Below are 56,014 nucleotides of genomic sequence, written 5' to 3' on the forward strand. Positions count from 1 at the left end.
CGCCGCTACCATCTCGCGCAGCCTCGCTTCCTGCTTGATCAGCAGGTCGTTCTGGGCCAACTCGGCGCGTGCGGCGTCGAGGCTCTTCTGCGTCTGCTGGCGCGCTAGGTCCGCCTCGTGCTGTTCGGCGCGCAGCATTTCGCCCTGGGCGTCCAGTTCGCCGAGTTGTCGTGCGAGTTCCACATCACGGCGTTCCAGCTCCGTCACGCGTCGCTTGATGCCGGTGAGCTGAGGACGCGCGCCGCGGATGCCGGCAAGCAACTCGGCGAGTTCGGTGCGCGGAAGGATCTCGGAGACAAGATCCACGCGCTCGGTCTTCAGCGCGTTCCATTCCTGGAAGGAGCGCGCACGCGCTTCGGCTTCCTGCAGGCTCACGCCAATGAGCGACAACTGGTGCTCGAGTCCGTGCTGCTCGCGATCGGCTTCGCCCTGTTCGTTGCGTGCCCGTTGGTAGTCGTCGAGCACGGCCTTGTCGCCGAAGACGTCGAAGACGAGATCGAGCAGGGCCTTGGGCGGAAGCTGGCACAGCTTGTCCGTAGCGCCTTGTTCGAGGGTGAGCACGCGGCGGATCGCCTGCGACAGACCAGCGCCTTCCAGACGCACGCGGTATTCGCGCAGACCGAGAAACTCGCCGCGCGACTCGATCTCTTCAACGCTGACATCGCCGCCCAGAACGGCGTATTGCCGGGTCCACTCGCCGCCCTTCTTCTGGATGCGGCAGGCGAGCGTCACTTCGCGGTCCATCAAGGGGAAGAACGGACGCTCGCCGCTCGGGCCCGGCGTATTGCCCACGCGGGCGCGCAACCAGGCGAACGGTTTGCCGTTGTGGCGCAGGTAGCTCTTGTAGTCGCGGTTGCCCGCGCAGTCGATGGTGAGCAGCGTGCGCAATGCATCGAGCAGCGTGGTCTTGCCTGAGCCGTTCGGGCCCACGACGGTGACGATGTTGGTATCCAGCGGCAGGCTGAAACGCTGCCAGTAATCCCAATGCACCACTTCGAGGCTGCGGAAATCAAACATCGGCAGGCTCCTCGCCAGCATCGAGGGAGAGGTCGTCGTCTTCGGGGTCGTCCACGACAGACGCAGGCCGCGCCGCCGCTTCCGCGAGCAGGTCGCCCAGCGCGCCATCGAGGATGCGTCGTGCCGTGCGTTCGTAATCGAATGCAAGATCGAGCAGCGGCCCCTCGGCGACTTCGCCCTTGCGTCGGATGATGAAACCCAGGCGGTTCAACGTGCCGAGATTGAAGCCGACGCGCGTCTTGCCGCCGAGCTTGTCGCCGAAATCGGCCAGCAGGGTGCGTTCCGCGATCACGGGCGAGATCGTGGGATCGCGCGGTATGGGTTTTTCTTCCGCGAACATCTGGCCTTGTGACGCAGCAGCTTCGGCGCTCTGACGTTCGACCTGGCGTTGTCGCTTGGGTAGCACGATGAGCGCCCAGATCACTACCAGCAACGCGACACCGTCGCGGTCGAGTTGCAAGGTGTTGGAGATCCAGCTGTCGCTGCCGCCGAATACGGCGCGCTCGCTCTTGCGGGCCACGGCGAGGCCAATGTATGCCGCGTAGGGGTGCTCGCGCAGTTCCAGGCCGACCGCTTCGAGGCGGCGGTCCAGTTCCTCGCGGAAGCCTTCGTCGAGCAGCGCCTTGCGTGCCTGCGCGTCGTCGCGTGGCAACCAGCGTTGCGCAAGCAGGCGGGTGACCAGGCTGGCGGTATCGTCATGCATCGGTGGCGGTGTCCTTCGTGGTGGCGCGCGGGCGCAGGCGTCCGGCGCTCACCAGGGCGATCTGGGGCAGGTCGATGTCGATCAGGCGCGGCTCGATGTCCAGCGCGAGGGGCAGGCGCGCGAGGTCGGCGGTACCGCCTTCCAGCGCGGCGGATTCCGGGTCGCCGAGGAGGCCGAGCAGGGAGAGTCGGTACGCGGAGAGCGCATAGTCGTCGCCCATCAGCATATCGGCGAGTTCACGCGGCGCATCGATGGCGGCGAGTTCGGCATGCCAGGCTTCGAGGAAGCGCAGGTCTTCCTCGTCGATCGGCAGGTCGGCGGTATCCGGTGGCTGTTCGGCGCCGGGCAGGGCCGTGCTTTCTGCCGCCAGACGCTCGCGTTCGAGCAGTTCGAATTCGGCGACGTCCAGCGCGATCTGATCGTGGATGAATGGTGCGGGCAGCGGCAGCAGCAGTTGCCCGTCTTCGAAGGCGGCCAGCGTGTCGATGTCCTGCGCGCGCAGCCAGCCGACGAGGTCGGACGAGGAGAGTCCCGTGCGTCCGAGATGCACGCGGTGCTGGTCGATCTTGTTGAGTTCGCGCTGGAAGGTGCCTGCCTGACGCAGCAGCGCGCTCTGTGCGCGACCCACGGCCTGGGCGAGGCGGTGCGCGGCCGGTTCGAGGTCGTCCTTCTCCGTGATGGCGGCGACCACCTCGGTGCCTTTCTCCACCCAGGTCCACACGGCGTCGAGCCGATCCGCCGCGCGGCGAATGCGATGCTCCGAACCGGAGAGTACGGCGCGGTCGAAGTCTTCCTTCAATTCGCTGAGGCGCGAGAGCAGGTGGCCGAGTTCGTCCACGGATACGCGACCGACCGCGTGCCCCGCGGCCAACTGCGCGGTGAGGTAGCCGAGGCCGTCGTCGTCGTGGTCCTCGAATTCGAGCATGGCGGCGAGTGCCGCGAGCGCCTTGCGGCCCAGCGGACCCACGCGGTAGCGCAGCGTTTCGCCGTCATAGACGAGTAGATCGTGATCCTTGAGGCGCTGGACCACCGTTTCCAGCTTCACCGGATCGACGAAAGCCAGATGATCGCGGATTTCTTGCGGCGTCCATTCCGTGGCGTGCGCGCGGCCGCCGAGCGTGCGCAGCACGAGCAGGCGCAGCAGCACCTGCGCTTCGCCACCGTGGAACAGCGCGGAGAACGCGCGCAACAGACTGCGTCCGCGCAGCAGCGGAAACAGGGACGGGATGTCCTCGGCGACGACGCCGTCGCGGAAGAGATCCTGCAGGCGTTCGTCGTGGACGGTGGTGTCGGTCGGGCCGCTCAAGGTGACGTCAGCGGCGATCGACGCCGACGAAGCGGAGGAACTCGCTGCGCGTGCGTGGATCTTCGCGGAAGCTGCCGAGCATCTGGCTGGTGACCATGGACACGCCGCGCTTGTGCACGCCGCGGGTGGTCATGCACTCATGGCTGGCATCGATCACCACGCCCACGCCGCGCGGACGCAACGTGTCTTCGATGCAATGTGCGATCTGTGCGGTGAGTTTTTCCTGCACCTGGAAACGCCGGGCGAAACCATCCACCACGCGGGCCAGCTTGCTGATGCCGACGACGCGATCGGTGGGCACATAACCCACGTGCGCGCGGCCGATGATCGGCGCCATGTGGTGTTCGCAGTGGCTCTCGAACTCGATGTCGCGCAGCACGATCATCTCGTCGTAGCCGGCCACTTCTTCGAAGGTGCGGCGGAGGTACTCGGCGGGGTCCTGGTCGTAGCCGCTGAACCAGTCTCCGTATGCCTTGACCACGCGCTTGGGCGTATCGAGGAGACCCTCGCGCGTCGGGTCTTCGCCCGCCCACAGCAGCAGCGTGCGCACGGCCTCCTCGGCCTGTTCGCGGCTGACCGGACGGGACTTGGCGTCGTCGCTCATCGAGGTGATTCCTTGGACGGTGGCAAACGCGCATTGTACCGTTGTTGGCGCCCGCGAGCCCTTGGCTGTGGGAGCCGCCATGGCGGCGAGCGAAAGCTTGCGGTGGGAGCCATCCTGATGGCGATTGCAACCTGCCTCGCCGCTACACCGCTCCGTCGGCTTTTCGCCAGCAGGCTGGCTCCCACCTTTGCTCCGTTTGGCTTCTCGCCGCTATAGCGGCTCCCACAGAGTGGTCAGTCGCCGGATGGCTCCGTCTCATCCCCATCGTCCAGGCCCGGGACGAGGTCGAGCAGGGCCTGGGATTCGTCGGACCCCAGGGATTCGACCCCGCGCAGCTTGCGCTCGATGGCGCGGGTACGCACGCCGGCCGTATCGATGCTGTTGCGCACGGTGTCCAGTTGCTTGCGGGTCTTTTCCAGCACGGTAGCGAACTTGCCGAACTCGTTCTTGACTGCCGCCAGCACGTGCCAGACCTCGGACGAGCGCTTTTCGATGGCCAGCGTGCGGAAGCCCATTTGCAGGCTGTTGAGCAGGGCCGTGAGCGTGGTCGGGCCTGCCACCGTGACGCGCCACTCGCGCTGCAACTGGTCGGACAGTCCCGGACGGCGGATCACCTCCGCGTAGAGTCCTTCCGTCGGCAGGAACAGGATCGCGAAATCGGTGGTGTGCGGCGGGGCGACATACTTGGCGCGGATGCGCTTGGCTTCCTCGCGCACGCGCAGTTCGAGCGCCTTGCCGGCCGCCTGCGCACCTTCGACGTCTGCGGCGTCCTGCGCATCGAGCAGGCGCTGGTAATCCTCGACCGGATACTTGGCGTCGATGGGCAGCCAGACCGGGGCGCCCTCGTCGGCACCGGGAAGGCGGATGGCGTATTCCACGCGCTCGCTGGAGCCGGGAACGGTGGCGACGTTGGCTGCGTACTGCTCGGCAATGAGTATCTGTTCCAGCAGGGCACCCAACTGCACTTCGCCAAAGGTGCCGCGGGTCTTCACGTTGGTCAGCACGCGCTTGAGATCGCCCACGCCGGCCGCCAGCGCCTGCATCTCGCCCAGGCCGCGCTGCACGGCTTCCAGACGTTCGGACACGAGCTGGAACGACTGACCGAGTCGGGTTTCCAGGGTGGCCTGGAGTTTCTCGTCCACCGTCGCCCGCATCTGCTCCAGCTTCGCCGCGTTGTCCTGCTGGATAGCGCCGAGGCGCGTTTCCAGCGTGGTCCGGACCTCGGCCAAGCGCTTTTCGTTGTCGGCGGTGAGGGCGGTGAAGCGCTGGTCGAGCAGTTCGCCGAAGTGCTTCAAGGTCAGTGCCGATTCCTCGCGGGTCTTGCGCGAGTCGTCGGCAAGGCCCTGGCGCAGCGATTGCAGGCCGGTGTCGGTGCGCTCGGTGAGCTGATCGAGACGGCGTCCGAAGCCTTCGATGCGCTCGTGCTGGCGGTCCGCCGCGAGCTGCAGTTGCTCCTGCACGTGCCCGCGGAACTGACCCAGGCTGTCGCCCAGCTCGCTGCGGCCAGCGCGTTGTTCGTCGCGGATCAGCGCTTCGAGGCGTCGGCTGTCCTCGCGGAGGGCATCGAGGCGCGCGGCCTGGCCGTCGTCCTGGCGGCCCCTGCCGAGCAGGGCGAACAGCAGACCGAGGCAGGCGAGGGCCACCACCAGAAGAACAAGGATGAGGATGGTTTCAAGCGTCATGAAGATCGAGGATACCCATTCGTCAGAGAGCGAAGCGCGTCGCCCCGTGGGAGCCGCTATAGCGGCGAGAAGCCCACGAAGCGGTGTAGCCGTGACGCGATTTACTCGCCGCTATAGCGGCCTCCTGCACGCAGGAAGCCTGCGTCCCCGCCGTCTCAGATTTCGCGATTGCCGACGATCACGACGTCGGCGGGGCGCTTCGCAAAGAGGCCGACGGTGACCACGCCGACGATCTGGTTGAGATCGGCTTCGAGTTCTACGGGGTTGGTGATGCGCCAGCCATGGACGTCGATGATCCAGTTGCCGTTGTCAGTGACCACGCCATCGCGCCATACCGGCTGGCCGCCGCGGGCCACGATCTCGCGCGCCACGTAGCTGCGCGCCATCGGGATCACCTCGATCGGCAGCGGGAACGCGCCGAGCACGTCGACCTGCTTGCTGGCGTCGATGATGCAGACGAAGCGATCCGATGCCGCGGCGACGATCTTCTCGCGCGTGAGTGCCGCGCCACCGCCCTTGATCAGGCGCTTCTGCGGATCGCACTCGTCGGCACCGTCGACGTAGAGGTCGAGGCGGCCGGCGGCGTTGAGGTCGATGACGTCGATGCCGAGCTTGCGCAGGCGGGCGCTGGAGGCTTCGGAGCTGGAGACCGCGGCCTTGATCCGGTCGCGATACTGCGAGAGTTCGTCGATGAAGAAGTTGACCGTGGAACCGGTGCCCACGCCCAGGATGCCGTTCTTGAACGTGCCGTTGCCCACGTAGCGGAAGGCGGCGGTTTCGGCGGCGAGGCGCTTCTCGTTGTCCTGGCTCATGACTTTTCCAGCTTCAGGATGAAATCCCAGTCCGCCTTGGCCACCGGCATCACCGACAGGCGATTGCCCTTGCGCACGAGCGGCATGTCGGCGAGTTCGTCGCGGGCCTTCAGTTCGTCGAGCGAAATGGTGCGGGCAAGCTTGCGCTCGAACTTCACGTCCACGAGCATCCAGCGCGGTTCTTCGCGCGTGCTCTTCTCGTCGTAGTACTTGGACTTGCGGTTGAACTGGCTTTCGTCCGGATAGGCGGGCGAGGCCACCGTGGCGATGCCGACGATGCCGGGCACGTCGGTATTCGAGTGATAGAAGAAGATCTTGTCACCCACCTTCATGCCGTCGCGCATGAAGTTCCGCGCCTGGTAGTTGCGCACGCCGTCCCACGGTTCGACGCCTTTGCGTTCGAGGTCGTCGATGGAGAAGGTGTCTGGCTCGGATTTCATGAGCCAGTACTTCACGCGCCGCCGCCCGTGCAGTCGATCAGTTCCTTGTCGGTGGCGACATAGTCGAGCGCGATGTCCCACTCGGCGGTCTCGATCGCGTCCAGTTCCTGGAAGTCGTAGGCGACGCCGACCAGCAGCGGCTTCGCCGGGCGCTCGCGGTCGCGGAGGAATTCGAAGCTGCGGTCGTAGTAGCCGCCACCGAAGCCGAGCCGATTGCCGCGGCGGTCGAAACCGAGGAGCGGCACCAGCACGAGGTCGAGCTTGTCGGCTTCCACGATGCGCTCGGAGGCGCGCGGTTCGGGGATGCCCATCTCGTTGGTTTCGACGTCTTCGCCGGTGGTCCACGGCGCGAACTTGAGGCGCCGCTTGCCACCGGATTTGGTCACGACGGGCAGGTAGAAGGTCTGCCCGCGCTCGGCCATGGGGGCGATGGCGAGATTCAGAGGCAACTCGCCGCCGGTAGCCCAATAACCGGCCACATGGGTATCGGTAAGGAATTCCGGCAACTGTTCGAGGGATTGACGCAGTCCCTGGGCCGCAGCAACGCGCTCAGCCGGTTTCAACTGGCGGCGGCGCTGCACGAGGTCGGCTCGCAGTTCACGTCTCTCGGGTAGCTTTGGCATGGTCGTTCAGGTGAACGGCACAGGCAAGGTCGCCGTCGAGCCGTCGCATCCGGTGCCGCGGACGCGACGCTGACCGGCCCTGCGGGCCGATCGGCTGGAAATGAAGAGACGTTCTCCGCGATGCCGCTGCGCACCAAACGACCTTGATCCAAAGGATCAGGTGGGAGGGCTACGCGGCTTCAAGGCTTTCCGTACGAAGGCGGACATGCACAACAGTCGCGAAAAGCCGACCCGGGGTCGTATGTAGGAACAAGGCAAATGTAAAGTGCGCTGGCGCACACCGCAGGGAACGTCCGGGGGCTATTTTACCGACGCGTCGAGCAGACCATCAAGCTTTCTGCGCAGAGCGGCCAGGCCGTCGGTCAGCGCCTGTTCCTGCGAGTCGTGTTCCTTGCGCAGCGTGAGCAGTTCGTGAGCGATGCTCACGGCGGTCAGCACCGCGATGCGGTCGAAGCCCGGCACCTTGGTATTGGCCTTGAGTTCGCGCATCTTCCCGTCCAGAAACTGGGCGGCGGCGACCAGCCCGGCCCGCTCTTCCGGGGCGCAGGCAATGTGAAACTCGCGATCGAGCAGGCGGAGAGAAACCGGTTCGCTGGCGGTGGCGTTCATATCGATCAGCCCGTGTTCTCCAGCGCCTTGAGGCGCTGGATCATTGCTTCCACACGGCTGCGCGCTTGTTCGTTGCGTGCCATGAGTCCTGCGCGTTCGTTCGCCAACTGCTCCTGGCTGTGGCGCAGGCTGCGGTTTTCCTCGGTGAGGCGGCGAACGGTATCGACGAGCCGGTCGAGCGTCGCGCTCAGGGCTTCCAGTTCGGTCTTGAAGGCATCCGGGTTCGTCATGCGCGGACTATAACAGGAGGTCCGGGCTTGTCGGCATTCCGTGCAGCCAATGCGTCGGCTATGTGAAATCGGCGACCGGACGGCGCCTGCATTAGACTTCCGCCTTAGCCCGAGGAATACACCATGCCGGCCAATCAGACCGTCGACCCCGAAGACATCGCCGAACTCATCGAGCGCTGCAAGCTGTCCACCTCGGTGAGCGAATTCCACGGCTCGTTGGTGGGCTATATCAGTGCGGGCGGGCGGTTCCCGCATGGCTCCGTGCTGGAGGCGCTGCAACTGGAACCTGACCCGGCGCCCGGTGCCGACGATCAGGCGATGCTCGGCCGGCTTCGTCACCAGACGGAAATGTGGCTCGCCGACACGGACCTCACCTTCGGGCCCTGGTTGCCGGAAGAGGACGCGCCGCTTGCGGCGCGCGCCGAAGGTCTCACCGACTGGACGCGCGGGTTTCTCGGCGGCTTCGGCCTCGGTGGCACCCCCGAAACGGCGCGGAGTCTCAGCGAGGACGCGCGCGAGGTGCTCAAGGACATGGCCACGATCGCCTCCTCCGAGTTCGAACTCGGCGAGGACGTGGAGGGCGACGAGGATTCGCTCACCGAGATCGAGGAATTCGTGCGGGTCGGCGCGCTGTTGCTTCACGCCGAGGTGGGCAGCAGGCACGAACCGGCGAGCGATACGCGGCATTGATCGGCGCGGCAGAGTACGCCCGGCGCCGCCGGGAACTGATGCGCATGGCGGGCGAGGATGCCGTACTGATCCTCGCCGCTGCGCCCGAGCGCATGCGCAATGCCGATGCGCCGTGGCCGTACCGGCAGGATTCCGATTTCCATTACCTCACCGGCTTCGACGAGCCCGAGGCCGTGCTGGCCTTGCTGCCGGGACGCGCGCACGGCGAGAGCGTGCTGTTCTGCCGTGAACGCGATGCGGAGCGCGAGCGCTGGGACGGCGAGCGCATGGGCACCGATCGGGCGGCTCGCGAGCTGAAACTCGACGACGCCTTTCCCATCGACGATATCGACGACATTCTGCCCGGCATGATCGAGGGCAGGGCGCGGGTGTACTGCCATTTCGGCCAGGAGCCCGATTTCGACGCCCGCCTGCTCGGATGGATGCGCCGGCTGCGTACGGCGCGCGGCGGTGGCGTGGTGCCCAAGGATCTCGTCGCGCTCGGTCACCTTTTGCACGACCTGCGTCTGTTCAAATCGCGCGACGAACTGGCGCTGATGCGGCGCTCGGCCGAGGTCGCCGCCGCGGCCCACCTCTCGGCGATGGCGGTGGCCCGTCCTGGCGTGGCCGAGTACGAGGTCGAAGGCGATATCCTGCGCACCATCCGTGGCCGCGGCGCGGTGCCGGCCTTCCCGCCCACGGTGGCGGGTGGCGTGAACGCATGCATCATGCATTACCAGGCCAACCGCGCCATCTTGAACGATGGCGAGCTGCTGCTCGTGGACGCCGGTGCGGAGGTGAACTACTACGCCTCCGACATCACGCGCAGCTTTCCGATCGGCGGGCGCTTCACGAAGGAACAGCGGGCCCTTTACGAGATCGTGTACGAGGCCCAGCTTGCGGCCATCGACGCCGTACGTCCCGGCCGCTCGTTCGGCGATGCCCACGACGCCGCGGTGCGCGTGATCGCCGAGGGTCTGTGCGCTGTGGGCATTCTGCGCGGCGGTGCCGATCGCGTCATCGCCGAAGGCAGCTACAAGACCTATTTCCCGAGCAAGACCGGCCACTGGCTTGGCCTGGACGTGCATGACGTGGGCGATTACCGCATCGACGGCCAACCGCGCGTCCTCGAGGAAGGCATGGTGGTCACCGTGGAGCCGGGCATCTACGTGCCGCCCGACGACAAGCGCGTGCATGAGCGCTGGCGTGGCATCGGCATCCGCATCGAGGACGACGTGGCCGTGACCAAGGGCGCGCCGGACGTCATGACGGCGATGGTGCCGAAGGCTCCCGACGCGCTGGAACGCTAGGCGTCGTCGCTTTCGTCGCGACGGGGATACTCATCGTGCGCAGGATGGATCGCCGAGGGACCGACCTCACGCCGTGAGGTCGATCCCTGGGTTTTTGCATTACAGCTGCGCGAACGCGTCGCGCGTGAGGTTTTCCGGTTCGCCCGCGGTGCAGACCACGTCGTCCTCGATGCGGATGCCACCGTACTTGCGGAACGCGTCCACCTTGGTCCAGTTGATGTCCGCCGCGAACGGCTTGTGCTTCAACTCCGCCAGCAGCATGTCGATGAAGTAGATGCCGGGTTCGATGGTGACCACCATGCCCGTTTCGAGAGGGCGGGTGAGGCGCAGATAAGGATGGCCTTCCGGCTTGGCGATCGTGCCGCCGGTCTCGGCCGCCTGGAAACCGGCGACGTCATGCACCTGCAGGCCGATGCCGTGGCCCAGGCCATGCGGGAAGAACGCGGACGAGACGCCGGATTCCACGGCGCTTTCCGGCGTCATGCGAATGAAGTCGTGCTCGCGAAGCACGCCAGCGAGCACATGGTGCGCATGGATGTGGAGATCGGCGTAGCTCTGGCCGTGGCGCACCTTCGCGGCGAACGAGCGCTCGGCGGCATCCATCGCGTCGATGAGGGCCTGGAACTCGGCAGCGCCGTGTCCCGCATACGTGCGCGTGATGTCGCTGGCATAGCCCGCTGCGCTGGCGCCGGCATCGATCAGGAACGAGTGGCTTTCCTTCGGTGCGTGCCGATCGAAGTTCGTGTAATGCAGCACGGCGCCATGTTCGTTGAGGCCGACGATGCTGGCGTACGGAAGTTCCGCGTCGAGCTGTCGTGCCGCCGCAAGATACGCGAGGTGGATGCCGAACTCGCTCTCACCCTCGCGGAACGCGCGCTCGGCGGCGCGGTGGCCGCGCGCGCCGCGGCGGCTGGCTTCGCGCATGAGCTCGAGTTCATACGGCGTCTTGTAAGCGCGGTGGTAATGCAGGTGGTCGACCACCGCGGGCGGGTTGTTCGCGCAGACGTCCTGCAGGTTGCAGAACTGGTCGCCGATGATCGCGCAGCGCGACAGCGTGGCCGGCAGCTCGGCAATGGCGTCGGCAGGCTTGCGGACAACGACGATGTCGAAGTGATCCACCCAGTAGCCCGACGGTGCTTCGGGTACCACGTGCCAATAATCGCGGGGCTGGAGAAACACAAGCTTCGGCCTTTCGCCGGGCGTGTATACGAGCCAGCTTCCCGGGGCGTCGACGAGTGGCAGCCAGTGCTTGAAATGCGGGTTGACGATGAACGGGTAGTCCTGGTCGTCGAGGAATTTCGTGATCGGGCGACCGGCCGGAACGACGAGGTGTTCGAAACCGCCGCGGGCGAGGGCGGTGTCGGTGCGCTCGCGCAGGGTGGCGAGGTGCTGCGGGTAGAGCGCGGCCAGCGCGTCGTTCATGGAGCTCTCCGGGACGAGGGGCAAACCGCAATGGTGCGCCTCCGGGCTGTCGTAGCCAAGTCCGCGATGGCGCCGCGTCGGCGGATCAGGCGTTGGCGAACACCACGGCGTAGTCGCCAGCCAGGTCGCCAAGCCGGTGGCGCAGGGCCGTGGCGGCGTGCTCGTGGCCACCGAGCAGGCCTTTCAGATGCGAGCCGTACAAGGTGATGGCGAAGTGCCCCACGGCAAAGTCGTGCGCGGGCGAGCGCCACAGTTGCAGCGCGCTCCAGGTGGCGCAGGTAGGGCAGGCGACATAGGCGGAATCCGGCGCATCGCACCACACCGCCAGGGCCTCTTCCAGCGCTTCGCTGCCTTCGTCGCCGAGGGCGAGCGTGGCGCGGCACTCGGGGCAACGGATGCTGAAACCGGCGTCGTAGCGGCAGAAGATGCCGTTTTCGGGGCCGCCATCGACGAGGTGTGCGCCGTTGGCGGCGTCCAACTGCCAGCGGTGACCGCTGGCGTGAAGCGAGATGGCGCGAACGCCCGTCTCCTCGATGAAACGCGGGTCGAGCACGCGAAAGCGCGTGTCGCCGTCACGCTCGGGAAGCGCCGCCATGACGCCGTCGCCGACCAGATGCAGATACAGGTCGGTCGCCGCCGCCGCGGCGTCGTCGCGTTCGATCTCGGTGTCGACCAGGATGGTGGTGGCTTCGCTCATCACCTGCGATGGTGAGCCCCGACGTGGCGCCTCGTAAAGCATGGATTCTCCAGGGATGCCGCAATGGCGGCGTCGCTCAGTCGGCCGGTGGTCCGATCCATTCGTCGATGGCACGCACGTCATCGTCGCTTGCCGCGACGATACGGTAGCCGGACCAGAACTGCCTGGCCGTGGCTGCCGGTTCGTGCCATTGCTCCTGGATCCCTATTTCAACCCGATGTTCGCGGTGCTGGGCATCGCGCAGCGTGAAGGCTACCTGGTGGACCGCGCCGGCCCTCGGCGGCGGCGACCCTAGCAACATCAGCCCGGTCGCCGAAAGATTGCCGAGCTGGCCGAGCACCCGCTCGGTCATCACGTCCACGATCGGCATGGGCGACGTGGCCTGCTTGCGCGGCGCGCGGCGCTGTTCGAAGTCGCGACTCATGCGTGGCCCGCCCAGCGTTCGTCGTCGGCGGTCTGGCGACGGAGATTGCGTGCCACCGCCTGCCACGCGCGATCCACGATCGACAGGCGTTGCTCCTTGTGCTCGCGGGCCTTACCCGTGGCGATGAGGCGCGCGAGCCGTGTGAGGTCGATGTCCTCGCAGCGGCTGCCGCGCTGGTTGACGAACAGGCAGCGGCCGGTCGTCGGCGAGAACCAGGCCAGCTTCCGCAATGCGGGCGACCCGTCCGCCTGCACGAACTCGAACCATGTGCCGAAGCGCAGGCTGGCAAACCCATCGTGGATCGCCTGGGCGGCCGGATCGAGCGGTGTCGGCTCGACCGGCGGCACCGTTTCGCCGTGCGCCGTGCCTTCGCCAAGACGCGGCCGCCGTTTGAGCCGCAGGGCGACGTCGGTGGGCGTCGGTATTTCGTCCGCCGTGCCGGGCGGTTCGAATACGCCCGCCGCCACCTGCGAAGCTTCCGACGAGTGCATGCCGAGATGTTCGAGGCCGCGTTCCACGTCTTGGCGCAGCTTGCGTCGGTCGAGGATCGGGCGTCGCCCGAGCAACTGATCGGTGACGCCGAGGCAATAGAGAAAGGCTTCGCCGTTTTCGCCGCCGCGGAGGATGTGCAGCGCGAGCACGTCGGCCCAGGTCCGCTCGAGCAGGATGCGCAGTACACCGCGTGGCGTGGCACCGCGCACCATGCGTTCGGCCATGATCTCCGTGGCGCGCTGGCGCGCTCGTTCCAGCCGGTCGCGTCCTTCCATCGCTTCGATCTGGCGACGCTCGGCCACGTGCGCCTTGCGCGAGAGCAACGCGATCTGCTGTTCGATGTCGGCGCGCCAGGCGGGATCGATCACTTGCGCGTGGCTGGCGTCGATGACGAGCCTTTCCAGGCGATCCACCAGGGCGGCGTCCGGCTCGCCTTCGGAAGGATCGAGCCAATGCCGTGCAGCCTCGCCCACGGTGTCCAGCAATTGCCGGGCGGGATGCTCAGGCTGGTCGAAAAAGCCGCGGTCGTTCACGGCGGCGCGCAGCATGGGCCATTGCAGGCCGCCCAGCACGGGGCGACCGGGGCTCGCTTCGGCCATCTGCTGGCCCATGCTCTGAAACAGCATGGCCGTGAGTTCGACGGTGTCGTCTTGCTCGGCGGTCAATTCCGCAGGCGGCGATCCGGCCGGGCGGCTGCGGTTCAACTGGACAAGCAGTTCGTCGCGCAGCGCCTGGGCACTGCGGATCTCACGTTGCGCCGCGCCGGCAACGTCGGCGACGTGACCCTGCAGGGCGAGCAGAGCGGTCTGCAGTTCGTCGTCCGAGGCCAGACGTCCCGGCGCAAAACCCGCGCCACGCCCCGCTTCGACACGCTGCGCCAGCAGCTGGCGCAAGCCGTCCAGCACGCCGATGTGATCCTGGGTCGCTTCCGTCGTGCCCGCGGGCGCCTCGGCGGGCCTCGCGCGCCGTTCCGACACAGGCGGCGTGGCGACGCGCACGTTCGGATAGACGCGGAAGCCGGGCAGGATGCCGCGCGTACGGTAATGCTCGTTGAGCGCGCCATAGAAGGCTTCGCCATGGCCGAGCACCTTCGCATCCACGGCCTGGAAAAGAATCAGGCGATGCGCGGAACTGAGCGGCATGGGCGCCACGGCTGCCTCCAGCGCTGCAGCGAGCACGCGCGGTCCCGCGGGCAAGGCGTCGCCTTCGAGCGGCGGACTGCCTGCGAGCACGGCCAGACGGTAGCCCAGCTCGAACAGGCTGCTTGCGCTGCGCGCTTCGGCGCGCGCGGCCATGCTGGCGAGTGCATCGGCCTGCTCCTGTTCCTCCGGATCCACGAGGCTGAGCGTGGCGTGTTCGGGGGACGCGGCCGGCTTGGTCTCCGGTATGTCGCCCAGGTAACGGAATCGCGACGACAGGTGCGCGGCGAACCGGTTGCGGAACCCTGCACCGTCACGTTCGACGATGCCCCGGCTTTCGAAGCAGGCTTGTTGTTCGAGGTGATTGCGGCTGCTTTCGGCGATGGCGAACAGGCGATGGTCAAAATCGCGCAAGGCGTCGCGCAGCGGCGTGTCGAGCCAGGTCAGGCACAACGACAGCCCCTGCTGCGCCTCGCGTTCCGCGCGCGGCGACAAGGCAACGGGAGTCGGCCCCGTGCGGCCGGATGTCGGCGGCGTACCAGCGTTCATTCGGAAAGGTCCTCCCCGACCTCGTCCCTGGAGTGTAGGTGTCCGTGGCGCAACGACGCCAGGGTGGCGACGGCGTGCTTACGGCTTAGGGCGATCGGCATAGGCGTCCGACCTAGGCCATGAACGCCTCGATCACGTCGTTGAGGAAGCGCTGCCCCAGCGGCGTGGTCTTCAGCACGGCGGGATCGTCCACCAGCCAGCCGCGCGCCACGCACATCGCGAGGGCCGGGGCGATGGTCTCGCGCGGCAGGCCCGTGCGTGCGGCGAAGTCTGCCGAGGGCACGCCGTCGATCAGGCGCAGCGCATTGAGCATGTATTCGAACGGCAGGTCGGCGGCGCTCACGAGGCTGTCGCCGCCGATGCGCGCCGGCTGGCCCTCGCTGGCGAGGTAGGCGGCAGGCAAGCGAGTCTTCCAGCGGCGCCGGACGCCGTGCGCGTCGCTGATCTTGCCGTGCGCCCCCGCGCCGATGCCGAGGTAATCGCCGAAACGCCAGTAATTGAGGTTGTGCGCGCAGCGGCGTCCGGGCAACGCATAGGCCGATACTTCGTACTGCCCGTAGCCTGCCTCGGCCAGCCGCGCCTCGCACGCCTCCTGGATCGCCCAGGCCGCGTCGTCGTCCGGCAGCGGGGGCGGATTCGCAGCGAAGGCCGTGTTCGGTTCGAGGGTGAGCTGATAATGCGACACGTGCGTGGGTTGCAACGCGACCGCGCGATCCACGTCGTCGATCGCTCCGGCGAGGGTCTGTTCCGGCAGCGCGTACATCAGGTCGATGTTGATGTTGCCGATGCCGGCATCCTGCGCCTGGCGCACGGCGTCCGCAGCTTCGCCGGCCGAGTGGATGCGACCCAGGCGGTGCAGCGCCTTGTCGTCGAAGCTCTGCACGCCGAAGGAAATGCGGTTCACGCCTGCGGCAAGGTAGCCATCAAAACGCCCGTGTTCCACGGTGCCCGGGTTGGTTTCGAGCGTGATCTCGGCATCCGCGGCGAACGGCAGCCGTTCGCGCGCGCCGTCGAGAAACTGGCCCACCAACGCCGGGGAAAACAGGCTCGGCGTGCCGCCGCCGAAGAACACGGTCTCGATGCGCCGCCCTTCGAGCGCGCCGGCCAGATCGCGCAGGTCGGCATCCAGGTCGGCGAGCAGGACACGCACGTAGCCCGCATAGTCGGGCGTGCCGCGCAGGCCATGCGAGTTGAAATCGCAGTACGGGCATTTGCGCACGCACCAGGGCATGTGCACGTAAAGCGACAGCGGCGGCGGAACGAGGCTCATGCCAGCTCGGCGAAGCGTTGCTGCAAGATGGCGAGCGCCTGTCCGCGATGGCTGAGACGGTTCTTCAAGGCCGGATCGAGTTCCGCGGCGGAGACGTCGTAGCCGTCCGGTAGAAACAGCGGGTCGTAGCCGAAGCCGCCGTTGCCGCGCGGCGCTTCGAGAATGCGCCCGTGCCAGCGGCCCTCGGCGATCAACGGCGCCGGATCGTCAGCGTGACGCAGCACCACCAGCACGGCGATGAAGTAGGCCTGTCGCCGTTCGGCGGGGATGCCATCCAGTTCGCGCAGCAGCTTCGCGTTGTTGGCGGCACTGTCGCCGTGCGTGCCGGCGTAACGCGCCGCGTACAACCCGGGTGCACCGCCGAGCGCATCCACGCAGATACCGGAGTCGTCGGCGAGCGCAGGCATGCCGGTGGCACGTGCCGCATGCCGCGCCTTGATCAAGGCGTTCTCGACGAAGGTCAGGCCGGTTTCGTCGGCGTCGCTGACGCCAAGCTGCGTCTGTGCGACGAGGTGCACGTCGCTGCCAGCGAGCAGTTGTTCCAGTTCGATCACCTTGCCGGCATTGCCGGAGGCCAGGACGAGACGCATGGTTACAGCCCCACCGCGAACTCGGGCGCGTACTCCACGCGCCCCTGATAACCCGCAAGGCCATCGATGGTCAGCGACAACACCTGGAAGGCGTTGCCGCCCTCGAAGGCATCATGCAGACCATGCGCGGAGGCCTTCGCGAAACCGAAGCCTGCGTAATACGCAGGCGAACCGAGCACGAAGATGGCCCGTGCGTCGCGCACGAAGCAGGCGCCAATGCCTTCCTCGATGAGTTCACGGCCGATGCCCTGGCGCTGGTGTTCCGGAAGCACCGCGATCGGGGCGAGCCCCAGTGCCTTGCCATCGTCGCCTTGTTCGACTGTCACCGGCGAGAACATCACGTGCCCCAGCACGCCGTCGTTCTCGTCGACCGCTACGAGCGAGATCGCATCGCGACCGGCTTCCACGAGGCGCCGCACGAGGTCGCCCTCGTTGTCCCGGCCGAAGGCGGCGCGGTGCACGGCGACAATGGCGTCCAGGTCGTCGCGCGTGGCCGGACGGATGTCGCTCACGGCGCGGTCTCCAGCGCGGCGCGCTGTGCCTCGACCAGTTCGCCGATGCCCTTGGATGCGAGGTCGAGCAAGGCGTTCATTTCGTCGCGGCGGAAGGCGTGGCCCTCGGCCGTGCCCTGCACTTCGATGAAGCCGCCACCATCGTTCATGACGACGTTCATGTCCGTATCGCAGTTGGAGTCTTCGGCGTAGTCGAGATCGAGCACGGGCACGCCGTTATAGATGCCGACCGAGACCGCGGCGATAGCGCCGAGGATCGGGTTGCGCTTGATCGCCTGGCGCTTGGTGAGCGTCGCCACGGCGTCCACGAGTGCCACATAGGCGCCGGTGATGGCCGCGGTGCGCGTGCCGCCGTCGGCCTGGATTACGTCGCAGTCCAGGGTGATGACACGTTCGCCCAGCGCGGCACGATCCACGCAGGCACGCAGCGAGCGGCCGATGAGACGCTGGATTTCCATGGTGCGACCACCCTGGCCGCCGCGCGCGGCTTCGCGCTGCGTGCGATCGGTGGTGGCGCGGGGCAGCATGCCGTACTCGGCGGTGACCCAGCCCTCGCCCTTGCCGCGCAGCCACGGTGGCACGCGTTCCTCGACGGAGGCGGTGCAGAGCACCTTGGTATCGCCGAAGGACACCAGGACGGAGCCTTCTGCATGGCGGGTGTAGTGGCGTTCGATGCTGACGGCGCGCAACTGGTCGGCAGCGCGGCCGCTCGGGCGGGAGAAGGTCATGAGGGGCCTGATTTGGGCGCGGACGGTGGGTCAGTTTACCATTGCGCCCTTTCCCGACGCGCGTGACGTGAGGCAACCGATGATCCGCAGCATGACCGCCTACGCTTCCGCCGAGCGGGCAGCACCTTTCGGCACGCTGACCTGCGAACTGCGCACGGTCAATCACCGTTATCTGGAAATCAGCCCGCGCCTGCCCGACGAGCTGCGCAGCTTCGAGAGCGCCCTGCGCGAGCGCATTGCCACACGGCTGTCACGCGGCAAGGTGGACATCACCGTGCGGCTGCGCGCCGAGGCCGGTTCCGGCGAAGGGCTGCGAGTGAATGCCGCCGTGTTGTCGCGCCTCTCCGAGCTGGCGCTGGACATGGAACAGCGCTTCCCTCGCATGAGCATCCAGTTCACCGAACTGCTGCGCTTCCCCGGCGTGCTCCAGCAAGCCGAGACCGACGCCGACGCCATGCAGGCCGCGTTGCTCGACGTGCTCGATCAAGCCCTCACGGCGCTCGGCGACACGCGTGCCCGCGAAGGCGCCAAGCTGGGCGAGATGCTGAGCGAGCGCCTCGACGGCATCGAACGCATCGTCGCCGATGTCCGCAGCTGGATGCCCGAGATCCGCACGGCCCTGCGTGCCCGCCTCGAAACGCGCCTCGCGGACATCCGCCAGCCGGCCGACCCGGGCCGCCTCGAACAGGAACTCGTCCTGCAGATTACCCGCATGGACGTGGACGAAGAACTCGATCGCCTCAGCACCCACATCACCGAAGCCCGCCGCGTGCTGGCGCTCAAGGAACCCATCGGCCGCCGACTCGACTTCCTCATGCAGGAATTCAACCGCGAGGCCAACACCCTGGGTTCGAAATCCGTGGACTCCCGCAGCACCAATGCCGCCGTCGAACTCAAGGTGCTGATCGAACAGATGCGGGAGCAGGTGCAGAATATTGAGTGACCTGCTCGCTTGCGTTTAGGAGCCGTTACAGCGGCGAGAAAACCTCGCGACCACCGCGTTTTTTAGAGTCCAGAGAGACCCGTGAGCTTTTACCCGATCGCCTTTGTGATGCGGGTCGCGTGAGCGCCATCGATGTGCGCGAGCCGGTCGAATTCAGGCAATAAACGATCCGGCTGCCCCAGGTTATGGGGGGGCTAACGAGCGGGGAGTCGACAGCTAGAATGAAGTTCCCTCAAGAACGGAGCGCGGCTTTGAATCAGCACACGTCGTATCCCATCGGCACGCCCGGCAAGCCCTGGGGCGAGGCGGAAATCGCCGCCTGGCGCGCGCGGCAGGTGAAGCAGTGCGATTACGCGCAGGACGTTCTGGCCGCTATCGAGCCGCTGCGCGATGCGTTCGATGTGACGAGCTACGGTGCGCTGGATTACGCCGGTGAGCATTACCCCCTGTTCGCGGTGCGCACGCGGTCGTGGGACGACGCGTTGCCGACGATGTTGGTGACCGGTGGCGTACATGGCTACGAAACCAGTGGCGTGCATGGCGCCTTGCAGTTCCTGCGCGAGCACGGCGGCGACTATCAGGGGCGCGCCAACGTGCTGGTGGTGCCGTGCGTGAGTCCCTGGGCGTACGAGCGCATCCATCGCTGGAACCCGGATGCGATCGATCCCAACCGGAATTTTCGCGAGGGCAGCCCGTCGGGTGAAGCGGCGGCACTGGTGGCGCTGCTTGCGCCGTTGCGTGGTCGCGTCCTCATGCATATCGATCTGCACGAGACCACCGACAGCGACGAGTCCGAGTTCCGCCCCGCGCTCGCGGCGCGCGATGGAAAGGTCTACGAGCCGGGCGAGGTGCCCGATGGCTTCTATCTCGTCGACGATACCGAAAACCTGCAGCCGGCGTTTCAGCAGGCGGTGATCCAGTCGGTCGCGAAGGTGACCCATATCGCGCCGCCGGATGCCAAGGGCGAAATCATCGGTTCGGCACAGATCGCGCCGGGCGTGATTGCCTACCCGCTGCGTCAACTCGGCCTTTGTGCCGGCATCACGCAGGCACGCTACACGACCACGACCGAGGTCTATCCGGATAGCCCCCGCGCCACGCCGCAGCAGTGCAACGATGCGCAAGTGGCGGCCGTGCGTGCCGCCATCGACTACGCGGTGGCTCACGGCTGACGGGTCATCATGTTGGCCCTCGCCGAAGAAAGTGGGCTAGCATCGCGCTCGTCTCCCAGGGGGAAGCTATCGCGATGACGTCTCGTCGGCCGGCCTTGATTGCTGCCTGTCTTCTCGCCTTTAGCCTGGCGCCGTTCGCGAGAGCAGACGACGGCGCCGAAACGCAACGCTGGAAACGAGAGGCCGCGGCCGTCACCATCGTGCGCGACGACTGGGGCATTGCCCATGTGCATGGCAAGCGCGACGCCGATGCGGTGTTCGGCATGGCGTATGCGCAGGCCGAGGACGATTTCAATCGCATCGAGACGAACTACCTCACATCGCTGGGGCGTCTGGCGGAAGCGGAAGGCGAGTCCGCATTGTGGCAAGACCTGCGGCAAAGGCTCTTTATCGATCCTTTGGCATTGAAGGCCGATTACGCACGCAGCCCGTCCTGGCTCAAGGCGCTGATGGATGCGTGGGCCGATGGGTTGAACGCCTATCTCGCGGCGTATCCCGAGGTGCATCCGCGGGTCATCACGCACTTCGAGCCGTGGATGGCGTTGAGCTTCAGCGAAGGCAGTATCGGCGGTGACATCGAGCGCGTGTCGACCAAGGATCTGCAGGCGTTCTATGGCAACGATCCTGCCGGTGCGCTTGCGCAGTTCGTGCCGCCGTCGAGCTGGGCCGAGCCCAGCGGGTCGAACGGCATCGCCATTGCGCCGAAACTGACGGCGAACGGGCACGCGCTGCTGTTGATCAATCCGCACACCTCGTTCTTCTTCCGCTCCGAGCTGCAGATGTCGAGCGACGAAGGGCTGGACGCCTACGGGGCCGTGACCTGGGGGCAATTCTTCATCTATCAGGGCTTCAACAAGCACATCGGTTGGATGCATACGTCCACGGGCGCGGATGTCGTCGATGAATTCGCGGAGACCATCCAGCGCAAGGACGGCAAGCTGTTCTATCGCTACGGCGATGCGTTGCGACCGGTGACGACGCGAGAGATTTTCCTCGCCGTTCGCCAGAAGGACGGATCGCGGGTCGAGCGACGCTTCACGGTTTACGCCACGCATCACGGTCCGGTGGTTCGCAGCGAGGGCGGCAAATGGATCACCGTGGCGCTGATGAACACGCCGCTGGCGGCGCTGCAGCAGAGCTGGCTACGCACGAAAGCAAACGATCTTGCGGCGTATATGAAGGTCGCCGAGTTCAAGGCCAACTCGTCGAACAATACGATCTACGCGGACGACAAGGGCAACATCGCGTATCTGCATCCCCAGTTCATTCCCAAGAGGAACGACCGATTCGACTATACGAAACCCGTGGACGGCAGCGATCCCGCGACCGACTGGCAAGGTCTGTTGCCGCTGGACAAGGCGCCGCATCTGTTCAATCCGCCGACGGGATGGATATTCAACACGAACGACTGGCCGTATTCGGCGGCGGGACCGGACAGCCCGAAACAGGCGGATTACCCGCGTTACATGGATACGGTGGGGGAAAATCCGCGTGGCCTGCACGCCTCGCGTGTGCTGACGGGGCGTCGCGATTTTACGCTCGCGTCGCTCATCGATGCCGCATTCGATCCGTATCTTCCCGCGTTCGCGCGCCAACTGCCGATCCTCATCGCGGATTACGACGCGCTGCCGGCGAGCGATCCGCGAAAGCGTCGCCTCGCGGGCCCCATCGCGCTGCTTCGCAGGTGGGACTACCGCTGGGGCATCACCTCGATGCCGACTTCGCTGGCGGTGTTCTGGGGCGACATCCTCTGGGATAAAGCCAGCAAGCTCGACACCGCCGAAGGCCTCTCGATCTACGACGTGATGGCGGAGAAGGCCGGCCCGAACGCGCGTCTCGACGCGCTGGCCGAAGCCGCCGATCGCCTAGAGCAGGACTTCGGCAGTTGGGGCGTGCCATGGGGCGAGGTGAATCGTTTCCAGCGCGTGGACGGCGCCATCAAGCAAGCCTTCGACGACGCGAAGCCCAGCATTCCGGTGCCCTTTACCTCGTCACGCTGGGGCTCCTTGGCGTCATTCGGCGCGCACCGCTGGCCAGGCACGAAACGCTACTACGGCACGAGCGGCAACAGCTTCGTAGCGGTGGTGGAGTTCGGTGACAAGGTGCATGCGCGCGCCATCACCGCCGGTGGCGAAAGCGGTGATCCCGCCTCGAAGCACTTCAACGACGAAGCCGAGCGCTATACCACCGGCAATCTGCGCGAGGTGTACTTTTGGCCCGAGGAGTTGAAGGGGCACGTGGAGCGCAGCTATCACCCGGACGTGCCGTGACGTTGTCCGCGGGGGCGATCGAAGCCGTCACTCGGCCTGCGTGTTGAATTCGCATCGCCCATGAGGTCATATGGCGCTTTCCGCCCAGGGGAGCTTCGCCGTGACTCGACGTGCCATGCGCTGGGCCGTGCTCGCCTTGCTGCTCGTGTCCTTGCGCAGTCTCGCCGCCGATGCGACGTCGGCGAGTGCGCCGGTGCTGCTCAAACCCGACCGTGTCTTCGATGCGCGCGATGAGCACACGCACGAAGGATGGGTGGTGCTCGTGCGAGGCGACAAGATCGCCGACGTGGGGCCTGCGTCGAGCGTGTCCGTTCCCGCCGATGCACAGACGATCGCGTTGCCCGGCACGACTTTGCTGCCCGGTCTCATCGACGCGCATTCGCATATTTTTTTGCATCCGTACAATGAGGCGCCGTGGAACGACCAGGTGTTGAAGGAGACGCTCGCGTTCCGCACCGTGGAAGCGGTGAAGCATGCGCGCGATACGCTGATGAGCGGCTTCACCGCGCTGCGCGATCTTGGCACCGAAGGCGCCGGCTACGCCGACGTGGACGTGCAGCGTGCGATCGACCAGGGCGTGATCCCGGGGCCGCATCTCTTCATCGCCACACGCGCCACCATTGCCGCGCATTGCTATGGGCCGGGGCCGCTTGGATTTCGCGAGGATCTCGACCTGCCGCAGGGCGGCATCCCCGTCAGCGGTACCGCGCAGATGATCGATGCCGTGCGCGACCAGGCGGCGCATGGCGCCGACTGGATCAAGATCTACGCCGATTACCACTGCGGCAAGAGCAAGGGTTCGGTGCCGACGTTCACCGAGGAAGAGCTGAAAGCAGGCGTCGACATGGCGCATTCGCTCGGCCTGCCGGTGGCTGTGCATTCGAGTACGGCGGAAGGCATGCGCCGCGCCGTGCTCGCTGGCGTCGACACGATTGAGCACGGCTACGACGGCACGCCCGAGGTCTTTGCGCTGATGAAGAAGCATGGCGTCGCCTACATGCCCACGCTGGAGGCGAGCGCCGCCTATGCCGAATACTTCGGTGGCTGGAAGCCTGGCCAGCCGCCCACCGAGGCGATCCAGAAGTCCGCGCAGGCGTTCAAGCGAGCGCTCGATGCGGGCGTGACGATCGGCAACGGCAGCGACGTGGGCGTGTTCGCCCATGGCAGCAACTACAAGGAACTGGAGTGGATGGTGCGCGACGGCATGCGCCCCGCCCAGGCCTTGCTCGCCGCCACCGCGGTGGACGCGAAGGTGCTCCGTCAGCAGGACCGCATCGGCCAGCTCCGCCCCGGCCGCGATGCCGACATCATCGCTGTGCCGGGAGACCCGACGAAGGATATCGGGGCGCTCGCTCGCGTGAGCTTCGTCATGAAAGGTGGCGTGGTCTACAAGCGGGCCGAGTAGCGGCCGCACGGCCTTATCAACCCTAGGTATGAGCCACCCCATAGGTGGCAACAAGCCTGCTGGCGAGAATCAGGGCACCGGTGTGAGCCAGCCTGCCGGCGAAATTAGGGCACAGGTGGGAGCCAGCCTGCTGGCGAAAAGCCAACGAAGCGGCCTGGCCATGAGGCAAGCACCCATCACCGGCAAGCACCCATCGCCAGCAGGCTGGCTCCCACTCGCGAGCTCCATGGCTCAGGCATGCGAATGGTCTGGGGCCTTCTGCCGGTCTCGGGCTGTCGCCGATATATCCGCGCGGCAGCCAGGAACGGCACCCTCCTACAGCGTGCCTCGGTACCGCGAAAGGTGGCCGACGGCTGAAAACCGTTACAATCCCCTTTTGCACAACAGGATACGTGCCGATGCCGACCCGTTCGGCGCCCGGTGCCACCGGAAGCGAGCCATGAACCCTCACGCAGAGACCCGCGGATGATCGAAGGCACCCTGTTCGTGGTGGCCGCACCGTCCGGCGCCGGCAAGTCCACGCTGGTCAACGCCCTGCTGGAATGCGAGCCGGATATCTCGCTCTCGATCTCGCACACCACGCGACCGCCACGCGTGGGCGAACAGTACGGCCGGCACTATTTCTTCGTGGAACGTCCCGACTTCGAGCGGGAAATTGCGGATGGCATCTTTCTCGAGCACGCCGAGGTCCACGGCAACCTGTACGGCACCTCCCGCACCGTGGTCGAGGGCAAGCTGGCCGAGGGTCGCGATGTGCTCCTGGAGATCGACTGGCAGGGCGCGCGCCAGGTGCGCAAGGGCAAACCCGATTGCGTCAGCGTGTTCATCCTGCCGCCTTCGCGCGGGGAACTGGAGCGCCGCCTGCGTGGCCGCGGTTCCGACGCGCCGGAAGTGATCGAGCGCCGCCTGTTCAATTCGCGCGAGGAAATCGCCCACGCGCATGAGTTCGACTACATCATCGTCAACGACCGGTTCGAGGACGCGTTGAGTGACCTCCGGTCGATCGTCCGCGCGGTGCGCCAGCGGGCGCCGCTCGCGGCCCGTCGCCACGAATCGCTGATCGAGGAGTTGCTTGCACCATGACCGACGACGCCATCGTCCGCGTGCGCGGACTGACCACGGTCCTCAACGGCAAGACCATCTTCGATAACCTCGACATGGATATCCCGCGCGGCAAGATCACCGCGATCATGGGCCCCAGCGGCACCGGCAAGACCACGCTGCTGAAGCACATCACCGGGCAGATGCGCGGCGATGCCGGCAGCATCGAGGTCGATGGCGAGAACGTGCCCGCGCTGTCGCGCGAGCGCCTGTTCGTGCTGCGCGAACGTATCGGTTACCTGTTCCAGAATTCCGCGCTGCTTACCGACTTCGACGTATTCGAGAACGTGGCCTTCCCGCTACGCCAGCACACCCGGCTTCCGGAAGAACTCATTCGCAATATCGTGCTGAACAAGCTGCAGGCCGTGGGCCTGCGCGGTGCGGCGCGACTGATGGCCACGGAACTGTCGGGCGGCATGGCGCGTCGCGTCGCGCTGGCCCGGGCGATCGTGTTCGATCCGGCGCTCATTCTCTACGATGAGCCCTTCGTCGGTCTCGACCCGATCGCGCTCAATCAGGTTCTGCTGCTGATCCGCACGTTGAACGAGACGCTGGGCATCACCAGCGTGCTCGTCGCTCACGAGCTGGCGGCCGTGCAAAAGGTGGCCGACCACGTCTACCTGATCGCCAATGGCAAGGTCGTGGCGCAGGGCGATCCAGCGACGCTCGCCAGCGATGGCTCGCCGTGGACGGCGCAATTCTTCGGTGGCGAGGCCGACGGCCCCGTTCCGTTCCAGTATCCCGCGGGCGACTACGCCAGCGCGCTCGGGTTTTCCGGAGGCAAGGCATGAGCACCAGGAACGACAACGTCGTCGTTCGCAGCCTGGCGCAGATCGGCGCATGCGGGATCTTTCTGCTCACGATCCTCGCCGCGATTCCGCGGAGCCTGCGCTACGGCCGCGAGACGCTACGGCAAATATGGTTCGTCGGTGCGATGAGCCTCACCATCGTGATGACCTGCGGCCTGTTCGTCGGCATGGTGCTGGGCTTGCAGCTCTACGACGTGCTGTCGATCTTCGGCGGCACGTCGGCCACCGGCACCGTCGTCGCGATCGCGATTTACCGCGAACTGGGCCCGGTGGTCACCGCGCTGCTGTTCGCTGGCCGCGCGGGCACTTCGGTCACGGCAGAGATCGGCCTGATGCGTGCGACAGATCAGCTCGACGCCATGGAAATGATGGCTGTCGATCCGATCGCCTATGTGGCCGCGCCGCGCTTTCTTGCGGGTGTCATCGCCCTCCCGTTGCTCGGCGTTGTGTTCTGCGCCATGGGCGTGTTCGGCGGTCATCTCGTCGGCGTGACCTGGTTGGGCATCGACAACGGCACCTTCTGGTCGAACATGACCGCCTCGGTCGACGTCCACAAGGACATCGTCAACGGCGTGCTGCTCAAGTCCGTCGCCTTCGGCATCGTGGTCTCGCTGATCGCGGTGTTTCAGGGCTACACCACTCCGCCCACCAGCGAGGGCGTCGCGTATGCGACGACGCGCACGGTGGTGGCCTCCTCCATCGCCATCCTGGCGCTGGACTTCGTCCTCACCTCGTTCCTGATCTGAGGAGCCCGAGACCGCCATGACTCTTCTTTCCCCCATCGCCCATTCGAGGATCGTGCCGTGACCCAGAGACGCTCCTACGCCGTCGGCACCGGCCTGTTCATCGTGCTCGGTTTCGCTGCCCTGGCGTACCTCGCCACCCAGACCACCTCGGTCGCCAACACGACACAGGGGTCCACCTACGAGGTGGAAACGCATTTCGCGAACGTCGGCCAGTTGAAGACGCGCGCCCCGGTGAAGGTCGCCGGTGTCCGCATCGGTTCGGTCCAGGCGATCGACCTCGTGCCCGGCAAGGAAGAGGCCAAGGTCACTCTTGCCATCGACGATCGGCACAAGGACATTCCGGACGACTCCGTCGCCACGATCTATACCAGTGGCCTGCTGGGCGACCAGTACGTGGGCATCCAGTTCGGCCGCTCGAAGACCCCGGTGAAAGAAGGCGGAGAGATCGGCCTGACCCGCCCGGCCCAGCAGTTGGAAGAAATGCTCGGCAAGTTCTTCGGTGGCGGCAGCGCCCCGGACCGCCTGGGCGGCACCTTTCACGTGACGGCCGACTTCACCAACATCGGCGGCCTGCAGCCTGGCGCGGCGGTGAAGATGGCCGGCGTGCCGATCGGCAGCGTCGAGTCGGTACTCATCAAGCCGGGCAGCTCCCAAGCTACGGTCACCCTTGCGATCGACAAGCGCTACTCCCAGATACCCGATGACTCGTCGGCCGCGGTATTCACAAGCGGTTTGATCGGTAGCCAGTATGTTGCGATCCAGCCCGGCGGGTCGCCGGAATACCTGGCGGACGGTGACAGCTTCGTGCTGACGCAATCCGCGCTGCAACTGGAAGACCTGATCGGCAAGTTCCTGGTGAACGGTTCGCCGAGCGACAACAAGTCCGGTGGTGCCCAGGGCACTACCCAACCCGACAACGCCGGCAAGAAGTAAGCCGGTCCTGGAGACATGAGCATGTTGCGTCAGCTTTCACTCGCCATCGCCTTTGCCGTGACCGCTGCGGTGGCCATCCCCGTGGTTGCGCAGGACGCCGCTGCACCGGCCGCGGCCGCCAATACGCAGGGTCCGCAGCAGATCGTCACCACGATTTCCGACGATCTCGCCAAGGCCATCGAAGGCCATCAGGCCGAACTGAAGAACGACAAGGAAAAACTGATCGCCGTCATCGACGACGTTTTCCTCCCGCACTTCGACATCGATTACGCGTCGATCCTGGTGCTCGGTCAGAACGCGGAAAAGGCCACGCCGGAACAGCGCCAACGCTTCGCCAAGGCGTTCTACAACTCGATCACCCACCGCTATGCGGAAGGTCTGCTCAACTACACGCGCGGCCGTGTCAAGGTGCTGCCGTTTACCGGCGACCTCAACAACAAGCGCACCGTCGTGCGTACGCAGGTCATGCTCGACGACGGCAAGTCCGTTTCGGTCGACTACGCGTTCCGCAAGTCGAAGAGCGGCGACTGGAAGGCCTACGACGTGATCATCGAAGGCATCTCGTACATCACCAACTACCGCAACCAGGTGGATGCCGAGATCAAGAAGGAAGGCCTGGACAAGCTCACGGCCGACCTGGAGCAGAAGGGCTCCGCCGCCATCGACGACATGGCTAAGGACACGAAAAATCAGGGCGGCGCGAGCAAGTGAGCGCAGCCTCGTTTCAGTTGAGTCAGCCGGCGCCGGAGACACTCGCGGTCTCCGGCGCGCTTACGTTCGCGACCGCCGGGGACGCCCTCGGCGCAGCGCGTAGTGAGCTGGATAGCCATCGTGATGTGGCGCGGCTCGATCTGTCCGGCCTGGGTACGGTCGACAGTGCCGGCCTGGCCACCGTGCTCGCACTGCTCGCGCACGCGCGTAGCCAGGGTCGTACGCTCGCAGTCACCCAGGCTCCGGCCGGCCTGTTGGCGCTTGCCCGCGTATCGGGCGTCGAAGCGCTGCTCTAACGCTCCCGCGCCTGCGGGCGCGGCATGCGCGGCGACATCCCTGTCGCCCCTTCTTCCCCGATCAGTCGTGCGCGCCGTCTTTCGCGAAGGCGCCAGGCGCCGAGCCGAAGTCGCCGTTGGCCTGTGCCGCCATATACGCGAAGGCCGCATAGACCGCTACGTTCTGCGCCAAGGCCTTCGGGTCGATCTTGTCGAGCGTGTCGTTGGCCGTGTGGTGATAATCGAAGTAGTCGGTGCCATCCTGAGTCAGTGAAAGCGCTGCCATGCCCTTGGCATGCATCTGCGACAGGTCGGAGCCACCGCCGCCCGGCTTCGTCGCGTCATAGGCCACACCGATCGGCGCCACGACCTTCGCGATCTGCTCGATGGCGCTGCGCGCTTCCGGCTTGACGCTGGCGGTCATACGCCAGATGCGACCCGCGCCGAAGTCCGACTCGGTACCGAGCTGGAACTTCGCGACGTCCTTCGCGTGGGCTTCGGCGTAGGCGCGACCGCCCCAAAGACCCATTTCCTCGTTCGCGAAGGCGATGACACGAATGGTGCGGTCCGGCCGCTGCGGCATGTCCTTGATGAGCTTGGCCGCGGCGGCGGCGATCGCGACGCCCGCGCCGTCATCGATGGCGCCGGTGCCGAGATCCCACGAATCGAGGTGCCCGCCGATGGCGACGACCTGATCGGGGTACTTGCGGCCGGTGACCTCGGCGATGACGTTGGCGCCTTCGTAGGTACCGGCAAAGCCCACGTCGAGATCGAGCTTCACCGTGACCGGCTTGCCTTCCTTCAGCACGCGCTCCAACTGGTCGGCGTCCGGCAGCGACAACGCGGCAGCCGGGATCGCGTCCTTGGGATTGTCGAAACCCGTGACGCCGGTATGCGGCGTGCGGCTATGCGCATCGGTGCCGGCCGAGCGCAGCAGGAAGGCGGCGGCGCCCATCTTCGCGGCCAACACGGGGCCGCGGGTGCGGGTCGCCGAACCCATGCCGTAGTCATGGCCGTCTTTTTGCGGCTGCATGTGCGTGCTGACGTAGACGATCTTGCCCTTGATGGTCGCGGGATCGGCCTTCTTGAAGGCTTCGAGATCGTCGAAGCCCACCACCTCGGCGGTCAGGCCGCCTTTCGGTGTACCGGCGGAATAACCGAGTGCCGTGAGCGTCAGCGGCTGCGGGAACGGCGCGACGATTTCCGCGTGCTCGCTGCGACGCTGCCACAGCGGATAGCTCACCTTCTCGGTGTAGACCTTGTCGAAGCCCATCGCCTTGAATTTCGCCACGGTCCAGGCCACGCCGCGCGCATCGGCGGCGCTGCCGGCCACGCGCGGGCCGACCTCAGTCGTCAGGCCAATGACGAACTCGTAGCCGGTGTTGTCGTTCATCGCGCGATCGCGCAGCTCGGTGGCTGCGGTGACGGCCTGCGCCGGAATGCTCGTCGCCTTGTCGGCAGCGTGGGCGGAGAAGGCAAGCGCAAGGCACGCGGCAAGCGCGTGGAGACGGAACGAATGACGCATGGTGACCCCCGGGGACGGAAAGGTCGATTATTGCGCCGGGGTGACAACGGCAGATAGGCTGGAAGTCATGGTTCACCTGCCGGCTTCGCTCTTGTAGGAGCCGCTACAGCGGCGAGGGAATGCGCCGCACGGCTACACCGCTTCGTGGGCTTCTCGCCGCCATGGCGGCTCCTACAGTTGCGTGGGCTTCTCGCCGCCATGGCGACCCTGCGGCAGGTGCCAGCTCAGGGCGTGTGGTTCTGCTGCTTGAGCAGGTCGCGGATTTCGGTGAGGAGCGCTACGTCGGCCGGTGGTGCAGCGGGCGCCGCTTCCTGGCGACGGGTCAGCCGATTGATCGCCTTGACGACAAGGAAGATCGCGAAAGCGATGATGACGAACTGGATCAGCACGTTGATGAAGACGCCGTACTGCACCGCGACTTCAGCCGTCTTGGTGGCCGGATCGCCGGGCTTGAGCACCCACTTCCACTGCGAGAAGTCGATACCGCCGATCAGCCAGCCCAGCGGCGGCATGATGATGTTGTCCACGAGCGAGGTCACGATCTTGCCGAACGCGGCACCGATCACGACACCGACCGCGAGATCGACCACGTTGCCTCGCAGCGCGAATTTCTTGAATTCATCGATGAAGCTCATGGGTGCGTCTCTCCTTCTGGCATGGCATCGAATGGTGGAAGCTAACGTTCCCCGTGTGGGCACTGCGCGAAATCAGACCACGCGGCCTTCGAGCGTGGCGATGCCTTCGAGCGTGGCCCGGAAACGGTCGCCGCGCGCGAGCGCCGCGACGCCTGCCGGCGTGCCGGTGTAGACGATATCACCCGCCTTGAGTTCGAACAGGCGCGACAGCGCGCTGAGAATTTCCGGCACGTCGAGCACCATGTCCGCCAGCGTCGCCTGCTGGCGCAGTTCGCCGTTGATTTCGAGCGCGATGCGGGTGGCCGCGGTGGGCACGGCCTCGCTCGCCGGAACCAGGGCGGAGATCGGAGCGGAGTGGTCGAAACCCTTAGCGACGTCCCACGGGGCACCCTTGGCCTTGGCCTGCGCCTGCAGATCGCGGCGAGTGAGATCCAGGCCCACGCCGTAACCCCAGACGATGGCGGCGGCCTGTTCCACGGAGAGATCCGTGCCGCCGCAACCTAAGGCCACCACCATCTCCACCTCGTGGTGCAGATCGCTGGTGGCGGAGGGATAGGGCACGTCGGCGCCGTCGGTGACGATGGCGTCCGCCGGCTTGGTGAAAAACATCGGGTTCGCCTTGTCCACCGAGGCGCCCATTTCGCGGGCATGGTCGGCGTAGTTTCGGCCAATGCAGAAGATGCGGCGGACCGGGAAACGCTCGGTGCGCCCGGCGACGGGTATGCTCGGCTGAGCCGGCGTGGGGATGACGGTTTTCATCGGGCAAGCGTAGCAGGTGACACCTGTCACGGCAGATGACTGATGGGCGGAAGTGGTGCAGGGTCCGCGCCAGTCGCATGATCGGATTGCGATGTCGTCATGGGGAACAAGGAACGATGAATTCGAACGCAGAACTGCTGCGGCAGTTGAAGATCGACAAGTCGCACAAGGAAGGGCAGGGCGGGGGAAATGGTTCAGGTGGTCGCACCGTGCTCGTGGCGGCCGCCGTGGTCGTGGCCGTTGTGCTCGCGGGTGCCGCCGGCTGGTTCTTTCTCGCGCATCGTCCGGTGGAAGTTCGTACCGCCACGGCGGTGGCGCCCAGCGTCGGCAGCGAGGCGGGCGCCGTGCTGCAGGCGACCGGCTACGTCACGGCGCGTCGGCAGGCGACCGTCTCGGCCCAGATCACCGGCACGCTGGTCGAGGTGCTGATCGAGGAAGGCGACCGCGTGAAGAAGGGCCAGGTGCTCGCCCGCCTGGAAGACAACGCCCTGCGCGCCAGCCTCGATTCGTCGCGCGCCAATGCCGCGGCGGCGCATGCCAGCGTCGCCCAGACGCAGGCACAGCTCACTCAAGCGCTCCGCGATGCGGACCGCCAGGAAGCCCTGGTCGGTCGTGGTCTCGTTTCGCGCCAACTCGCCGAACAGACCCGCACCCAGGCGACGACGTATCGCGCCCAGCTCAACACGGCGCGCCGCCAGGCCGACGCCGCCGACGCGCAGGTGGGTGTCGGGCAGGTGAACCTCGACTACACCGTGGTGCGCGCACCGTTCGACGGCGTCATCACCGACAAGGCCGCCCAGGTCGGCGAGATCGTGTCGCCGCTCTCCGCGGGCGGCGGTTTCACCCGCACCGGCGTCGGCACCATCGTCGACATGGATTCGCTGGAAATCGACGTGGACGTCAACGAGGCCTATATCGGCCGAGTGCAGCCTGACATGCCGGCCGAGGCCGTGCTGGACGCCTATCCGGACTGGCGCATTCCGGCCCACGTGATTGCGATCGTTCCGGCCGCCGACCGCGGCAAGGCCACGGTGAAGGTTCGCGTCGCACTCGAACAGAAAGACGCACGCATCGTTCCCGATATGGGGGTGCGCGTGTCCTTCCTGGATCGTCGCGCGCCAGTGCAGGCCAATGCGCCCAAGGGCGTCCTCGTCCCCGCTGCAGCGCTCGTGCGCCGGCAGGACCACGACGTCGTCTACCTCGTCGCCGAAGGCAAGGCCGTACGTCGCGACGTACGCGCCGCATCGGCACCTACCGGAGACATGCGCCTGGTGAGCGAAGGCCTTGCGGCCGGCGACACCGTCATCGTCTCGCCACCGGCCGACCTTGCCGACGGCGCGGCCGTTCGCGCCGATACCACCACTTCGCCCTGACACGCACGGAGACATAGCGATGGCCACCCTGATCGATATCCAGGATCTTTCCAAGGTCTACGAACGCGGCCGGCAGAAGGTCGAAGTGCTGCATGGCGTGAACCTCAAGATCGAGGAAGGCGACTTCCTTGCGCTCATGGGGCCTTCCGGCTCCGGCAAGACCACGCTGCTGAACCTCATCGGTGGGTTGGACACACCGACCGGTGGCAGCATCACGGTCGCGGGCGATCGCATCGATCGCCTGAGCTCGGGCGCGCTGGCGAAGTGGCGTGCGGCGCACGTCGGCTTCGTGTTCCAGTTCTACAACCTGATGCCCATGCTCAGTGCACAGCGCAACGTGGAGCTACCGCTGCTGCTGACCAAGCTCTCGGGCGCGCAGCGTCGGAAGAATGCGTCCATTGCGCTGCAGCTCGTCGGGCTGGCCGACCGCGCCTCGCATAAGCCGTCCGAACTTTCCGGCGGCCAGCAGCAGCGCGTGGCGATCGCGCGAGCGATCGTCTCTGATCCCACGCTGCTGGTATGCGACGAACCGACGGGCGATCTGGATCGCCAATCCGCGGAAGACATTCTCGGTCTGCTGCGGGAGCTGAATCGCGAGCACGGCAAGACGATCGTCATGGTGACCCACGATCCGAAGGCCGCCGAATACGCCAACCACACGCTGCACCTCGACAAGGGCACCCTCGTCGACCAGGCCGTGGCCTGACCCGGAGGACGTCGGCATGAAATACCTTCATCTGGTCTGGGCGGCGTTGTTCCGGCGCAAGGCACGCACGTTCTTTACGCTGGTCTCCATCCTCGCCGCGTTTCTTCTATTCGGCATGCTCGATGCCACGCGCGCGGCGTTCTCGTCAGGCGGCAGCGTGATCGGCGTGGACCGACTCATCACCACGTCGCGCTACTCGATCATCCAGTCGCTTCCGGCGAGTCTCGCCACGCGCATGGAAGCCATCCCCGGGGTGAAGTCGGTGGGATATGCCAACTGGTTCGGCGGCATCTACCAAGACCCGAAGAACTTCGTGCTCAGCTTCGCGGTAAGCGACAACTATCTCGACATCTACCACGAGATCGTCTTGCCAGCGGAACAGCGCAAGGCCTTCGAAGCCACGCGCACGGGTGCGATCGTCGGTGAGGCGCTGGCCAAGCGTTTCGGTTGGAAGGTGGGCGACAAGATTCCGCTTCAGTCGACTATCTTTCCTCAGCGCAATGGCGACAAGACCTGGCCATTCGATCTGGTGGGCATCTACACGCCGGCCAAGGGCGCAGCGAACGGCACCGATCAGCAGTTCTTCTTCCACCACAAGTATTTCGAGGATGCCAACGCCTTCCAGTCGGTCGGCACCACGGTGGGTTGGTATGTCGTGAAGCTGACCTCGCCCGACAAGGCAGACGCCGTGGCGAAGGCGATCGACGCACTTTCCGCCAACTCGGATCACGAGACGAAGACGCAGACTGAACAGGCGTTCAATGCGTCGTTCGCGAAGCAGCTTGGCGACATCGGGCTCATCGTCTCCGCGATCATGGGTGCCGTGTTCTTCACGCTGATCCTGCTCACCGGCAACACCATGGCGCAGGCCGTGCGCGAACGTACCAACGAACTGGCGGTACTGAAGACGATCGGCTTCTCCAGCGGAAGCGTGCTGGGCATGGTGCTCGCCGAGGGCATGCTCCTGTTGCTGCTCGGTGGCGTCATTGGCCTCGCGCTGGCCGGCGTGCTCGTGCCGATCGTCGCCAAGGGCAGCGGCGGCATGCTCAACCTGCCGCCTATCGGTACGCAGACGTGGGTGCTCGGTATCGTGCTGATGCTGGTCATCGGTGCACTTGTCGGCGCGCTGCCCGCCATTCGCGCCATGCGCCTGAACATCGTCGACGCGCTCGCCGGTCGTTGAGAGGAGACAGACCATGCATTTCCTGAAGAGATTCGGCAGCGCCCTCCTCACCTTGCTGGTGCTGGCGGTATTCCTCGCGGTCTGGGTCATGCTGCCCTGGCCCGGCGTCGTTGCGCTGGCCGTGGCGTTGGCGCTCTGGATGGTCGCCACGCGTCGCGGCCGGCAGACCTGGCAGGTGACCCGGGTGGGTCTTTCCACCGTGACGCAACGGCTGGGTTCGTCGTCTGTGGTCGTTGTCGGTATCGCAGGCGTGGTGGGTGTGCTCGTGGCGATGCTCGCCATGAGCGAAGGCTTCGCCGACACCTTGCGCGCCACCGGCAACGATCGCACCGCCATCGTCCTGCGCGGCGGTTCGCAGGCCGAACTCAATTCCATTCTCGATCGCGACAGCGCCAACGTGGTGATGCAAGCGCCGGGTGTGAAGAAGGATGCGCAGGGGCGGCCCATCGCTTCGGGTGAACTTGTCGTGGTGGCGAATCTGCCACGCAAAGGCGATCCGCAAAGCGACTCGAACGTGCCGATCCGCGGCGTCAGCGAAGACGTGTGGAAACTGCGTGACCAGGTGAAGATCGTGGAAGGTCGCACGTTCCATCCTGGCTTGCGCGAACTGATCGTCGGCAAGGGCGCGCAGGCGCAGTTCGAAGGTCTGGATGTCGGCAAGAGCATCCGACTCGCCGGGCAGACCTGGGCCGTCGTCGGCATTTTCGAATCGCACGATGCGCTCGAATCGGAATTGTGGGGCGATACGCAGAGCGTCGCCTCGGCTTATCGCCGCGGAAGCAGCGTGCAATCGGTGACCGTGCTGCTCGATTCACCTTCGGCGTTCGACGCCTTCAAGGCGAACCTCGCTGCCGATCCTCGCCTCAAGGTGGACGTGAGCACCACGCGCGAGTACTTCGGCAAACAGTCCGAAGGTCTGACCAAGGTCTTGCGCGCGGTCGGCATCACCGTGGGCATCATCATGGCGATCGGCGCGATCTTCGGTGCGCTGAATACGATGTTTGCCGCGATCCAGGCGCGTGCTCGCGAGATTGCCACGCTGCGTGCGATCGGCTTCCGCGGCGTGCCGGTCGTGGTGTCGGTGATGCTGGAGACGATGTTGCTGGCACTGCTCGGGGGAGTGATCGGCGCAGGCATCGTGTGGATCGTCTTCAACGGTTACAGCGCATCGACGCTCGGCGCGAATTTCAGCCAGGTGGTGTTCCGCTTCCACGTCAGCGGCGGATTGCTCTGGACCGGTATCAAATGGGCGCTCGCTATCGGCTTCATCGGCGGATTGTTCCCGGCGTTGCGTGCGGCGCGCGTGCCGGTCACCACGGCGTTGCGCGAGTTGTAGGCGCCGTCGCCACAGGGCGGTGGCGGTCTAGCTGGATGGACCGTCACCGCTCCGGATCGCCACGGCGTCCTTTCGCGGTGGTGCACCGAACATGCGCGTGTACTCGCGACTGAACTGGGACGGGCTTTCGTAACCCACACGGTAGGCGGCGGTCTCGGCGTTGGCCTGTCCGGCCACCAGCAGATGCCGTGCTTCCAGCAAGCGCAGTTGTTTCTGGTACTGCAAGGGCGTCATCGACGTCAGTGCCTTGAAGTGTCGATGAAATGCCGACGGACTTAGCTGGGCCATGCTCGCCAGTTCGTCGATGCGCATCGGTTCCGCGAAGTTGGCACGCAAGGTCTGCACGGCGCCGAGCACGCGTCGCGTGCCCGGGTCGCCCAGCGTCACCTTTGCCACGTCGGCGCCGTGCGGCCCCGTCAACAGCCAGTAGGCGATCTCGCGTTTGATCAGCGGCGCGACATGAGGAATCGCGTCCGGCGTGTCCAGCAAGCGGACCATGCGTAGCACGCAGTCCGAAAGGGGGCCGTCGTAGTGCGTGACGAAGACCCCGCGGGCTACCCCCGGCGAGGGGCGGACGGGAGTCGGCAGCGCCTCGACCACCTCGCCCAGCATCTTCGAGTCGAGCCCGATGGCGATGCCCAGGAACGGCTCGTCGGGGCTGGCTTGCACCACGCGGCTGAAGGCCGGCATCTCGACGCTGACCACCAGTGCCTGCCCCGGACCGTATTCGTAACGGCGCCCACCGAAGGTGCTCCATTTGGCGCCCTGCGCCACCACGCACAGCGACGGGCGGAACAGCACCTGCGAATGGTGTGGCAGATCGGCGCGCATGATCACCACGTCGTCGATCGCGGTGAACCACGGCGAGTCGCCGCCGCGGCTATCGGTGTAACGCTTGATGGCCTCGAGCAGCGAGCGCGACATGGGCGTGTCCGGAAGATCGGTGGATGGGTTGCATCCTATCCCGGTTACCGTGCGCTGCCGCGATGCGCGCCAGGATCAGGCAAGAAAGCGCATGGTTCCGGCATTCGCCCTTGTCGCAGCGACGCCTAATCTCCCGTCATCATCCAATGGGAGTGCGTCATGCAGGGTTCCGAATCGAAAGGCCGCATCGCCGTGGTCACTGGCGGTAGCCGCGGGCTGGGGCGCAACACGGTGCAGCATCTGGCTCGCCGCGGCGTGTCCAGCGTGTTCACCTATCACTCCAACGAGGCCGAAGCCAAGGCTGTCGTGGAGATGGTCGCTGCGGAAGGCGCTTCTGCCGTGGCCCTCCAACTCGACACGGGCGATACCGCGGCGTTCCCCGAATTCACGCAGCGCTTGCGGGAAGCATTGCGGCAACTGGGTGCCGAATGCTTCGACTACCTCGTACACAACGCGGGCACCTCGCACCACACGCCGATCGAAGACACCACCGAGGCGCAGGTGGATGCGCTGTATCAGGTGCATTTCAAGGGCGTGTTCTTCCTGACTCAGGCGCTACTTCCGCTGCTGCGCGATGGCGGTCGCATCGTGACGGTGTCGAGTGGGCTGACGCGCGTGGCCATGCCGGGCAGCGCCCCCTACGCGGCGATGAAGGGTGCCGTGGAGGTGCTCACGCGTTATCTGGCGAAGGAACTCGGGCCACGGCGCATCACGGCCAACTGCGTCGCGCCGGGCGCGATCGAAACGGATTTCAGTGGCGGCATGGTGCGGGACAATCCCGACGTGAATCGGAGGGTGGCCGAGTTCACCGCGCTCGGTCGCGCCGGTGTGCCGGACGATATCGGCCCCATGATTGCGTCGCTTCTTTCGGACGATAACCGCTGGGTCAATGGCCAGCGCATCGAGGCTTCGGGCGGCATGTTGCTGTAGCAGGGTGGCTCGTTTGCGGGATCACTCGCGCCAGGTGCGAGTCGCGTCGTCCGGAACGTCGACGCGACTCACGCAGCGGTGCGTGTCCGCGGACCACGCTCCGCCGCTGTCCAGGCAGGCATCCACATCGGCCAGTTCCAGCGCGAGACCGCGCGGATCGGGTGCTTTCGGATGGAAGTGCTGGCACGAAGCGAGGGACGCAATGGCGATGCCAAACACCGTGGTCAGGCGTGCAGCCCACCAGTGATGGCGATGCGAAGGGTGGACAGGTGCGGATCGAACTCTTGCCATGCGCCGCTCCGGAAGACGAAGCAGGCCAGCCTAGGTAGTCCGACACGGTGCGGACATCGAATAATTCTGAAAAGCGGGCAGGGTGTCCCGGCGTGGGACGTGCGTCACAATCGCAGCGGGACGCTTACGGCGCCGCTCAGGCCTTGCGCACCCGCATCATCGTGATGATGCCGACGCCTACCAGGATGATCGCCATGCCGGTCAGATCGAAGACGCCGACGTGTTCTCCGGCGAGCGCGACACCGAACAGCACGGCGACGGGCGGATTCACGTAGGCATAGCTGGTGGCGAGCGCCGGTCGCACCGTTTTCAGCACGTAGAGGTAGGCACTGAACGCGATGATCGAGCCGAACACCACCAGATAGGCGAGAGCGGCCGTCGCGCCGACCTGCGGATGCGAAGGAAAGCGCTCGCCCGTCAGCAGCGCAATGATCGCGAGCGACACCGAAGCGCAGAGCATTTGCGCAGCGGTGTTCATCGGGCCCTTCGGCATATCCTGGCGCTTCGACCACACCGAGCCGAAGGCCCAGCACATCGCGGCACAGATCAGCGCGATGGCGCCCAGCGGCGAACCGGACAATCCGGCGCCAAGGTTCAGCACGACGACGCCGACGAAACCGAGCAGAAGTCCGGCGGTTTCCCCGCGCGTGGGCCATTCCCTGTACATGCCGCCGAACAGCGCGGCGAACAGCGGCATGCTCGCCACGGCGACCGCGGCGATACCGGAACTGACCGATTGCTCGGCGAAACAGACCAGCCCGTTGCCGCCCGCGAGCAGCAGCGTGCCGACGATCGCCGCGTTCTTCCACTGGCGCGCGGTCGGGAGCGCGGCACCGCGCAGGCGCAGCACGGCAAACAGCAGCACCCCGGCGATCGCGAAGCGGATCGCTGCGAGCAGGAAGGGCGGGTAGCTCACCAGCGCATAGCGGATCGCCAGGTACGTGGAGCCCCAGATCACGTAGAGCGCAAACAGCGACAACGGCACCATCCAGCGCGGATCGGCGACCATCGAAGCAGCGGTCGGGCGGGTGACGGTGGCTTCTGACATAAGGATCCGGATGCGTCGGCACCGAGGGGGAATCGGCGCGAAGGTCGCAAGATATCGCTGGCGTGCGCAGGGCGCCAGCGAAACATTCAACGGTCAGGCTTGAGTCGCTTTCATGGCTCGCTCGGTGGCGAGCAACTGCTGCTTGATGTCCACGCCCCAGCGCCAGCCGCCGAGGCTGCCGTCTTCGCGAATGATCCGATGACACGGCACGAGCAGCGCCAGCCGATTGCTGCCGCAGGCGCGGCCGATGGCCCGTGCGGCACCGGGCACGCCGAGGATGGAGGCCAGTTCGCCGTAGCTCAGGGTTTCGCCGCGTGGGATGCGCGTCAGCGCGTCCCATACGCGCCATTGGAAGGCAGTCGCGGCCACATCGAGCGGCGGCATGGCCGGTGCCTCGCGGTCGCCCCAACCCAGTTCATTCGCCACGCGAGCGATCACTGCGTCGAGCCACTCCTCGCGGCCCTCGTCCACGCGTTCGCGCTCGGCGAGGGGGAATTCCTCGGCCAACCGGGCTTCCAGTGCCGCGTCGTTCTCGCCGAGCGTGACCGAGCAGATGCCTTTCGCCGTGGTCGCGACCAGCATCTGGCCGAGCGGGGTAGATGTCGTGGTGTAGCGAATCGAAGCGCCCGCGCCGCCCGCGCGGTAGCTGGCTGGCGTCATGCCCAGGCGGCGGTCGCTTTCCTCGTAGACCCGGCTGCCGGACCCGAAGCCCGCCTCGTAGACGGCGTTGGTCACCGCGGCGCCTTCGCGCAGGGCGGATCGCAACTGCCCGAACCGGCGCGCGCGGGCATATTCCGCGGGGCTGACGCCGTATCGGCGACGAAAGGCGCGTTGCAGGTGCGTGGGGCTCAGGCCGGCAATGGCGGCCAGGCTGGCGAGGTCGGTGGCGCCGTCATCGCGCTCCAGCGCGGCGCGGACGCGTTCTAGCGGATCGGTTGCGGCGGGGCGCATGGCAAGAGCCTGGTTGGGCATGGTGGCCTCCTTCTTCGTCAGGAAGCCAGCTTAGGCGGGGCGTCGCCCGGCCTCTATCCGCTTCTTGCGGCGCCTCAGCGGTGGGCCGGCTGCCGCTGATGGATCACCACGAATTCGCCTTCGAGCACGTTCGGATCCCGGGCGGGCGTGGGGCGTGCCGAGCCCTCGACGGGGCCGCGCGCGATCTTCCACTGGCGCACCGCCAGGAAGACCAGGCCGCCAACGAACAGCACACCGAGCACGACCACACCGAACACCAGCAGCATGGCGACCGCAGCAAGACCCAGCACCAACGAGAGGGCGCGGACGAGCGGGTTACGAGAGCGGCGGACGGGCGGGAAGACGAAGCGCATTGGTTAAAAATCCGTATGGCACAATGACATGCGTGCGAGCCTCTTTACCTTGGGGCATCCCATCCTCATAGACAAGTGCCATGACTACTACCGCCGACACTGCTCCCCTCTGCCTGCTGGCGGACATCCCCGACGGCGGTGCCGCCGAAGTCCAGGCCCCTGTGGGGGGCGAGGTGGAATCCCTGCTGGTCTATCGCCACGGCGATGAGGCCCGCGCGTATTACAACGTCTGCCCTCATGCGGGGCGGCGCCTGGATTACGCGCCGGGCAAGTTCCTCGTCCGCAGCGGATCGATCATCTGCGCCGCGCACGGTGCGACGTTCCAGGCGGATTCGGGGCTGTGCTTGCAGGGCCCGTGTCGCGGGGAAAGCCTGCGCGCGGTGCCGGTGATTGTCGCGGACGGCGTCGTGCGTCTGAGCGGTGGCGCCTAGCGGTACATCAGATTGATGGTGACCAGCGTCAGCACGAGGACCAGCAGCGTCAACGGCAGGCCCACGCGAAGGAAGTCCTTCGTGCGATAACCGCCGGGACCGGCCACCATCATGAGCGCGGGGTGACCCGAGGGCAGCAGGAAGGTGTTGGACGACGAGACCGCCACGATCAACGCATAGGCGGACGGATTGCCGCCCGTGCTTACGGCGACGCTGATCGCGATCGGCACCATCATCACCGTGGCGCCGACGTTCGACATCACCTGGGAGAACATCAGGGTCAGCACGGCGATCGACAGCTGCAGGGTCCATTGCGGCGCGTGGCCGAGGATCGCCAGGACCTCCTGGGCGATCCACGAGGCGGTGCCGGTGGAGTCCATCGACCAGCCCAGGGGGATCAGGCAGGCGGTGACGAAGATCGTCTTCCAGTTGATCGCCTTATAAGCCTCGTCCATGTTCAGCACACCGGTGAGCAGCATGCCCACCGCGCCCGTCATCATCGCCACCGAAAGGTCGAGGTGGGTGAACAGGGCGAGGCACTTCGCCAGGACGAAGAAACCTACGGCCTGCCAGATCTTGCCGGGGCGCTGTTCTTCCTTGGGAATGTCGGTGACCACGACGATGTCGCGGTCTTCCTCGGCCAGCATCAGGTCTCGCCACTTGCTGTGCAGCACGAGGGTGTCGCCTGCGCGCAGGCTGACGGAGCGCACGTCTTCGCGGAACACCTCGTCGCCGCGGTTCACCGCGAGCACGGAAATGCCGAAGCGCTTGCGCAGACGAAGCTCGCCCACGGTCTGCTTGATGAAGCGCGAGCTGGGGGGGATCACCGCCTCGGAAATACCCGCGCGGGTGGTGTTGAACTGCTCGCCGAGCTGGCGCATGCGCATCGACACGCGGCAGAGCTGGTTGTTGGCGAAGGTGTTGATGGCGTCGCGTGGCGCAAGCACGCCCAGGACGGTACCCACCCAGATCATCTGGTCGGACGGCGGAGCGACGCGGCTTTCGTTGCCGTTCTTGATCGCCAGGATCAACGGCGCGCCGTGCAACTGCTCCACCTCGCCGATGCTCATGCCGACCAGGGGGCTTTCGGCCGTGACCGTCAGCTCGGCCGTCTCGCCCGCGATGCCGTAGGTGTCCGCGAAGTAGCTTTCGGTACGGCCGGGGGTGACCTTCAGCCGGTCGTCCTCGCGCTCGGGCAGCAGCTTGCGGGTGAAGAAATAGAAGAAGAGCACACCCGCCGCGGCGAGCACCAGGCCGACCGGGGTGACGCTGAACAGGCCGAACTTCGGGATCGTGTGCGCGCCGGGCGGCAGGTTGCTGTTCGCACTGGCGATCAGGTCGTTGAGAACGATCAGCGGCGAATTGGCGATCAGCGTGGTGTTGGTGGCCGTGAGGATGCAGAAGGCCATCGGCAACAACAGGCGCGACAGCGGCACGCCGGTGCGCGCCGAGAGACGGCTGGTCACGGGGATCATCAGGGCGGCCAGCGCCTGGCTGGGGATGACTGCGCTGAACAGGCTGGTGACGCCGTTGACCACCACGCCCAGGCGTGACTCCACGCCTCGGGCCATGCGCATCACGAAGGCGGCGGTGAGGTTGAGCACGCCGGCGCGGTCGAGTCCGGCGCCCATGATCATGATCGCGATGATCGCGATGACGGCATTGCCGGCGAAGCCGTTGAACACCTGGTCGCCGGGGATCAGGCCGGTGAGGCCGATCGTGACCACGACGAGCAGGGCGACCATGTCCGCCCGGATCCACTCCAGAACGAGCATGAGCATGGTGAAGCCCACCAGGCCCAGCACGAGGATCATTTCGGGGGTGAGGGTCAGTGCCACTGGCCGGCAGTCCGGATCCGGTCGGTTGGAGCGTGCGGTGGCATGGTCGTGCCAGGCTGCGGATGTTGCCGCAAGAGTATACGCGTCAAGCGTGGATGCGGGCTGAAATGGCGCGCGTCGTGCGAGCCTCGTTGCGAGCGACGTCCTCGGCCTACGCATCGAACGGATGGCTTCCACGGCCTGAACGTTGCCCGAAGAGGGCCCCAGGTGTGCCGTAACTGCGTGTTACGCTTCGGCGCATGGATGAAGTTCTCGCCGCGCGACGCGCACGACCCGCACGCCTCCTTCCGCGCCTCGCCGGCGCGATGATCGTCTTCCCCCTGCTTTCCGCGACGGCGTTCGCCGAGACCCATCCGGGTCAGGACCAACTGGTGCGCGAGGTGGCGAAGGACACGGGCAAGAGCCGCGCCTCCTTGAATGCGCTGCTGGATGGCGCAAAGAAGCAGCAGGCGATCCTCGACGCGATCAGCCGGCCGGCCGAGGGCAAACCCTGGCGCGACTACCGTCCGATCTTTCTCACCGAACAGCGGATCGCTGCCGGCGCCGACTTCTATCGCGAACATCGCGCGCTGCTCGACGGCATCGGCAAGCGCTATGGCGTGCCGCCCGAATACATCGTGGCGATCGTGGGCGTGGAGACCTTCTACGGGCGCAATACGGGCAAGTGGAAAGTGCTCGATGCGCTGACCACGCTGGCGTTCTACTACCCGAAGCGCGCGCCGTTCTTCCGCGAACAGCTCAAGGTGCTGCTGGAACTGCCGCCGAATCACCTGGGCGGTTCGCTCGATACGTTGACCGGTTCGTACGCGGGCGCGCAGGGCTGGGGCCAGTTCATGCCCTCGTCGATCCGTGACTGGGGTGTCGACTACGACCGCGACGGGCGCATCGACATGAAGGGCTCCATGGGCGACATCTTCGCCAGCGTGGCCAACTATTTCGCGCAGCACGGCTGGGAGGCCGGCGGTCCGATCGCCATCCGGGCCCAGCCCGACGGTCGTGCCGTGCCGCCCGAGGTGCCAAAGGACTGGCGTCCCGTGGCCCCGATAGAATCCTTCGTCGCCAATGGCTTTGCGCCGTTGCAGCACGTGAACCCAGGGCGCGACGCGCAGCTCGTCCGCTTGGATGGCCCCAACGGCGACGAATACTGGTTCGTGTTCCAGAACTTCTACGTGATCACCACCTATAACCGCAGCCCGATGTACGCCATGGCCGTCGATCAGTTGGCTCAGGCAATCCGGGCGAGGGTCGGCGGGCCGGAGGCGCGATGAAGCAGGGCGCCACGACGCCCCGGCACGCCCGCTCGATGTGTCGCATCGTCCTGGTGGTGTTCGTGCTGGCCTTGCTCACTGCATGCGGCGGCGGCAAGAACAGCCGGCCCTCGTCTCGTGGCGGTGGCTCGTCGCCCTCGTCGTCGCGCAGCTACGACGACATCCGTCGCTCGCAGTCCAGCCGCTATCGCAGCAGCTCCGACAGCGTGCCGACCGCCATTCCCGACGTAAGCAAGCTGCCCGAACCCGTGCCGAAGGTCGAGCCGCGCGCGCTGTACGGCAACAAGTCGCCTTATTCGGTACTCGGGCAGACCTATACCGTGCTGCCCAGCCCGCGCGGCTACGTGGAACGCGGCATCGCGTCGTTCTATGGCAACAAGTTCCACGGCTACAAGACCTCGAGCCTCGAGGAATACGACATGTACCAGTTCTCGGCAGCGCACAAGACCTTGCCGCTGCCGAGCTACGCGCGCGTTACCAACCTCGAGAACGGCAAGAGCGTCATCGTCCGCATCAACGACCGCGGCCCGTTCCACGAGAACCGGATCATCGACCTGTCCTTCGCGGCCGCCGTGAAGATCGGCGTCTGGCCCAAGGGCACCGGACTGGTGGAAGTGCGCGCCATCGATCCCACCGACAGCGCGCTCCCTGTGGGAGCCGCTATAGCGGCGAAAAGCCCACGAAGCAGTGAAGCGCCAGTTGGCCCTACCCCGCAGCCCCCTGTGGGTAGCCCCGTGGGAGCCGCCATGGCGGCGAGAAGCCTACAGAGCGGCAAAGCGGCGGCGACCCCTGCACCGCAGCCACCCTCACCCCGCACGGTAGCTACCCCCGCGGCTGCCGCGGCCGCCATGCCGGTTGCCAAGGAAACCGAGGGATACGGCGACGGCAGCGTGGCCGGCATGACTCATGTCTCGCCGGCTCAGGCCCTGCCGCCGCCACCGGGTAGCACCTCCACGGTCCCGGCGGCCAGCATCACGCCGCCCGTGCCCGGCAAACCCAGCATCTATCTCCAGGTGGGCGCGTTCTCAGACGTCGCCAACGCCAACCGCGTGGCCGATCAATTGAACCGCGCAGGCCTCGGGCCTGTCAGTGTCGTCGAGACCGCCATCGGCGGTCGCAGCGTGCGACGGGTGCGGGTGGGCCCGCTGGCCGACGTGGACACCGCCGACCGAGTCACCGACCAGATCGCCGGCATGGGCCTGCCCAGGCCGCAGGTCGCGGTAGACTGACCTTCTTTTTTTTCCTGCTTTGACTGGACCGCCGAAACGATGAAGCTCTTGCCCCGTTCCCTGTTCGCCTTCGCCGCCGCTGCGCTCGTCGCGGGTGTGACCATGGCGCAGCAGCCCATGCCCCGTCCCTCCGTGGTGCCTCGCCCGGTCGTGCCCGAGGCGCCGGTGCCGCCGCCGCCGGACGTGGAAGGCAAGAGCTGGGTGCTCATGGACTACAACACCGGGCAGATCATCGCCTCGAAGGACCCCGACCTCCAGCTCGAGCCGGCCTCGATCACGAAGGTGATGACCGACTACGTCGTCTCCGCCGAGATCGGCAACGGCAAGATCCACATGACCGACCCGGTCACCATCAGCGAAAACGCCTGGCGCGGCGGTGGCGCCGGCACCGACGGCTCGACCAGCTTTCTCAAGCTCAACAGCCAGGTGCCGCTGAAGGATCTGCTCTACGGCATGATCATCCAGTCCGGCAACGACGCGGCCATCGCGCTTGCCGAGCACACGGCGGGTTCCGAGCCGGCCTTCGCGAACCTGATGAACGCGTACGCGAAGCAGTTGGGCATGACCCACTCCAACTTCCAGAACGCGTCGGGCTACCCCGTTGCCAATCACTACACGACCGCCCGTGACATCGCGGTGCTTTCCCGCGCCCTGATCCACGACTTCCCCGAGGACTACGCGATCTCGGCCGTGAAGGAGTTCGAGTGGAACGGCATCAAGCAGCACAACCGCAATCTGCTGCTGTGGCGCGACAACACCGTGGACGGCATCAAGACCGGTCACACCGCCGCCGCCGGCTACTGCCTCGCCGCTTCGGCGAAGCAGGGCGACGCGCGCATGATCGCCATCGTGATGGGTGCGAGCAGCGAGAAGGGTCGCGCTGACGCGGCGCTGGCGCTGCTCAACTATGGCTTCCGCTTCTACGAATCGCACAAGTTGTACGAGGCCAACAAGCCGCTCGCTACGCCGAAGCTGTGGAAGGGCGCCGAGAACACCATCGCGCTCGGCCTCACCGAAGACGCGCTCGTCTCGGTCAAGCGCGGCGACTACGACAAGCTCAAGGCCAACCTCGATATCCCCGCCACCCTGATTGCCCCGTTCAAGAAGGGCCAGCAGGTCGGCACGCTGCGCGTCACGCTCGATGGCCAGCCGGTGCTCACGGCGCCACTCGTGGCGCTGGCCGATGCGCCTGAAGGCGGCTTCTTCTCGCGCCTGTGGGACACGATCATGCTGTGGTTCCACAGCGACGGCGACAAGAAGTAAGGAGGCGCGACCATGCGCGAGATCGACTTCAGCGAAGCACAGAAGGATGGCAAGGGCTTCCAGTTCCCGGGGGAGTTCGAGATCACGGCGATCGGCAATGCCAACGCTGGCTTGGACAAGCACGTGCCGGTGCTGCTGCACCGTATCGGGCTGGAAGTGCTGCACGAGACGCTCTCCACGAAGCTGACGCCGGCGGGTAATTACCAGTCGGTCACGGTGAGCTTCATCGCGCAGACGCGCGAGAAGTACCTCGAAGCGCACAGCACGCTGCGTGCGGACGCGAACATCCGCTTCACGATGTAGCCTTTCGCGAACCCGTATCGCCAGCAGGCTGGCTCCCACCTGAGTCCTCGGGAACTGGCATCGCCAGCAGGCTGGCTCCCACCTGAGTCCTCGGGAACTGGTATCGCCAGCAGGCTGGCTTCCACCCGGTTCCTCGGGAACTCGTATGCCAGCGGGCTGGTTCCCACCATCCGCCGACGTAGGGGCAGGTGGTGGGAGCCAGCCTGCTGGCGATGGGTGCTCGGGACATGCTTGTATCCCTTGCCCGTCGCCCACAATTCCCCGACATCCCCCACGACCCTCGTCCCATGACCCTCCCCCTGAACGTTCGCCGGCTGGGGCGCGTCCCCTACGAATCCACCTGGAAGGCCATGAGCGCCTTCACGGACAACCGCACCGACGACACCGTCGACGAGCTGTGGCTGCTGGAGCACGATCCGGTGTTCACGCTGGGGCAGGCGGGGCTCGAAGAGCACGTGCTGTTCGCGGGCGACATCCCGGTCGTGCGGGTGGACCGGGGCGGCCAGGTCACCTATCACGGCCCTGGTCAGATCGTGGCCTACCCCATGATCGACCTGCGCCGCGTCGGCGTGGGTGTGCGCGAGCTGGTGAATCGCATCGAGCAGGCCATCATCGACACGCTCGGTGAGTGGAACATCGGCGCCGAGCGGCGCGAAGGTGCGCCAGGCGTGTATGTCGCTGGCGCCAAGGTCGCGGCGCTCGGCCTGCGCATCCGCCGCGGTTGCAGCTTCCACGGCCTGGCCTTCAACGTAAACATGGATCTCGAGCCCTATCACCGCATCAATCCCTGCGGCTACAAGGGTTTGGAGGTCACCCAGGTGCTAGACTTGGGCGGTCCGTCGGGGTTGGCGGACGTGGAAGACGTCCTGGTACAGGAATTCTGCAAGCAGTTTGGCTTCCACGCCGTGTCAGCCGATCCCATCCTTCCCGAACTCCCCGCCCGCCTTGCGGTCTGAGGCAGTAGCCGACATGAGCCAGACTCCCGCTTCCCCCTCCCGCAGCATCCCTATCGCCGTCGTCGATCGACCCGGTGAAAAAATGCTCGGCAACGACAAGATCGGGCTTAACCGCGCGAGCTTCGACACCACGCAGCCCGCGCTGCGCAAGCCCGGCTGGATTCGCGTGCGCCTGCCGCAGGGCAATGCGGTGCAGCAGTTGAAGGCTCGGCTGCGCGAGAACTCGCTGGTCACGGTGTGCGAGGAAGCCTCCTGCCCGAACATCCACGAGTGCTTCTCCAAGGGCACCGCCACCTTCATGATCCTCGGCGAGGTCTGCACCCGTCGCTGCTCGTTCTGCGACGTGGCCCACGGCCGCCCGCTGGCGCCGGACCCGCTCGAGCCGGCACGCCTGGCCGAGACCATCCGCGACATGCGCCTCAAGTACGTGGTGATCACCTCGGTCGACCGCGACGATCTGCGCGATGGCGGCGCCGAGCATTTCGCGTCGTGCATTCGCGCGGTCCGCCATGCCAGCCCGGACATCCGCATCGAGATCCTCACGCCGGACTTCCGCGGCAAGGGCCGCATGGAGCGCGCGCTCGAGGTGCTGAAGGACTTCCCGCCGGACGTCTTCAACCACAACCTCGAAACCGTGCCGCACCTCTACCGCGAAGTGCGTCCGGGTGCCGACTATCAGTGGTCGCTCGATCTGCTCAAGCGGTTCAAGGCGCAGCACCCGAGCGTGCCGACCAAGTCGGGCATCATGCTCGGCCTGGGCGAGACCATGGAGCAGGTGCTGGAGACCATGCGGGATCTACGCGCCCATGACGTCGACATGATCACCATCGGCCAGTACCTGCAGCCCACGGCGCACCATCATCCGGTGGTCCGCTACTGGACGCCGGACGAATTCGAGGCGCTGCGCGTCGCCGGTGAGGACATGGGTTTCTCCCACGTCGCTTCCGGTCCGCTGGTGCGATCCTCCTACCATGCCGACCTGATGGCGCACGCCGCCGGCGTCGTCGAATAACACGCCCAACATACCGAGGCCCCGACTACATGACTCTTCGCCCCGCGTTCGCTCTCCTGCTGGCCCTTTCGGCCGCGGGCGCCCAGGCCCAGGCCGTCGCATCGCCGCAGCAGCAGCCCGACAAGGCCGCACCGGCGAACACGGCGGCGCCGCAGCCCAAGGACGCGTCGGAAGCGGCCACGTCGCCGGAGCCGCAGCGCAAGGAGTCCAGCCTGCCGTTGAAGCCGACGCAGGCCGAAGCCCAGGCGGCGCAGTTGTCCGCGCGCTTCCTCACGCGCTTCCACTACCAGGCCCAGCCGCTCGACGACGCCATGTCGGCCAAGATCTACAAGGCCTACATCGAGTCCCTCGACAGCGAGAAAGTCTTCTTTACGCAGGAAGACCTCGCGAAGTTCGAGCCGATGAAGACGCAGTTCGACGACGCGATCTGGAACCAGGATCTCTCGGCGCCGTTCTCGGTGTTCAATCTGTACGTCACGCGCGCCGTCGATCGCATGAACTACGCGCGCAGCCTGCTCAAGCAGGGCTTCGATTTCAGTGGCAAGGAAAGCTTCAACTTCGACCGCAAGAAGGCTCCGGCACCGAAGAACCAGGCCGAGCTGGATGACGTGTGGCGCAAGCGCACGATGAACGACTGGCTGCGCCTGAAGCTGGCGGGCAAGAGCGACGACGACATTCGCAAGACGCTCGACAAGCGTTACGCCACCTACATCAGCCGCGTGCGCCAGTTGGACGACGAGGATGCGACGCAGGCGTTCATGACCGCGTACGCCAACTCGACCGATCCGCACACCGACTACCTCGGCCCCCGCGCCGCGGACGCGTTCGACATCGCCATGCGTCTGTCGCTGGAAGGCATCGGCGCCGTGCTGCAGGCACGCGACGACTACACCACCATCCGTGAACTCGTGCCCGGCGGCCCGGCCATCAAGTCCGGCAAGATGAAGCCGGGCGATCGCATCGTCGCCATCGGCCAGGGCGAGACCGGCCCCATGGTGGACGTGGTGGGCTGGCGCCAGGACGACGTCGTCAAGCTGATCCGCGGCAAGAAGGACACCACCGTCCGCATCGAGATTCTTCCCGCCGATGCCGGCGTGGACGGCAAGCACGAAATCGTGACCCTGGTTCGCAAGAAGGTCACGATGGAAGAGCAGGCCGCTAAGTCGAAGGTCATCGACGTGAAGGACGGCGACGTCACGCGCAAGATCGGCGTGATCGAACTGCCCACGTTCTATCAGGACTTCGGTGCCCGCCGTAACGGCGACGCCAACTTCAAGAGCGCCACGCGCGACGTCTCCAAGCTGCTGACCGAGTTGAAGGCGCAGAAGGTCGAAGGCGTGATCATGGACCTGCGCAATAACGGCGGCGGTTCGCTCAACGAGGCCACCGAACTCACCGGCTTGTTCATCGACACCGGCCCGGTCGTGCAGGTGCGCGATGCCCGCGGTCAGGTCGACGCCCAGGGCGACGACGCGCCGGGCATGGCGTGGGACGGCCCGATGGCGGTGCTGGTCAATCGCGGTTCGGCATCGGCATCGGAGATCTTCGCCGCCGCCATCCAGGACTACGGCCGCGGCATCATCATCGGCGAGCCGACCTTCGGGAAGGGCACCGTGCAGAACCTCGTCGACCTCGATCGGTTCGGCAAGGCCACCACGGGCGAGGACGCGAAGTACGGCGAACTCAAGATGACCATCGCCGAGTTCATCCGCATCAACGGCGACAGCACGCAGCTGCGTGGCGTCACGCCCGACGTGCAGTTCCCGCAGAACGGCGACGCGAAGGAGTTCGGCGAGTCCACCTACGACAACGCGCTTCCGTGGCGGCACATCGATCCGGCCGACTACAAGCCGGTCGCCGACCTGAAGCCGATCATCGGGCCGCTCAATCAGAAGCATCAGGCACGCGTCGCCAACTCGCCCGCATGGAAGCTCATGCTCGACGAGCTCGCGCAGTACCAGAAGCTGCGCGACAAGACCGACATCTCGCTGAACTTCGCCGCACGTCAGGCCGAGCGCAAGCAGTACGACGCCATGCAGGCGGACTTCCGCGCCCGCCGCAAGGCCATCTTCGGCGGCGATGGCAGTGCGACGGATCTCGGCGACGATGCCAACTCGACGGACGACGGCCTCAACGCCAACGAGCGCAGCATCAAGTCGGAGATCAAGCAGGAAGCCGAGGCCAAGAAGGCCAAGGACACCCCGCTCGACGAAGCCGCCCACATCGTTGGCGACGAAGTGGCGATGATCAAGGCCGATCCGAAGCTCGCGGCGGAAGTGCTGCCGTACGGCGGTCGCAAGATCGACGCTCCGCAGACGGCGCAGGTCCCTGCCAAGCCAGCAGCCGGTACCACGCCGTAAGAAAATGGGCGCCGCAAGGCGCCTTTTTTCTGTCAGCAGTGTGCGTACACCCGGTAGGTACCGCCATGACGGGGGGGAGTCTGGCCCATGGCGCGGCTAAACCGCTTCGTAGGCTTCTCGCCGCCATGGCGGCTCCCACATTCGGTAGTGGCCTCGCCGCTATAGCGGCTCCTGCCGAACATGGCGGCGGGCGTGGTTCTCACCACGTCGGCACATCAATGCTGCTAGCCTCGACGCGCTCTTTTTTTGCACGAGGCCAGGACACATGATCGATTTCCTCGACCGCCTGCACATCGACCACGCGATGCGCGAACTGATTCTTGCCTATGCGGTTCGCATCGGGCTCGCGATCCTCCTGTTGGCGGTGGGCTTCTGGATTGCCGCGCGCTTGGCCAACGTCGGACGTCGCGCGCTGGAGCGCGCCAGGGTGGACGTCACGCTCGCGCTGTTCCTGCGCAACGTGATCTACGGCGTGTTGCTGGCGCTGCTCTTCATCCAGGTGCTCGGCACCGTCGGCATCCCCACCGCATCGTTCATTGCGGCGATCGGCGCGGCCGGCCTGGCCATCGGTCTCGCGCTCAACAGCTCGCTGTCGAATCTGGCCTGGGGCGTGCTGCTGATCCTGTTCCGTCCGTTCCGCGTGGGTGACTTCGTGACGGTCGGTGGCGTGGACGGCACGGTCGAAAGCATCAACCTCATGCACACCTATCTCATCACGCCCGACAACCGCCAGGCCGTGGTGCCCAATGCCAAGGTCGGTGGCGATGCGATCATCAACTACAACGTGCGCGGCAAGCGCAGGTTCGAGCTGAAGGTGGGCATCGGCTACGGCGACGACATCGGCAAAGCGATGCAGGTGGTCCGCGACCTGTTCGCGGCCGATCCGCGCGTGCTCAAGGACCCAGCCCCGGGCGTCTGGACGGAGAGCCTGGGCGATTCGAGCGTCAACCTGGTCATCCGTGGGTGGACCGTGGTCGCCGATCTATGGGAAACGCAGACGACGCTGCTGCGCGGCATCAAGGAAGGGTTCGACGCCAACGGCATCACCATCCCCTATCCGCAGAGCGAGATTCGCGTGGTGGGGGCGGCGCCCGATGCGGAGCGGCATCCGGTACAGCCGCCGAACTGATCGCGGCGTTCTCGCCGCCGCATCGCCAGCAGGCTGGCTCCCACCTGCCCACCGCAGCGGTGCTGGGAACCTGCTGGCGATGGCGATAACCCCAGCCCCAGCCCAGCCCAGCCCAGCCCAGCCCAGCCCAGCCCCAGCCCCAGCCCCAGCCCCAGCCCCAGCCCCAGCCCCAGCCCCGGTGGGAGCCAGCCCCGGTGGGAGCCAGCCTGCTGGCGATCCCGCGATAGCGGCCATCCGCCCCAACGACCGTTTGAATCGAGGAAAACGAGTCCCGGCGCGGCTCTGAGGGATTACAATCGACCGGTTGCGCCGCAGCACGGCGCCCATCTTCCCCCGCCAGCGGGTCCGTCTCCCCGCAAGCGCCTGTTTTTCTAGGAGGTTCCATGGCCGACGTCAAAGAAGCCCGCGTCCCCGATATCGGTGGCAAAGCGGTCCCCGTCATCGAAATCATGGTCAAGGTCGGCGATCGCGTCGAAAAGGACCAGAGCCTGGTGACGCTCGAATCGGACAAGGCCACGATGGAAGTGCCGGCCCCGTTCGCTGGCGTCATCAAGGAGCTGAAGGTCAAGGTCGGCGACGAAGTCGACGAAGGTGCGGTCATCGCGTTGGTCGAGGCCGAAGGTAGCGCACCCGCCGAGGCTCCGAAGGCCGAAGCCCCGAAGGCCGAAGCCAAGCCCGAGGCGCCCAAGGCCGCTGCGGCGCCTGCGCCGGCCGCCGCCAAGGCGCCGTCCGCGTCGAAGGCCTCCGGCCCCGTCGACGTGAAGGTACCCGACATCGGCGGCAAGCCGGTGCCGATCATCGAGATCATGGTCAAGGTGGGCGATCGGGTCGAGAAGGACCAGAGCCTGATGACGCTGGAATCCGACAAGGCCACCATGGACATTCCGGCGCCCGCCGCGGGTGTCATCAAGGAGCTGAAGGTCAAAGTTGGCGACGAGGTCAACGACGACGATCTCATCGCCATCCTGGAAGGCGAGGGCGGTGCAGCCGCGTCGGATGACGCGCAGCCCGCGCCCTCCATCGACAAGCCGGGCGTGTCAGAAGCTCCGGCCGTTGCCCCGCAGCGGGCCGCCGCGTCGGCTTCCGCACCGAACGCCGATGTGCCCGCAGGCGGCGCACCGCGCACCCCGCCGGTCGCTTTCGACGCCAGCGTGATCATGCCGGCCAATGCCCCGTACGCCAGCCCCGCCGTGCGCGCCTTCGCGCGCGAACTCGGCGTGGACGTGGCGCAGGTGAAGGGTAGCGGCCGCGGTGGTCGCATCCAGCGCGAAGACGTCTCCGCGTACGTGAAGCAGGTGATGACCTCGGGCGTGGCGCCGGCATCGGCGGGTGGCACGGTTGCTGCCGGTAACGGGCTCAGCCTGCTGCCGTGGCCGAAGGTCGATTTCTCGAAGTTCGGCGAAGTGGAAGAAAAGCCGCTTGGCCGCATTCCGAAGATCTCGGCGGCCAACCTCTCGCGCAACTGGGCGATGATCCCGCATGTCACGCAGTTCGAAGACGCCGACATCACCGAACTGGAAGCCTTCCGCAAGAAGCTCGGTGAGGAAAACAAGGATCTCAAGATCACCCCGCTGGTATTCCAGATCAAGGCGGTGGTCGCGGCGCTGAAGAAATTTCCCACCTTCAACGCGTCGCTCGATGCGTCGGGCGAAATGCTCACGCTCAAGAAGTACTTCCACATCGGCATCGCCGTGGACACGCCAGATGGCCTGGTGGTGCCGGTGATCCGCGATGCGGACAAGAAGGGCCTGCTCGAACTCGCCGCCGAACTGGGCGAGATCTCGAAGAAGGCGCGCGAGAAGAAGCTCACCGCGGCCGACATGCAAGGCGGCTGCTTCTCGATCTCCTCGCTCGGCGGCATCGGCGGTACGGCGTTCACGCCGATCATCAATGCGCCGGAAGTGGCGATCCTTGGCGTGTCGAAGGCCGCGATGAAGCCGGTCTGGAACGGCAAGGAGTTCGCGCCGCGCCTGATGCTGCCGCTGTCGCTTTCGTACGACCACCGCGTGATCGACGGCGCCCTGGCCGCGCGCTTCGCCGTGTACCTCGCCACCCAGCTCGGCGACATCCGTCGCCTGTTGCTCTGACGACGAGGACACGCGCATGGCTAACACGATCGAATTGAAGGTTCCCGATCTCGGCGGCTCGCACGACGTGCCGGTCATCGAGATCCTGGTGAAGGTCGGCGATACCGTTGCCAAGGACCAGAGCCTCATCACGCTGGAATCCGACAAGGCCACGATGGATGTGCCCGCGTCGCAGGCCGGTACCATCGTCGAACTCAAGGTCAAGGTGGGCGACGAGGTCAACGACGGCAGCGTCATCGCGCTGATCGAAGCCGACGGCGACGCCGCGCAGCCGGTCGCCGCGAAGTCGGTAGGCCAGAGCGCGACGAAGGACGCGCCGACCCCGCCGATTCCCTCCCCGGCACCGCCTCCGCCGAAGCCGGCGGCGTCCGCGCCGTCACCCGCCGCACCGCAGGCGGCAGGTGATTCGGGCCGCAAGGCCGACATCGAATGCCAGCTCGTGGTGCTCGGCTCAGGCCCGGGTGGTTACACGGCGGCTTTCCGCGGCGCCGACATCGGCCTCGACACGGTGCTGGTCGAACGCTACGCCACGCTCGGCGGCGTCTGCCTCAACGTGGGCTGCATCCCGTCCAAGGCCCTGCTGCACGCCGCGGCGGTCATCGATGAAGCGGCGGCGATGGAAGCGCACGGCATCGCCTTCGGCAAGCCGAAGATCGACATCGACAAGCTGCGTTCCTTCAAGGAAGCCGTGGTCGGCAAACTGACCGGCGGTCTCGCGCAGATGGCGAAGGCGCGCAAGGTGCGTACCGTCACCGGCGTGGGCACCTTCGTCTCGCCGCACGAAATGGAAGTCCAGACGGCCGAAGGCACGAAGCTGATCCGCTTCCAGAACGCCATCATCGCGGCCGGTTCGCAGTCGGTGAAGCTGCCATCGTTCCCGTGGGACGACGAGCGCGTCATCGACTCCACCGGCGCGCTCGAACTGCCGGACGTGCCGAAGAAAATGCTCGTCGTCGGCGGTGGCATCATCGGTCTTGAAATGGCCACGGTGTACGCCGGCCTCGGTTCCGAGGTCACGGTGGTGGAACTCGCCGATCAGCTCATCCCGGGTGCCGATGCCGACCTCATCAAGCCCCTGCAGGGCCGCATCGCCAAGCGTTACAAGGGCATCCACCTGAAGACGAAGGTGGTCGAAGCCAAGGCGAGCAAGAAGGGCATCGAAGTCACTTTCGAGGGTGAGAGCATCCCCGAGACCACGGTGTTCGACCGCGTGCTCGTGTCGGTGGGCCGCTCGCCCAACGGCAACAAGATCGGCGCGGACAAGGCAGGCGTGGAAGTCACGGAGCGTGGCTTCATCCCGGTCGACCGCCAGATGCGCACCAATGTGAAGCACATCTTCGCCATCGGCGATCTCGTGGGCCAGCCGATGCTGGCGCACAAGGCCACGCACGAGGCCAAGGTTGCGGCGGAAGCCGCAGCGGGCGAGAAGAGCTTCTTCGATGCGCGCGTGATTCCGTCGGTGGCCTATACCGATCCGGAAATCGCATGGGTCGGTGTCACCGAGCGTGAGGCGAAAGAGAAGGGCTTGAAGATCGGCGTGGGCAAATTCCCGTGGGCGGCTTCGGGCCGCGCGATCGGCATCGACCGCACCGAGGGCTTCACCAAGCTGCTGTTCGACGAGGAAACCCATCGCATCGTCGGTGCGGGCATCGTCGGTCCGCACGCGGGCGATCTGATCTCCGAGCTTGCGCTTGCGATCGAGATGGGCGCGGAAGCCGGTGACATCGGCCGCACCGTCCACCCGCACCCCACACTCGGCGAATCCGTCGGCATGGCGGCCGAGGTGTACGAAGGCACGATCACCGACTTGTACATCCCGAAGAAGAAGTAAGCCGCTGACGCGAACGCTGCGGATGTTAGGCAGCGTTCGCGGCTTCGCATGGTTTGAGAAGCCACATTCCCCGCGCCCG

The 56,014-nt window shown here is 66.2% G+C and carries 55 protein-coding genes and 1 other RNA gene (1 of these 56 cut by a window edge); 28 read left to right on the forward strand and 28 right to left on the reverse strand.

What is annotated here, in order from left to right:
- From BT115_RS09995 to BT115_RS10045, 11 genes are all read right to left on the reverse strand, one after another.
- Positions 1-1,017, reverse strand: partial view of an AAA family ATPase gene (locus tag BT115_RS09995; RefSeq protein WP_072322477.1) — the 5' end (the start) only. The gene continues 1,776 nt to the left of window position 1, outside the view; 1,017 of the gene's 2,793 nt are visible here — the first part of the coding sequence; the start codon lies at positions 1,015-1,017; its stop codon lies off the left edge, out of view.
- A complete protein-coding gene (locus tag BT115_RS10000) occupies positions 1,010-1,720 on the reverse strand; it encodes a hypothetical protein (protein WP_072322478.1) in 711 nt (236 codons plus the stop codon). The genes BT115_RS09995 and BT115_RS10000 overlap by 8 nt, the downstream gene beginning before the upstream one ends.
- Positions 1,713-3,026 carry a hypothetical protein gene (locus BT115_RS10005; protein ID WP_072322479.1) on the reverse strand — a complete coding sequence of 438 codons (1,314 nt, stop codon included), beginning with the start codon at positions 3,024-3,026 and terminating at the stop codon, positions 1,713-1,715. Before BT115_RS10005 ends, BT115_RS10000 begins: the two co-directional genes overlap by 8 nt.
- Before the next feature lie 7 nt (positions 3,027-3,033).
- Complete coding sequence (folE, locus tag BT115_RS10010) at positions 3,034-3,630, reverse strand: GTP cyclohydrolase I FolE (protein WP_072322480.1); 597 nt, start codon at positions 3,628-3,630, stop codon at positions 3,034-3,036.
- A gap of 233 nt (positions 3,631-3,863) precedes the next feature.
- On the reverse strand, positions 3,864-5,312 hold the full coding sequence (rmuC, locus tag BT115_RS10015) for a DNA recombination protein RmuC (RefSeq protein ID WP_072322481.1): 1,449 nt from the start codon (positions 5,310-5,312) through the stop codon (positions 3,864-3,866).
- A gap of 155 nt (positions 5,313-5,467) precedes the next feature.
- Complete coding sequence (rpiA, locus tag BT115_RS10020; protein WP_072322482.1) at positions 5,468-6,124, reverse strand: ribose-5-phosphate isomerase RpiA; 657 nt, start codon at positions 6,122-6,124, stop codon at positions 5,468-5,470.
- Positions 6,121-6,564 carry an EVE domain-containing protein gene (locus BT115_RS10025; protein WP_177257399.1) on the reverse strand — a complete coding sequence of 148 codons (444 nt, stop codon included), beginning with the start codon at positions 6,562-6,564 and terminating at the stop codon, positions 6,121-6,123. Before BT115_RS10025 ends, rpiA begins: the two co-directional genes overlap by 4 nt.
- A gap of 11 nt (positions 6,565-6,575) precedes the next feature.
- Positions 6,576-7,187, reverse strand: a complete 612-nt coding sequence (locus BT115_RS10030; protein ID WP_072322484.1) for a 5-formyltetrahydrofolate cyclo-ligase — start codon at positions 7,185-7,187, stop codon at positions 6,576-6,578.
- A 108-nt stretch (positions 7,188-7,295) separates the two neighbouring features.
- Positions 7,296-7,479, reverse strand: a non-coding RNA gene (gene ssrS, locus BT115_RS10035) — 6S RNA.
- 8 nt (positions 7,480-7,487) lie between these two features.
- A complete protein-coding gene (locus tag BT115_RS10040; RefSeq protein ID WP_072322485.1) occupies positions 7,488-7,796 on the reverse strand; it encodes a cell division protein ZapA in 309 nt (102 codons plus the stop codon).
- A 5-nt stretch (positions 7,797-7,801) separates the two neighbouring features.
- Positions 7,802-8,026 (reverse strand): TIGR02449 family protein, encoded by a 225-nt coding sequence (locus BT115_RS10045; RefSeq protein ID WP_036116258.1) that lies wholly within the window; start codon positions 8,024-8,026, stop codon positions 7,802-7,804.
- A gap of 123 nt (positions 8,027-8,149) precedes the next feature.
- On the opposite strand from BT115_RS10045, the gene BT115_RS10050 reads away from it, so the two are divergent.
- Together BT115_RS10050 and BT115_RS10055 are read left to right on the forward strand one after the other, a co-directional pair.
- Complete coding sequence (locus BT115_RS10050; RefSeq protein WP_072322486.1) at positions 8,150-8,716, forward strand: UPF0149 family protein; 567 nt, start codon at positions 8,150-8,152, stop codon at positions 8,714-8,716.
- Positions 8,713-10,005, forward strand: coding sequence for an aminopeptidase P N-terminal domain-containing protein (locus BT115_RS10055; RefSeq protein ID WP_072322487.1), 1,293 nt, complete (start codon positions 8,713-8,715; stop codon positions 10,003-10,005). The genes BT115_RS10050 and BT115_RS10055 overlap by 4 nt, the downstream gene beginning before the upstream one ends.
- 99 nt (positions 10,006-10,104) lie before the next feature.
- Here BT115_RS10055 and pepQ read toward each other — a convergent pair whose 3' ends face one another.
- The 8 genes from pepQ to rph all read right to left on the reverse strand — a co-directional run bounded on the left by pepQ (position 10,105) and on the right by rph (position 17,828).
- A complete protein-coding gene (pepQ, locus tag BT115_RS10060) occupies positions 10,105-11,427 on the reverse strand; it encodes a Xaa-Pro dipeptidase (RefSeq protein WP_072322488.1) in 1,323 nt (440 codons plus the stop codon).
- Between the two features lie 85 nt (positions 11,428-11,512).
- Positions 11,513-12,124 (reverse strand): hypothetical protein, encoded by a 612-nt coding sequence (locus BT115_RS10065; RefSeq protein WP_143144524.1) that lies wholly within the window; start codon positions 12,122-12,124, stop codon positions 11,513-11,515.
- Between the two features lie 76 nt (positions 12,125-12,200).
- Positions 12,201-12,548 carry a hypothetical protein gene (locus BT115_RS10070; protein ID WP_072322490.1) on the reverse strand — a complete coding sequence of 116 codons (348 nt, stop codon included), beginning with the start codon at positions 12,546-12,548 and terminating at the stop codon, positions 12,201-12,203.
- Positions 12,545-14,728, reverse strand: a complete 2,184-nt coding sequence (locus BT115_RS10075; RefSeq protein WP_083527403.1) for a DUF1631 family protein — start codon at positions 14,726-14,728, stop codon at positions 12,545-12,547. Before BT115_RS10075 ends, BT115_RS10070 begins: the two co-directional genes overlap by 4 nt.
- A 112-nt stretch (positions 14,729-14,840) precedes the next feature.
- Positions 14,841-15,998, reverse strand: a complete 1,158-nt coding sequence (gene hemW / locus BT115_RS10080; protein ID WP_072322491.1) for a radical SAM family heme chaperone HemW — start codon at positions 15,996-15,998, stop codon at positions 14,841-14,843.
- Positions 15,995-16,588, reverse strand: a complete 594-nt coding sequence (rdgB, locus tag BT115_RS10085) for an RdgB/HAM1 family non-canonical purine NTP pyrophosphatase (RefSeq protein ID WP_072322492.1) — start codon at positions 16,586-16,588, stop codon at positions 15,995-15,997. The genes hemW and rdgB overlap by 4 nt, the downstream gene beginning before the upstream one ends.
- Before the next feature lie 2 nt (positions 16,589-16,590).
- Positions 16,591-17,100 carry a GNAT family N-acetyltransferase gene (locus BT115_RS10090; protein WP_083527404.1) on the reverse strand — a complete coding sequence of 170 codons (510 nt, stop codon included), beginning with the start codon at positions 17,098-17,100 and terminating at the stop codon, positions 16,591-16,593.
- Positions 17,097-17,828 (reverse strand): ribonuclease PH, encoded by a 732-nt coding sequence (gene rph / locus BT115_RS10095; RefSeq protein ID WP_072322493.1) that lies wholly within the window; start codon positions 17,826-17,828, stop codon positions 17,097-17,099. Before rph ends, BT115_RS10090 begins: the two co-directional genes overlap by 4 nt.
- Positions 17,829-17,907: 79 nt before the next feature.
- On the opposite strand from rph, the gene BT115_RS10100 reads away from it, so the two are divergent.
- From BT115_RS10100 to BT115_RS10145, 10 genes are all read left to right on the forward strand, one after another.
- Positions 17,908-18,771 carry a YicC/YloC family endoribonuclease gene (locus BT115_RS10100; protein WP_072322494.1) on the forward strand — a complete coding sequence of 288 codons (864 nt, stop codon included), beginning with the start codon at positions 17,908-17,910 and terminating at the stop codon, positions 18,769-18,771.
- A 221-nt stretch (positions 18,772-18,992) separates the two neighbouring features.
- Positions 18,993-19,943: a M14 family metallopeptidase gene (locus BT115_RS10105; protein ID WP_072322495.1), complete on the forward strand. Its 951-nt coding sequence runs from the start codon at positions 18,993-18,995 to the stop codon at positions 19,941-19,943.
- Between the two features lie 74 nt (positions 19,944-20,017).
- Positions 20,018-22,213: a penicillin acylase family protein gene (locus tag BT115_RS10110; protein ID WP_072322496.1), complete on the forward strand. Its 2,196-nt coding sequence runs from the start codon at positions 20,018-20,020 to the stop codon at positions 22,211-22,213.
- 100 nt (positions 22,214-22,313) lie between these two features.
- The gene (locus BT115_RS10115) at positions 22,314-23,618 is read left to right on the forward strand and encodes an amidohydrolase family protein (protein WP_255369401.1); all 1,305 of its coding nucleotides are present in this window, start codon (positions 22,314-22,316) and stop codon (positions 23,616-23,618) included.
- A 465-nt stretch (positions 23,619-24,083) separates the two neighbouring features.
- The gene (gene gmk / locus BT115_RS10120) at positions 24,084-24,701 is read left to right on the forward strand and encodes a guanylate kinase (RefSeq protein ID WP_072322497.1); all 618 of its coding nucleotides are present in this window, start codon (positions 24,084-24,086) and stop codon (positions 24,699-24,701) included.
- Positions 24,698-25,510, forward strand: coding sequence for an ABC transporter ATP-binding protein (locus BT115_RS10125; protein WP_072322498.1), 813 nt, complete (start codon positions 24,698-24,700; stop codon positions 25,508-25,510). Before gmk ends, BT115_RS10125 begins: the two co-directional genes overlap by 4 nt.
- Positions 25,507-26,274: a lipid asymmetry maintenance ABC transporter permease subunit MlaE gene (gene mlaE, locus BT115_RS10130; RefSeq protein WP_072322499.1), complete on the forward strand. Its 768-nt coding sequence runs from the start codon at positions 25,507-25,509 to the stop codon at positions 26,272-26,274. The genes BT115_RS10125 and mlaE overlap by 4 nt, the downstream gene beginning before the upstream one ends.
- Before the next feature lie 57 nt (positions 26,275-26,331).
- Positions 26,332-27,207: an outer membrane lipid asymmetry maintenance protein MlaD gene (gene mlaD, locus BT115_RS10135; protein ID WP_072322500.1), complete on the forward strand. Its 876-nt coding sequence runs from the start codon at positions 26,332-26,334 to the stop codon at positions 27,205-27,207.
- A gap of 21 nt (positions 27,208-27,228) precedes the next feature.
- Complete coding sequence (locus BT115_RS10140) at positions 27,229-27,918, forward strand: MlaC/ttg2D family ABC transporter substrate-binding protein (RefSeq protein WP_072322501.1); 690 nt, start codon at positions 27,229-27,231, stop codon at positions 27,916-27,918.
- Complete coding sequence (locus BT115_RS10145) at positions 27,915-28,214, forward strand: STAS domain-containing protein (protein ID WP_083527405.1); 300 nt, start codon at positions 27,915-27,917, stop codon at positions 28,212-28,214. Before BT115_RS10140 ends, BT115_RS10145 begins: the two co-directional genes overlap by 4 nt.
- A gap of 61 nt (positions 28,215-28,275) precedes the next feature.
- Here the strand turns inward: BT115_RS10145 and BT115_RS10150 are convergent, their stop codons facing one another.
- From BT115_RS10150 to BT115_RS10160, 3 genes are all read right to left on the reverse strand, one after another.
- On the reverse strand, positions 28,276-29,718 hold the full coding sequence (locus tag BT115_RS10150; protein ID WP_072322502.1) for a M20/M25/M40 family metallo-hydrolase: 1,443 nt from the start codon (positions 29,716-29,718) through the stop codon (positions 28,276-28,278).
- Between the two features lie 224 nt (positions 29,719-29,942).
- Positions 29,943-30,353, reverse strand: a complete 411-nt coding sequence (gene mscL, locus BT115_RS10155; protein WP_072322503.1) for a large-conductance mechanosensitive channel protein MscL — start codon at positions 30,351-30,353, stop codon at positions 29,943-29,945.
- A 72-nt stretch (positions 30,354-30,425) separates the two neighbouring features.
- Positions 30,426-31,112 carry a fumarylacetoacetate hydrolase family protein gene (locus BT115_RS10160; protein ID WP_072322504.1) on the reverse strand — a complete coding sequence of 229 codons (687 nt, stop codon included), beginning with the start codon at positions 31,110-31,112 and terminating at the stop codon, positions 30,426-30,428.
- A 116-nt stretch (positions 31,113-31,228) separates the two neighbouring features.
- Here BT115_RS10160 and BT115_RS10165 point away from each other — a divergent pair, with 116 nt between their 5' ends.
- From BT115_RS10165 to BT115_RS10180, 4 genes are read left to right on the forward strand one after another with little or no spacing between them, the layout of a single operon-like run.
- Positions 31,229-32,485, forward strand: a complete 1,257-nt coding sequence (locus BT115_RS10165) for an efflux RND transporter periplasmic adaptor subunit (protein WP_072322505.1) — start codon at positions 31,229-31,231, stop codon at positions 32,483-32,485.
- A 19-nt stretch (positions 32,486-32,504) separates the two neighbouring features.
- Positions 32,505-33,191: an ABC transporter ATP-binding protein gene (locus BT115_RS10170; RefSeq protein ID WP_072322506.1), complete on the forward strand. Its 687-nt coding sequence runs from the start codon at positions 32,505-32,507 to the stop codon at positions 33,189-33,191.
- Between the two features lie 16 nt (positions 33,192-33,207).
- Positions 33,208-34,374: an ABC transporter permease gene (locus tag BT115_RS10175; protein WP_072322507.1), complete on the forward strand. Its 1,167-nt coding sequence runs from the start codon at positions 33,208-33,210 to the stop codon at positions 34,372-34,374.
- A 13-nt stretch (positions 34,375-34,387) separates the two neighbouring features.
- Entirely contained in the window at positions 34,388-35,710 is a 1,323-nt protein-coding gene (locus tag BT115_RS10180; protein WP_072322508.1) for an ABC transporter permease, read from the forward strand.
- Between the two features lie 27 nt (positions 35,711-35,737).
- On the opposite strand, the gene BT115_RS10185 is transcribed toward BT115_RS10180, so the two are convergent.
- The gene (locus BT115_RS10185) at positions 35,738-36,634 is read right to left on the reverse strand and encodes an AraC family transcriptional regulator (protein ID WP_072322509.1); all 897 of its coding nucleotides are present in this window, start codon (positions 36,632-36,634) and stop codon (positions 35,738-35,740) included.
- 159 nt (positions 36,635-36,793) lie between these two features.
- On the opposite strand from BT115_RS10185, the gene BT115_RS10190 reads away from it, so the two are divergent.
- Entirely contained in the window at positions 36,794-37,564 is a 771-nt protein-coding gene (locus BT115_RS10190; RefSeq protein ID WP_072322510.1) for an SDR family NAD(P)-dependent oxidoreductase, read from the forward strand.
- 21 nt (positions 37,565-37,585) lie between these two features.
- On the opposite strand, the gene BT115_RS10195 is transcribed toward BT115_RS10190, so the two are convergent.
- From BT115_RS10195 to BT115_RS10210, 4 genes are all read right to left on the reverse strand, one after another.
- Entirely contained in the window at positions 37,586-37,855 is a 270-nt protein-coding gene (locus BT115_RS10195) for a hypothetical protein (RefSeq protein ID WP_143144526.1), read from the reverse strand.
- A gap of 136 nt (positions 37,856-37,991) precedes the next feature.
- Positions 37,992-38,903: a drug/metabolite exporter YedA gene (yedA, locus tag BT115_RS10200; RefSeq protein ID WP_072322512.1), complete on the reverse strand. Its 912-nt coding sequence runs from the start codon at positions 38,901-38,903 to the stop codon at positions 37,992-37,994.
- 93 nt (positions 38,904-38,996) lie between these two features.
- Positions 38,997-39,875: a methylated-DNA--[protein]-cysteine S-methyltransferase gene (locus BT115_RS10205; RefSeq protein ID WP_255369402.1), complete on the reverse strand. Its 879-nt coding sequence runs from the start codon at positions 39,873-39,875 to the stop codon at positions 38,997-38,999.
- 74 nt (positions 39,876-39,949) lie between these two features.
- Positions 39,950-40,228, reverse strand: coding sequence for a hypothetical protein (locus tag BT115_RS10210; RefSeq protein ID WP_072322513.1), 279 nt, complete (start codon positions 40,226-40,228; stop codon positions 39,950-39,952).
- Positions 40,229-40,308: 80 nt separating this feature from the next.
- Between BT115_RS10210 and BT115_RS10215 the strand changes: the two genes are divergently transcribed.
- Entirely contained in the window at positions 40,309-40,659 is a 351-nt protein-coding gene (locus BT115_RS10215) for a Rieske (2Fe-2S) protein (RefSeq protein ID WP_072322514.1), read from the forward strand.
- Here BT115_RS10215 and BT115_RS10220 read toward each other — a convergent pair.
- The gene (locus BT115_RS10220; RefSeq protein ID WP_072322515.1) at positions 40,656-42,473 is read right to left on the reverse strand and encodes an SLC13 family permease; all 1,818 of its coding nucleotides are present in this window, start codon (positions 42,471-42,473) and stop codon (positions 40,656-40,658) included. The genes BT115_RS10215 and BT115_RS10220 overlap by 4 nt on opposite strands.
- Before the next feature lie 329 nt (positions 42,474-42,802).
- Between BT115_RS10220 and mltB the strand changes: the two genes are divergently transcribed.
- From mltB to lpdA, 10 genes are all read left to right on the forward strand, one after another.
- On the forward strand, positions 42,803-43,765 hold the full coding sequence (gene mltB / locus BT115_RS10225; RefSeq protein WP_072323153.1) for a lytic murein transglycosylase B: 963 nt from the start codon (positions 42,803-42,805) through the stop codon (positions 43,763-43,765).
- Positions 43,762-44,994 carry a septal ring lytic transglycosylase RlpA family protein gene (locus BT115_RS18930; RefSeq protein WP_255369403.1) on the forward strand — a complete coding sequence of 411 codons (1,233 nt, stop codon included), beginning with the start codon at positions 43,762-43,764 and terminating at the stop codon, positions 44,992-44,994. Before mltB ends, BT115_RS18930 begins: the two co-directional genes overlap by 4 nt.
- A gap of 39 nt (positions 44,995-45,033) precedes the next feature.
- Positions 45,034-46,257: a D-alanyl-D-alanine carboxypeptidase family protein gene (locus tag BT115_RS10235; RefSeq protein WP_072322516.1), complete on the forward strand. Its 1,224-nt coding sequence runs from the start codon at positions 45,034-45,036 to the stop codon at positions 46,255-46,257.
- A gap of 12 nt (positions 46,258-46,269) precedes the next feature.
- Entirely contained in the window at positions 46,270-46,560 is a 291-nt protein-coding gene (locus BT115_RS10240; protein ID WP_072322517.1) for a DUF493 family protein, read from the forward strand.
- 287 nt (positions 46,561-46,847) lie between these two features.
- A complete protein-coding gene (gene lipB / locus BT115_RS10245) occupies positions 46,848-47,516 on the forward strand; it encodes a lipoyl(octanoyl) transferase LipB (RefSeq protein ID WP_072322518.1) in 669 nt (222 codons plus the stop codon).
- A 13-nt stretch (positions 47,517-47,529) separates the two neighbouring features.
- Positions 47,530-48,528 carry a lipoyl synthase gene (gene lipA, locus BT115_RS10250; RefSeq protein ID WP_072322519.1) on the forward strand — a complete coding sequence of 333 codons (999 nt, stop codon included), beginning with the start codon at positions 47,530-47,532 and terminating at the stop codon, positions 48,526-48,528.
- A gap of 29 nt (positions 48,529-48,557) precedes the next feature.
- A complete protein-coding gene (locus tag BT115_RS10255; RefSeq protein ID WP_072322520.1) occupies positions 48,558-50,888 on the forward strand; it encodes a carboxy terminal-processing peptidase in 2,331 nt (776 codons plus the stop codon).
- A 265-nt stretch (positions 50,889-51,153) separates the two neighbouring features.
- Positions 51,154-52,017 carry a mechanosensitive ion channel family protein gene (locus BT115_RS10260; protein ID WP_083527407.1) on the forward strand — a complete coding sequence of 288 codons (864 nt, stop codon included), beginning with the start codon at positions 51,154-51,156 and terminating at the stop codon, positions 52,015-52,017.
- A gap of 383 nt (positions 52,018-52,400) precedes the next feature.
- Positions 52,401-54,104 (forward strand): dihydrolipoyllysine-residue acetyltransferase, encoded by a 1,704-nt coding sequence (gene aceF, locus BT115_RS10265; protein WP_072322521.1) that lies wholly within the window; start codon positions 52,401-52,403, stop codon positions 54,102-54,104.
- A 16-nt stretch (positions 54,105-54,120) separates the two neighbouring features.
- Positions 54,121-55,935 (forward strand): dihydrolipoyl dehydrogenase, encoded by a 1,815-nt coding sequence (lpdA, locus tag BT115_RS10270; RefSeq protein WP_072322522.1) that lies wholly within the window; start codon positions 54,121-54,123, stop codon positions 55,933-55,935.
- The last annotated feature ends 79 nt before the right edge of the window (positions 55,936-56,014 follow it).

Source organism: Luteibacter sp. UNCMF366Tsu5.1 (genome assembly GCF_900119235.1).
In the GTDB taxonomy this organism is placed as follows: domain Bacteria; phylum Pseudomonadota; class Gammaproteobacteria; order Xanthomonadales; family Rhodanobacteraceae; genus Luteibacter; species Luteibacter flocculans.

Excerpts from the sequence above, each read along its gene's own strand:
- BT115_RS10235 (WP_072322516.1), top strand. The coding sequence starts at position 45,034 with ATGAAGCTCTTGCCCCGTTCCCTGTTCGCCTTCGCCGCCGCTGCGCTC.
- BT115_RS10000 (WP_072322478.1), bottom strand. The coding sequence starts at position 1,720 with ATGCATGACGATACCGCCAGCCTGGTCACCCGCCTGCTTGCGCAACGC.
- rpiA (WP_072322482.1), bottom strand. The coding sequence starts at position 6,124 with ATGAGCCAGGACAACGAGAAGCGCCTCGCCGCCGAAACCGCCGCCTTC.
- BT115_RS10075 (WP_083527403.1), bottom strand. The coding sequence starts at position 14,728 with ATGAACGCTGGTACGCCGCCGACATCCGGCCGCACGGGGCCGACTCCC.
- lpdA (WP_072322522.1), top strand. The coding sequence starts at position 54,121 with ATGGCTAACACGATCGAATTGAAGGTTCCCGATCTCGGCGGCTCGCAC.
- aceF (WP_072322521.1), top strand. The coding sequence starts at position 52,401 with ATGGCCGACGTCAAAGAAGCCCGCGTCCCCGATATCGGTGGCAAAGCG.
- BT115_RS10220 (WP_072322515.1), bottom strand. The coding sequence starts at position 42,473 with ATGATCCTCGTGCTGGGCCTGGTGGGCTTCACCATGCTCATGCTCGTT.
- gmk (WP_072322497.1), top strand. The coding sequence starts at position 24,084 with ATGATCGAAGGCACCCTGTTCGTGGTGGCCGCACCGTCCGGCGCCGGC.
- BT115_RS10170 (WP_072322506.1), top strand. The coding sequence starts at position 32,505 with ATGGCCACCCTGATCGATATCCAGGATCTTTCCAAGGTCTACGAACGC.
- BT115_RS10105 (WP_072322495.1), top strand. The coding sequence starts at position 18,993 with ATGAAGTTCCCTCAAGAACGGAGCGCGGCTTTGAATCAGCACACGTCG.
- pepQ (WP_072322488.1), bottom strand. The coding sequence starts at position 11,427 with ATGAACGACGCGCTGGCCGCGCTCTACCCGCAGCACCTCGCCACCCTG.
- rmuC (WP_072322481.1), bottom strand. The coding sequence starts at position 5,312 with ATGACGCTTGAAACCATCCTCATCCTTGTTCTTCTGGTGGTGGCCCTC.
- mlaE (WP_072322499.1), top strand. The coding sequence starts at position 25,507 with ATGAGCACCAGGAACGACAACGTCGTCGTTCGCAGCCTGGCGCAGATC.
- lipA (WP_072322519.1), top strand. The coding sequence starts at position 47,530 with ATGAGCCAGACTCCCGCTTCCCCCTCCCGCAGCATCCCTATCGCCGTC.
- BT115_RS10185 (WP_072322509.1), bottom strand. The coding sequence starts at position 36,634 with ATGTCGCGCTCGCTGCTCGAGGCCATCAAGCGTTACACCGATAGCCGC.
- BT115_RS10255 (WP_072322520.1), top strand. The coding sequence starts at position 48,558 with ATGACTCTTCGCCCCGCGTTCGCTCTCCTGCTGGCCCTTTCGGCCGCG.
- BT115_RS10210 (WP_072322513.1), bottom strand. The coding sequence starts at position 40,228 with ATGCGCTTCGTCTTCCCGCCCGTCCGCCGCTCTCGTAACCCGCTCGTC.
- BT115_RS10150 (WP_072322502.1), bottom strand. The coding sequence starts at position 29,718 with ATGCGTCATTCGTTCCGTCTCCACGCGCTTGCCGCGTGCCTTGCGCTT.
- BT115_RS10260 (WP_083527407.1), top strand. The coding sequence starts at position 51,154 with ATGATCGATTTCCTCGACCGCCTGCACATCGACCACGCGATGCGCGAA.
- BT115_RS10140 (WP_072322501.1), top strand. The coding sequence starts at position 27,229 with ATGTTGCGTCAGCTTTCACTCGCCATCGCCTTTGCCGTGACCGCTGCG.
- rph (WP_072322493.1), bottom strand. The coding sequence starts at position 17,828 with ATGACCTTCTCCCGCCCGAGCGGCCGCGCTGCCGACCAGTTGCGCGCC.
- BT115_RS18930 (WP_255369403.1), top strand. The coding sequence starts at position 43,762 with ATGAAGCAGGGCGCCACGACGCCCCGGCACGCCCGCTCGATGTGTCGC.
- BT115_RS10025 (WP_177257399.1), bottom strand. The coding sequence starts at position 6,564 with ATGAAATCCGAGCCAGACACCTTCTCCATCGACGACCTCGAACGCAAA.
- mltB (WP_072323153.1), top strand. The coding sequence starts at position 42,803 with ATGATCGTCTTCCCCCTGCTTTCCGCGACGGCGTTCGCCGAGACCCAT.
- BT115_RS10215 (WP_072322514.1), top strand. The coding sequence starts at position 40,309 with ATGACTACTACCGCCGACACTGCTCCCCTCTGCCTGCTGGCGGACATC.
- BT115_RS10175 (WP_072322507.1), top strand. The coding sequence starts at position 33,208 with ATGAAATACCTTCATCTGGTCTGGGCGGCGTTGTTCCGGCGCAAGGCA.
- BT115_RS10040 (WP_072322485.1), bottom strand. The coding sequence starts at position 7,796 with ATGAACGCCACCGCCAGCGAACCGGTTTCTCTCCGCCTGCTCGATCGC.
- BT115_RS10160 (WP_072322504.1), bottom strand. The coding sequence starts at position 31,112 with ATGAAAACCGTCATCCCCACGCCGGCTCAGCCGAGCATACCCGTCGCC.
- folE (WP_072322480.1), bottom strand. The coding sequence starts at position 3,630 with ATGAGCGACGACGCCAAGTCCCGTCCGGTCAGCCGCGAACAGGCCGAG.
- BT115_RS10125 (WP_072322498.1), top strand. The coding sequence starts at position 24,698 with ATGACCGACGACGCCATCGTCCGCGTGCGCGGACTGACCACGGTCCTC.
- BT115_RS10195 (WP_143144526.1), bottom strand. The coding sequence starts at position 37,855 with ATGGCAAGAGTTCGATCCGCACCTGTCCACCCTTCGCATCGCCATCAC.
- BT115_RS10205 (WP_255369402.1), bottom strand. The coding sequence starts at position 39,875 with ATGCCCAACCAGGCTCTTGCCATGCGCCCCGCCGCAACCGATCCGCTA.
- BT115_RS10070 (WP_072322490.1), bottom strand. The coding sequence starts at position 12,548 with ATGAGTCGCGACTTCGAACAGCGCCGCGCGCCGCGCAAGCAGGCCACG.
- BT115_RS10100 (WP_072322494.1), top strand. The coding sequence starts at position 17,908 with ATGATCCGCAGCATGACCGCCTACGCTTCCGCCGAGCGGGCAGCACCT.
- BT115_RS10065 (WP_143144524.1), bottom strand. The coding sequence starts at position 12,124 with ATGAGCGAAGCCACCACCATCCTGGTCGACACCGAGATCGAACGCGAC.
- lipB (WP_072322518.1), top strand. The coding sequence starts at position 46,848 with ATGACCCTCCCCCTGAACGTTCGCCGGCTGGGGCGCGTCCCCTACGAA.
- mscL (WP_072322503.1), bottom strand. The coding sequence starts at position 30,353 with ATGAGCTTCATCGATGAATTCAAGAAATTCGCGCTGCGAGGCAACGTG.
- yedA (WP_072322512.1), bottom strand. The coding sequence starts at position 38,903 with ATGTCAGAAGCCACCGTCACCCGCCCGACCGCTGCTTCGATGGTCGCC.
- BT115_RS10045 (WP_036116258.1), bottom strand. The coding sequence starts at position 8,026 with ATGACGAACCCGGATGCCTTCAAGACCGAACTGGAAGCCCTGAGCGCG.
- BT115_RS10180 (WP_072322508.1), top strand. The coding sequence starts at position 34,388 with ATGCATTTCCTGAAGAGATTCGGCAGCGCCCTCCTCACCTTGCTGGTG.
- BT115_RS10190 (WP_072322510.1), top strand. The coding sequence starts at position 36,794 with ATGCAGGGTTCCGAATCGAAAGGCCGCATCGCCGTGGTCACTGGCGGT.
- hemW (WP_072322491.1), bottom strand. The coding sequence starts at position 15,998 with ATGAGCCTCGTTCCGCCGCCGCTGTCGCTTTACGTGCACATGCCCTGG.
- BT115_RS10165 (WP_072322505.1), top strand. The coding sequence starts at position 31,229 with ATGAATTCGAACGCAGAACTGCTGCGGCAGTTGAAGATCGACAAGTCG.
- BT115_RS10050 (WP_072322486.1), top strand. The coding sequence starts at position 8,150 with ATGCCGGCCAATCAGACCGTCGACCCCGAAGACATCGCCGAACTCATC.
- BT115_RS10240 (WP_072322517.1), top strand. The coding sequence starts at position 46,270 with ATGCGCGAGATCGACTTCAGCGAAGCACAGAAGGATGGCAAGGGCTTC.
- BT115_RS10110 (WP_072322496.1), top strand. The coding sequence starts at position 20,018 with ATGACGTCTCGTCGGCCGGCCTTGATTGCTGCCTGTCTTCTCGCCTTT.
- rdgB (WP_072322492.1), bottom strand. The coding sequence starts at position 16,588 with ATGCGTCTCGTCCTGGCCTCCGGCAATGCCGGCAAGGTGATCGAACTG.
- BT115_RS10030 (WP_072322484.1), bottom strand. The coding sequence starts at position 7,187 with ATGCCAAAGCTACCCGAGAGACGTGAACTGCGAGCCGACCTCGTGCAG.